Origin of the sequence: Micromonospora sp. NPDC048898, from assembly GCF_043198035.1 — a bacterium.
Taxonomy (GTDB): Bacteria; Actinomycetota; Actinomycetes; order Mycobacteriales; family Micromonosporaceae; genus Micromonospora.
Map to the genome: position 1 here is coordinate 1 of NZ_JBICUF010000029.1, position 40,453 is coordinate 40,453.

Sequence of the window (40,453 nt, forward strand, 5' to 3'; positions counted from 1 at the left end):
CCGCGGGTGGCGGGCGGCCGGGGGGGGGGCCGCCGCGGCCCCAAAAAACCCCCCCGGGGGGGGGGGGTTTGTTTTGGGGGGGGGGGGGGGGGGCCCCCCCCCCCCCCCCCCGCCAAGCCCCCCGCCGAAGGGCCATCCGCATGACCGTCTCCCCGCTGCGCCGGGTGCTCACCGTCCTCGCCGTCGTGGCCCTCACGGTTGGGGCCGCGCCGGCCGCGGCGGCGGCGGAGCCAGACCCGAAGGCCCTGACCTGGACGGTCCAACCGGCCACCCCGAGCGGCCCCGACCAACGCCGGTGGATCAACGCCAGCCTCGACCCGGGGGCGGTCGTGACCGAGCACCTGGCGGTCCGGAACTTCAGCCGTACCGCTGTCGCCTTCTCCCTGAAGGCCGCCGACGGATATCTCACCGACAAGGGCCGTTTCAACATGCTCTCGTCCGACCGCCCCTCGGTCGACGGCGGCACCTGGATCGACGTGCAGGAGAAGGTCACCGTCGGCGCGAACGAGACAAGGGTGGTGCCGTTCACGATCACGGTGCCCAGGAACGCCACGCCGGGGGACCACCCGGCCGGCATCGCCGCGACAGTCACCAGCACCGGTGGGACGGTCAACGTCGAGAGCCGCGTGGGTTTCCGGGTCATGGTCCGGGTCAACGGGTCCGCCCAGGCGACCCTGCCCGTTCAGGGCCTCACCGCGACGTACACGCCGTCGTGGAATCCCTTCGCCGGTGGCACGCTGCGGGTCCGCTACACCGTCGGGAACGCCGGCAACGTCTGGGTCGGCGGAACGAGCCGGGTGGTGGTGTCCGACCTCTTCGGACGGACCAGCCACGACGCAACAGACGCGGTCGAGGAGTTGCTCCCGGCCGGCAGCCGGCAGGTGCGGACCCGCGCCGACGGCGTCTGGGCGCTGGTGCGCCTTCGCACGACAGTCACCACGTCACCGGCCCTGCTCGGCGACGCCCAGGTCGGTGCCGATCTTCGGCCGGCCTCCGCCACCGTCACCACCTGGGTCGTGCCGTGGGCACAGCTCGCGCTGCTGGTTCTGCTCGGCGTACTCCTCGTCGGTCTGCGGGCGGTGGTCCGTCACCGCCGTCGTCGGCTGGCGCGGCTGCTCGCCCGTGCCCGCCAGGAGGGCCGCCAGGAGGGGCAGGAGTCGGTGCTGGTCGGAGGCGGGCCCTCCGGCGCTGAGCCCGACCCGGGCGACGCCCCCCGGTAGTCCGCCGCGCGCCGCACTCGCGTCGTCGGATCGTGGGCGGCCCGCGCGGGCCGGCGTGGCTGCAACAAACCTGCAAACGCTAACCCTTGCCTTCGGGGAAAACGCTTTCCTACCATTGCTGTACATCGATGTTCTTTTTGTGAGCCGGGCGATCACACATCGATCAACGCCACCTCGGGTGCACCGCTTGCGCGGCAGGTTCCCTGCGCTTTCCAGGGCGAGGCGAGATGCCGACAGACCTTCGGTGCTGTCGAGCGGTCGGCAGGGTCTCCACCGAACAAGCGGGCGGTCTGACGGGCCGCCACCCCGGCGGTGGACCTCTCGAATGTGAAGGTGAGGCGAGATGAAAAGACATGTCGCTCTGCGACTTCAGGCAGTGCTGGCCACGGCCGCCGTCGGGATCGCGGTCGCGGTGGCCCTGCCGACCCCGCAGGCGTCGGCGGCGGCCGGCAACGCCACCGGCTACGCCACCCAGAACGGCGGGACCACCGGCGGTGCGGGCGGGCAGACCGTACGCGCCACCACGGGCACCGCGATCCACGCGGCGCTCTGCGGTCGCCCCAGCAGCAGCACCCCGATCACCATCGAGGTCACCGGCACCATCAACCACGGCAACACCGCCAAGGTGTCGGGATCGAGCTGCAACACCACCGCCGGCGTGATCGAGCTCAAGCAGATCAGCAACGTCACCATCATCGGCGTCGGCAGTGGAGCGGTGTTCGACCAGCTCGGCATCCACATCCGCGACTCCAGCAACATCATCATCCAGAACGTGACGGTCCGGAACGTCAAGAAGTCCGGCTCGCCCATCTCCAACGGCGGGGACGCCATCGGCATGGAGAGCACGGTCCGCAACGTCTGGGTCGACCACGTCACGCTGGAGGCGTCGGGCGGGGAGTCGCAGGGGTACGACGGCCTCTTCGACATGAAGGACAACACGCAGTACGTCACGCTGTCCTACAGCATCCTGCGCAACTCCGGGCGCGGCGGCCTCGTCGGGTCCAGCGAGACGGACCTCTCGAACAGCTTCATCACCTACCACCACAACCTGTACGAGAACATCGACTCCCGGACGCCGCTGCTGCGCGGCGGCACGGCCCACATCTACAACAACCACTACGTGAGCCTGCGCGAGTCGGGCATCAACTCCCGGGCCGGTGCGAAGGCGAAGGTGGAGAACAACTACTTCCGGAACTCCAAGGACGTGCTGGGCACCTTCTACACCGACCAGCGCGGCTACTGGCAGGTGAGCGGCAACATCTTCGACAACGTCACCTGGTCCGGCGCCGGCAGCGACAACTACCCCGCCGGGCCCAACCCGACGTCCAACACCACTGTCACCATCCCGTACGCGTACAGCCTCGACGGGGCGAGCTGCGTGCCGGACGTCGTCCGGCAGACGGCGGGCCCCAACACGGGTCTGCGGGTGTCGAACGGCAGTTGCTCACCGCAGAGCCCGTCGCCGACCACACCGCCGCCGACGAGTGCCCCGCCGACCTCGACCCCGCCGCCGACCACCCCGCCTCCGGGCGGCGGGACCAACCTCAGCCTCGGTGCCGGTGCCGACGGGTCCAGCAAGGCCAGCGGGACCAGCTACGGCAACGTGCGCGACGGCGACCTCGGCACCTACTGGTCGCCGGCCGGAGCGACCGGCACCATCTCGATCAAGTGGGGCTCCCCGACCCGGGTGTCCCGAGTGGTCATCCGTGAACCGTCCGGGACCCAGGGCTCCATCGGGGCCTGGCAGCTCATCAACAACGACAACGGGGCCGTCCTGGCCTCCGGCAGCGGGGCGGGCTCCAGCAGTTTCTCCTCGACCTCGCTAAGCAAGATCAACTTCAGGATCAACAGCTCCGGCGGTACGCCGCGGGTCGGCGAGTTCGAGACGTACGCCAGCTAGCGTGCGGGGCGGGCGCGGCGGAACCCGTCGCTCCCGCCCGCGCACGAGCACCCGTCAGTCGAACACCTCGGCGGTTGCTCCGAGCTGATCGCCACCGACACCGTCACGGTGCACGTCTTCCCGGACGAGACGAGCGCCGCCGAGCGCCCGCGCTACGAAAAGGTGCTCAACGGCCTGCGCTGAGCACCGAGCCCGACATCGACGCGGCCGGGGGCATGTCGTTCTGCTGAGCGTGATGCCGGTGAGTCATCTTGATGACTCAGCGACATCAAGGTCTCCGCGGCATCGCCCGACAAGCATTGGCTGGCTGGCTGGCTGGCTGGCTGGCTGGCTGGGTGGGCCGGCCGGGCCGGGTGCGGCTGGCGGGCGTGGCCGGGCGAGAGCTCTGCTCGGTCTCCGGCGCGCACTCACCGCAGACTGCCCGCCCCCAGCGCCAGGCGGGCCAGGAGCGCGTCCAGGGGCAGGTCCGCCGCGCTGGGCAACACCAGGTCCGCGGCCGTGAAGCGGGCGTGGTCCGTGTGGCGGTTCGGCACGGCAACGCACCGGAGCCCAGCGGCCTGTGCCGCCGCCACCCCGTGCATGCCGGGCGCGGGCGTCAGCGCCGCATTCAGCTCTGCCCGGTACGCCATCCGCAGCGTGTGGCTGGACGTGCGGTCGTACGCCGGCCCGACCGCCGCTGCGAGCGCCACATACCGGGCGTCGTTCGCGTCGCCACCGTGGTCGGCGAAGAAGCCCGTCGGGCCGAGAGTCACCGCTGGTTGTCGATGAGAGCCAGGAGGGCGGCGTGCGTCCGCTCGTCGGCGGCGACGACAAGACCCTTCCCATCGGGGTGCACCGGCCCGCCGTCGATCCCGGTGACCACACAACCGGCCGCCTGCCCGAGGGCGATTCCGGCCGCGAAGTGGACGCTGTCGCACAGGTGCTCGCCATCGGTGACGTAGCCGGCGCGGCGACCGGCAGCCACCCAGGCCACGGCCAGCGTGGTGGAGACGACGCGTGGGCGGAACTGGTCGATGAACCCGTCGTCCGCGAGCATCCGGGCGGCCAGGAAGACATGTCGGTTGGGAAACGGCGGGTCGAGATTGACGTCGACAAGACGTGACTCGGCCGACGGGGTGAGCGGCTCGTCGACCCCGCCACGCCTGACGTACGCGGCGGTGCCGTCGGTCCAGAACACCTCGTCGGCGAACGGGTCCGCCGAGGCGGCCACGGAGACGCGTGCCCCTGCACGCAGGGCGACGTTGACCGAGGTCAGCATGGTCCGCACGGCGTAGTTCAGCGTTCCGCACAACGGGTCGACAAGCCACGTGCGCCCGTTCTCGCCGGTGCCGGTGCGACCGCTCTCCTCTGCCAGCACCGTGTCATCGGGGCGGGCGGCGCGCAGGACGTCGAGGATGGCCTTCTCGGCCTCGACGTCGGCGGTGGTGGCGAAGTCGTCAGCGGTCTTCAGGAAACGGGCCAGCGATGATCCGTACTGCGAGCGGACGACCGCGGCTCCGGCTTGCGCCGCCTCGACGGCCAGCGCGTGATCGGTGATTGGCATGTCCGACATGATGCCGCCCGCCCGTTGTCCGGGCGGGCGGCATCACCACCGCATCAGCAATCGCAGTCCGGTGGCACGATGTAGAAGAAGACATGTCCGGTGGTCGCCCGGTACGTGGCGGTGCCGGACCAGGAGAACTCGTACTGGAACTGCGGGTAGGTGCTGGCGTCCATGGTCGGCAGCGAGTCGCGGTAGGAGAAGTTGCCGTCGGCTGCGGTGGTCACGCCCGGGAGGGTGACCTCGGAGCCGTCCGGGCCGATCCGCCGCACGGTCAACTTCCACCGCCCGCCTATCGACTCGCCGTCGAGATCGGTGACCCTGCCCTCGATGACCGCCTGCTGCCCGTTGAGCAGCGTGCGGTCGGGCGAGGTGGCCTCGATGTAGGACGGCTGCTTCTGCACAGTGCCGGAGATGGTGCCGGTGGTCCTGCGGTGGGTGGCGTCGCCGTCCCAGGTCACGGTGTAGGCCACCGGCCCCGTCCTGCTCACGGTGTCGTCGAAACCGAAACCGCAGGAGGCGTCGGTGGTGACGTCCGGCAGTCGCGTCGCCGCGCCGCCGTTGACCCGCCGGCTCACGTGCACCACGGTCGGGCCCTGGCACGCGCCGACGTCGTAGGTCACGGCGCCGGTGACCCGGAACGGCACCCCGATGTACGCGGGCTCCGCCACCTGCCCCGCGAGGTGCGAGTCCGTGGACGACACCGTCACCTCGTGGCTGGCGGACGGCGACGCGTACACCGAGTCGCCGTGCCAGGTGACGGTGTAGACGTACCGGCCGCCCTGGCTGGGCGTGTCGAGAACGGTGAAGGCGCCGAGGCTGTCGGTGGTGACGTTCGACAGTTGTTCGATGGCACCGTCGAGGCGGTTGTTCCAGATCGTCCGGGTCACCGCCAGGGTCTGCGGTTGCGCGGGAGCCCTGCCGTCGAGGCCCAGGACGCCGGAGAGCGACAGTTGCCTGCCGTCCCTGCCGTTGCCCGGCCCGCCGAGGGTGAGCATCGCGGCGCGCCCGGCCACCGGAACCGTCGCCGAGGCCGTGCTGCCGTGGTAGTCACCTGTCGGACTCCAGTAGACGTCGTAGCGGAGGTGCCCGCTCAGCGGGGGGACGTCGGTGAGGGTGAAGTTGCCGTCGGCCGCCGTGGTGGCCGAGAGGGTGACCCAGGTGCCGTCCGGAACGGTGCGGGTGACCTGCAGCTCCTGCACCCCCGGGTCGGTGCCGTCGGCAAGGGTGAGCCGGCCGGTGATACGCAGCGGGTCGAGCGCGGTGCCGGAGTCGGGCGCGGTCAGGGCGATGGCCGACGTCGGAAGCGTCGCGTCGACCACGTGCCAGAGCCGGAACGCGCCTTCGCGCTCGATGACCGCGAAGACGTCCCTGCCGAGGACGGTCACGGTGCCGAGCACCATCTGACCGAACTCGGTGCTGGCCGTGTTGATCACCCTGCCGCTGGCGGTGTCGTGGACCATCAGCGCCGGGCCTTCGCCGACGTAGTGACCGACAGCGAGGTGTCGACCGTCCGGGCTGAACGCCACCGCCCTCGGATATCCTGAGGAGCCGCCGTAGCGGTGCACCTCGGCGAGGGTGGCGGTGTCGTACGCGAGAGCCTCGGACCTCCCGCCCCAGGCGGCGACCAGCACCGAGCCGTCCGGATTGAGCGCCAGGTCGCCGAGCACGGGCACCTCGATCGTGCCGCGCTCGGTGGCCTCCTGGCCGTCGACGGAGTAGACGTGGACCGTCGACGGATGCAGTTCGGTCTCGCCGAGGGCCAACACGCCACCGGCCACGGCCAGGGCCGGGGCACCGAATTTGTTGTCGGTGATGCTGACGACGGTGGGGGAGGCCGCGGCGAGGTCCAGCGTCAGTGCTCCGCCCGCCCCACTGCGCTCGCAGCCGTAGCCGACCCAGACCCGGCTGCCGGTGAGCGCGAGGTGCTGGGGGCAGGGCTGCCCGATGTCGATGCTGCGGACGACCTCCCCGGTGCTGGTGTCGATCTCCGCCACCGTACCGCCGTCGTACAGCGCCACGTAGAGGCGGTCTCCGCTGGGTGTGATCGCGAGGCCGCGCGCGCCGGCGAGCCCCCGCACCGTGTCGGTGATGGTGCCCGTCGAATCGGCGACGATCACCCGGTCCGTCGCGGAGACGAAGACCCGGCCGCCTGCGGCGGCGGTGTCGAAGACGGCGGTGACGTCCGGCAGGCGGGTCACGCTGTCCGCGGCGGCGGGGGGGGGGGGCGCCCCCCCCCCGGCGCGGGGGGGCCCCGCCCCCCCCCCCCCCGGGGGGCCCCCCCCGGGGGCCCCCGCGGGGGCGCCCCGCCCCCCCGGGGGGGCCCCGGGGCGGGCGGGGAGCCGAAGACCCGGCCGCCTGCGGCGGGGGTGGCGATGACGGCGGTGCCGGCCGGCGGGGGGGGCCCGGGGGCCGCGGGGGGGGGGGGGGCGCCCCCCCCCCCCGCGGCGAGGGCCGGCCCGGCCACGCCGACCGCGGCGGCGACGACCAGGGTCACCACGGCGGTCGCGCCGGCAACCCGGCGTGACAGTGCGGCGCGGGTGCCGACGAATGATGGTCTGTGAAGCATTGTTCTCCCCGTCTGGGGTGACGGGTCGTCACCCCGCACGGGATCATGGCCGGCCCTTCCGACGGGAATCCACCCGTCTCCGCCAGGCGACGGGGCATTTTCACATGTCGATAACTGCGACATCGTTCCGATGCCTCGCGGGACACCTCGCGGCAAGGGGGACGACGGTCAGGAGATCGCCGCCTGCACCAGCTCGACGACCTTCTTCTCCACCGCCGGGCTCCACTTCTGTAGGGCGTACGCCACCGGCCACAGGTCGCCGTCGTCGAGGTTGGCCGCGTCCTGGAAGCCCAGGGTCGAGTAGCGGTAGTTGAACTTGCCGGAGTCCTGGAAGAAGACCACGATCTTGCCGTCGGCGTTCGCGTAGGCGGGCATCCCGTACCACGTCCTGGGCGACAGGTCCGGGGCGGCGGCGGTGACCGTCACGTGCACGCGCTCGGCGAGCGCCCGGTCGTCCGGCTGCATCTGCGCGATCCGGTCCAGGATCGCCTGTAACCCGTCGGCCTTCTTGGCGCCCTTCTTGCCCTCGGCGCGCAGCTCGGCGGCGCGCTCCTTCATCGCGGCCCGCTCCTCGGGGCTGAAACCGTCGGACTCGGTCGTGGCGGTCTTCGCGGACACTCGTGGGCTCCCTCTCGTCGTCCAGTCTCGGCGTGCTGCCGGTGACCTGGGAAAAGGCTAGACCGGGTGACACCGGTCGGACTTCTCGATTCCTGACCGACCTGCCGCGTCCGCACCACACCAGCGCTGACCGCGGTCAGGCGGCGGCCACCTTCCGGTACGCCCACGGGGCGCGGTACCTGATCAGCGACGCCACGAGGATCAGGCTGAGCGCCGCCGCGCCGCCATCGGTCACCCAGGAGGGCAGAAGGCCCAGCGTGCCGAAGCGCTCCCGGGTCACCTCGAACACCTCCGGCGGGATGGCTACCACACCGGCCGCCTGGGTCACGTTGACCAGGAGGACGACCCAGAACAGCCATCCGCGCCCGCTACGGGCCAGCAGCCCGAGCGCGTTGCCGACGATGTAGGCACAACCCACCAGACGGAATCCGAGCAGGAAGGCCGGCGCGTCGGCCGCCGCCTGCTCGGCCGACGCGCCGGCCCTTCGCATCATCCCGACAATGGCGTGCTCGTCGATGATCACGAAGTTCTGGATGGTGGTGCCGACGACGAAGACGACCGAGCAGACGACGACAAGTGTCTGTAGCGGCACGGTGAAGCGGGTCGGGGCCCGGCGTGCGGTGTTGGCCATGGGCGTGACGCTAGGCCGGCGATGGTGCCGGGACATCCGTGCAGAACCCGGATCCGCTCCCGTAAGGGCGGCAGCCCGGCGACTACGACGCAGCCCGGGCGGCGGCGATGGTCCGTCCACGCTCGGACTCCGGGAAGCGGTCGAGCATGGCACGCACCTCGTCGGCGCTCACGTTGGCACCGAACAACTCGCTGCCGGGTTCGAGTCGGACGCCCTCGGCCAGGCGGCCGGCGACGACCGGATCGAAGCCCAGCGCGTCCACCAGAGTCGCGACCGTGGCGAGGTCCGTGGCGTCGTCGCCGGCGATCGCGATGGCCTTGCGGCCGGCCGATCCCGCCGGCCGTGCCTCGTCCTCGAGATCGTGGTAGCCCATGTGGTTGAATGCCTTGACGACCCGGGATCCGGGCAGGAACGCCTGGACGATCTCGCTCGACGAGGTACGCGGGTCGGTGAGGTCGTCGCGGATGCCGTCGATCTCCCACCAGTAGTTCATCGCGTCGACGACGAGCTTGCCGCGCAGCGCCTCGGCGGGAACGCTGCGGTACTTACCCAGCGGCAGGGCGAGGATCACGATGTCGGCGGCGGCCACCGCGTCGACCGACGTGGTGGCCGCCGCCCCCGGGGCGAGCACCTCGACGGTGAGGGCGATCTTCGCCGGGTCGCCGGAGCCGGCGACCAGCACCCGGTAGCCGGCGGCGACGGCGAGCCGGGCGAGCACCGTGCCCACCTTCCCGGCCCCGAGCACGCCAAGGGTCTGGGGCCGATCGTTGTCGAACATGTCGTCCTCTCGGTTCTGACGTGCTGATCAGGCCAGCAGTTCGCGGACCATGGGGATCACCCTGGAGCCGTACAGTTCCACGGCCCGCATCCGGGCACTCACCGGTTGCGCGCCGGCCGAGTAGATGAGGTCGAACCGGCCGACACCGAGGCTGCGGATCGCACGGGCCATCCGGCGGGCCACGGTCTCCGGCGAGCCGATGTAGAGCGAGCCGTTCTCCACCTCGGAGTCGAACTCCTGGCGGCGGATCGGTGGCCAGCCACGCAGCGCGCCGATCCGGTTGCGCATGACGCGGTAGTGCGGCCAGTACACCTCCTTCGCCTCCTCGTCGGTGTCGGCGATGAAGCCGGGCGAGTGCATCCCGACCGGGTGCGCTGTCGTACCGAGTTGGTCGGCGGCCCTGCGGTAGAGGTCGATGTAGGGCGCGAAGCGTTCGGGAGCACCGCCGATGATGGCGAGCATGAGTGGGAGCCCGTACTGGGCGGTGCGGACGACCGACTGTGGTGAGCCGCCCACGCCGACCCAGGTGTCCAGGTGACCCGACTCGGTCTTCGGGAACACGTCGGCGTTCTCCAGCGGGGCACGCAGGGTGCCACTCCAGGTGACCGGCTTCTCGTCGAGCAGCTTCACGAACAGCTCGATCTTCTCCTCGAACAGCGTGTCGTAGTCGCGCAGGTCGTAGCCGAAGAGGGGGAACGACTCGGTGAACGAGCCGCGACCGAGGATGACCTCGGCCCGGCCGTTCGACAACGCGTCCACCGTGGCGAAACGCTGGAACACCCGGACCGGGTCGTCCGAACTCAGCACGGTCACGCCGGAGGCCAGTCGGATCCGCGAGGTACGGGTGGCGATGCCCGCCAGCACCGTCTCCGGCGTCGACACCGAGTACTCCGGCCGGTGGTGCTCGCCCAGCGCGATGACGTCGACGCCGAGGTCGTCGGCGAGCACCGCCTCGTCGACGACCTGGCGGATCGCCGCGGCGTGGGAGACGAGCTTGCCGGCATCGTCCTCCGGTACGTCGCCGAACGTGTCGAGGCCGAACAAGAGATCAGACATGTGTGGGCTCCTTCGCCAGCAGCTCCCGGACCCGCGGCGCGACCGCACTGCCGAGCAGTTGGATCGTGCGCGCGCGTGCCTCGCGGGGCAGGTGCATGATGTCGTACTTCAGATCGAAGCGGCTCAGCCGCAGGTCGCGGGCGACCGTGGCGATCTTCTGCGCCACCGTCTCGGGCGATCCGACGAAGAGCGCGCCGTGGTCGATTTCGGCCTCGTAGCGTGCGCGGTCCGGTTTGTAGAAGCCACGTTCCGCGGCGAGCGCCGCCGCGACCGGCTGCCAGTACCGCCACCACGTCTCCACCGCCTCCTCGTCGGTGTCTGCGACAAGGCCGAGGGAGTGCTGCCCGATTGGCTGCGGGGTATGCCCGAACTGTTCGAGCGCTTTGGTGTACAGGTCGACGTGGCCGGCGAAGCGCTGGGGACGCCCACCGATGATCGCCATCATGAGCGGAAGTCCGTGCCGGGCGGCGCGGATCACCGAGTTCGGGCTGCCCCCGACGCCGATCCACGTCGGGATGCCGCCGGGCCGCATCCGTGGATGCAGGCGCTGCGCGGTCAGCGCGGTTCGTACCGTTCCGGACCAGGTGACCGATTCTTCGCGTTGCAACCGTAGGAAGAGGTCCAGCTTCTCCTCGAACAACCGCTCGTAGTCGGCCAGGTCGTAGCCGAACAGCGGAAACGACTCGGTCGCCGACGCGCGTCCGAGGACCAGCTGGGCGCGGCCGTTGGACACGGCGTCGAGGGTGGCGAACTCGTGGTAGAGGCGTACCGGATCGTTCGTGCTGAGCACCGTGACCGAGGTGCCGAGGCGAATCCGCTCGGTCGCCGTCGCGGCTGCCGCGAGCAACACGGGCGTGGCCGAGTCGTTGTGGCCCTCCCGGTAGTGCTCACCGAGGCTGAACACGTCGAGTCCGACCGACTCGGCGAGTCGTGCCTCCTCGACGAGGAGCCGTACGGTCTCGGCGTCGCTCAGGGCCCGGTCGCCGTCGGTGGCCACCTCCCCGAACGAGTTGAGCCCCAGCTCGAAACCTGCGGCTGTCATCGTGTCCTCCTCGGTGCTCCCCGTCGGCGATCCGCGGAAGCGGACCTACTGGTTGACGTGTCAATGATGCTAACTTGGCGATTGACACGTCAATTCCCGGGAGAGTGGCATGACGGAGACCACACCTGTCCGGCGGGGTGGGCGCCAGCTACCGACGGCGGAGGAACTGCGGATCTGGCGGGACTTCATCGAGACGACGGCGGCGCTGGGTTCTCGGCTGGAATCCCGTCTCCAGGGCGACTCCTCCCTGTCGACGGGGGACTACGCCGTCCTGCTCGCTCTCAGCGAGGCACCGGAGCAGGCGATGCGCTCGTCCGCACTCGCGTCGCACATCGGCTGGGAGCGCAGCCGCCTCTCCCACCATCTGGGGCGGATGGAGCGGCGCGGCCTCATTCGCCGCCAGGAGTGCGCGACAGTCCCCCGAGGGGCGGAGGTGCTGCTCACCACGGCCGGTGCGGAGGCGTTCGGCAAAGCCACATTTCCCCACCTGCGCGCCATTCGTGAGCTCTTCGTCGACGCCCTCACGCCGGACCAGATCGCCGCGGCGGGCGAGATCGCGGCGGCGCTCCGAGCGCGCCTCGACGCCCTACGCGAGGATTGACCACCCACGACAGTGCGGGGTGGCGTCGATCGCCGGGAGAGGAGTGCTCATGCTCAGGGGGCTGCTGATCAGTGAGAGTCTGCGAACCGGCGGAGAGCTGACCGTGCCGCTGGAGGTGGTGAAGATCTGGCGGGTCGACACCGCAAGCGCCACCGCCGCGCAGCCCTCCACCTGGACACTTGTCGAGTTCACCGCGTCGGACGCCGAGGTGGAGCGGCTCGCCACGGCGCTCTCCGACTGCCTGTCGCCGACGGGCGGCTGGTACGCCGACTTCCGAACCGACGCCGAGAAATTCGTGGTCTTTGCCGGCAGGGTGTTTCGGTACCCGCTGGGCGATCCCGCCGGGCAGGCCGAAGCCAAGGCGTACGGCAGGTCGGTCGGTGTGCCCGAACCCCAGCTCGACTGGGGAGACTGAGCCCGGCTGCCGCCGGTTCGGGCGGTCGTTGGCATGCCGTCGGGACGTCAGGCTTCGCTGGCACTGCCGGTGGTGGTCGCCTCTTCCGCTGACTCAACGAGCCGTGGCCAGCAGGAACGCCTGGTCGTCCCTCTCCGTGCCCCGAGCACGTCGCACCAGGCGGCACTCCTCCCGCAGGCCGGCGGCCTCGACCTCGGCGGCAACCCGATCCGGCGGGTAGCGGTGTCGCGCCAACCGGATGTCGTGGCCGAAGCGGCGACGGTAGGCCGCGGACAGGTCGCGTTCGCCGTCGCCGGCCTGGAATCCGACGAGCAGGTGGCCACCCGGGCGAAGCACCCGGGCCGCCTCCGCGAAGACGCGCGCCTGCCCGGCGGGAGGTGTGTGGATGGTGGAGTACCACAGCAGCACGCCGGCGAACCGGGCATCCGGGTAGGGCAGGGCGGTCAGTGAGCCCACGGTGAACATCAGGTCGCGGTGGTCACGCCGGGCGCGGGCGATCATGCCCGGCGACAGGTCGACGCCGTGCACCAGACACCCACGGTCGGTGAGGTACCTGCTCATCCGGCCCGGGCCGCACCCGGCGTCGAGGACTCGGGCGTCACCGCCGGACGTCACCGCCTCGGCGAACGCGTCGACCATGGCGAGGTCGAGTGGTGCCTCGGCACGGGTGTCCGGCAGGAGGGTGGCGTAGTCCTCGGCGACGGTGTCGTAGGCACGTCGTACGCCGCGCAGGTCGAGCGGATCGAAGGCCGCGGAAGTCACGGGCCGCATCATCGCACCGGGAAGCCACCACCCGGACTACCCCTGCCAGGCGTCGATGGTCCGGACACCCTCACGCAGGGCCCGGTCCACGACGGCGGGGTTGCCGCTGGTGCCCTCCCAACCCTGGTCGTCGAACACGGTCACCACGGTGTCGACGCGTGCCACCGCGATCTGACTGGTCGCCTCGCGGCCGGTGTGTTCGCCGTTCAGGCTCGTCTCGGGCCACGTGCGGGTCAGCAGCAGCGCCTCGTCGCCGACACCGGGCACGGCCTTGCTCTTGACGGTGGCCCGGTTTCCGAACTGCTGGTAGGTGGGGCATGCCTCCAGGGCGGTACGCAGTCGTGTCATGTACGCCGTGGCGCCGTCACCCTCGAAGGTGAAGATGGTCTGGTGGATCGTCCCCTGCGCCACGTCGGCGGCGGTGGCACCCGCCGACTGGTACATGACGGTCATCGCGGCGCTCGCCGTCACCTGCCGGCCTCCGGTGCCGAACTCGTTGGCACACAACTTCGGCAGGGCGTCCTCGACGGACAGCGTCCGACGCGGAGACTTCCGCAGTTCGGCGGGCAACTCGAAGAAGGCCGACGTCGGGATGGTGGTCGGGGCGCTCACGCTCGGCGACGCCTGGCCGGTCGGATCCAGTGCTGCCGACGCGGACGTCGGCGCCGCGGTGGACGGGGTCGCCCCGGGTTTGTCCCCGGTGCTGGTGCAGGCGGCGGCAACGGTGATGGTGCCCAGTAGCGGGATCAGTGCAAGCACGCGTCGCATACGGGCGGGCGATGGTGGTGTGTGTCGGCTCATGATCACCTTTCGTTGATGTGGGGGCAGTTCCCGATGGGGCACCGTCCCAAACGACGGTTCGCGGCCGTCGGACGCTCACCCGACCGGTGGTAATCGGGATGTCGACACATCCGCGGCCGGATAGGCTGCCCGCATGACCAGCGTGATCGCCAAGTGCACCGGAGCGTCCTCTGACGTCCAGGTCGGTGCGCGGCGACGCCGGCGATCCGTCGCCCGCCCGCGCTGACCTGTTCCCGCGACCGGCGGATCGAGCCGCCGGTCGTGCGCCTGTCGTCCTCGGTCCGCCCCGCATCTCCTGTCGTCAACGGCTCGCGTGACAGCGCGGGTCCGAGTGAGATCGGCGTACTCATGGATCTTGAAAGATTGTTGTCCGACCGGCTGGCACCGGCGTTCGCGGCGGTGGCCGGCGGCCCGGTCGACCCGCTCGTGCGGCGCTCGCCGCGAGCGGACTTCCAGTCCGACGCGGCGCTGGCGCTGGCCCGGCGGCTCGGCCGCCCGCCACGCGACATCGCCGCCGCGGTGCTGGAGCACGCGGTGCTCGACGACGTCTGCGTGTCGGCGGAGGTCTCCGGGCCGGGCTTCATCAACCTCACCATCGCCGACCCGGCACTTGCCGACCTGGTCGCCGGGCTGGCCGGCGACGCCCGGCTCGGCGTGCCGGCGACGGCGGCCCCGCAGACCGTGGTGGTCGACTACTCGGCGCCGAACGTGGCGAAGGAGATGCACGTCGGGCATCTGCGCTCCACGGTCATCGGGGACGCGGCGGTCCGGCTGCTGGACTGGCTGGGGCACCGGGTCGTGCGGGTCAACCACCTGGGTGACTGGGGGACACCGTTCGGCATGCTGATCGAGCACCTGGCCGACCTCGGCGAGGCCGGGGCGGCGCGCGAGTTGTCGATGGGTGACCTGGACGGCTTCTACCGGGCGGCGCGGGTGAAGTTCGACGCCGACGAGACGTTCCGGGAACGCTCGCGGCTGCGGGTGGTCGCGTTGCAGGGCGGTGACGAGCGGACGCTGCGGTGGTGGCGGCTGCTGGTGGGGCAGTCCGAGCGGTACTTCCTGACCGTCTACGACCTGCTCGACGTGACGTTGTCCGCGGACGACTTCCGGGGCGAGAGCGCCTACAACGATCTGCTCGCGGGGGTCGTCGACGACCTGGACCGGTTGGGCCTGCTGGTGCCCAGCGGTGGGGCCGACTGCGTCTTCCCGGCCGGGTTCAGCGGCCGGGACGGCGAGCCGGTGCCGCTCATCGTGCGCAAGAGCGACGGGGGATACGGCTATCCGGCCACCGACCTGGCCGCGTTGCGGCAGCGCGTCGGTGAGCTGGGCGCGACCCGGCTGCTGTACGTGGTCGGGCTGCCGCAGCGGCAGCACTTCGCGATGGTGTTCGCGGTTGCCCGGGCGGCCGGTTGGCTGTGCCCGCCGGCCCGGGCCGAACATCTGGGGTTCGGGTCGATCCTCGGCGCCGACGGGCGGATGCTGCGTAGCCGGGCCGGCGAGTCGGTGAAGCTGGTCGGGCTGCTGGAGGAGGCGGTCGCCCGCGCCACCGACCTGGCCCGCAGGAGAAACCCGGAACTGGACGCCGATGCCGCCGCCGAGATCGGTCGCGCGGTGGGGATCGGCGCGATCAAGTACGCCGACCTGGCCACCGACCGGACCAAGGACTATGTCCTGGACTGGGAGCGGATGCTCGCCCTGGACGGCAACACCGCGCCGTACCTGCAGTACGTGTACGCCCGGATCCGGTCGGTGTTCCGGCGCGCCGGAACACCCGCGCGGCCGGACGCGCCCATCGTGCTCACGTCTCCGGCGGAGCGGGCGCTCGCGGTCGAGCTGCTCGGCTTCGCCGCGGTGGTCGGCGAGGTGGAGCGCAGCCTCGAGTTCCATCACCTCGCCGGGTACCTGCATCGGCTCGCCACCGCGTTCAACGCGTTCTACGAGCGCTGCCCGGTGCTGCGGGCCCCCGACGAGCTGCGGGAGAGCCGGCTGCTGCTGGCCGAGCTGACGGCCCGGACGCTGCGGCAGGGGCTGCACCTGCTCGGCATCCGAACCCCTGCGCGGATGTGAGGGGTCAGCGGGTCCTCTTCGTCGCCCGCTTTCGGGGCGGCGTCAAGAGGTCGGCGATCTGGGCGATCGCGGCGGGCACCAACCGGTAGTAGGCCCACACCCCGCGCTTGTCGCGTTCGAGTAGCCCAGCCTCGGTGAGGATCCGCAGGTGATGACTCACCGTCGGCTGGGAGAGGTTGAGCGCCCCGGTGAGGTCACTGACGGACGCCTCACCTTCCGGCGCGGACTGGATCAGACTCAGCAGTCGCAGTCGGGCCGGATCGGCGAAGGCCTTCAGCACCCCCGCGAGCCGTTCGGCATCGGCCCGCTTGATTGGATCGCCGGTCAGCGGCGAGATCGCAGGCATGGCAGTTTTCGCAGTTCCCACGCCTGCCATAGTGACACCAACTCGATCGATAAGCAGGTAGAACCGGCATCAATACTCCGATGGCGTCCGTACGGCCGCACCGGGACGACCGAACGTGGACACGTAGCGGCCGTGTGGGGCTCCGCCGCGCCCCACACGGCCCTACGCCGACGGACACGCCGTCGAGTCCGCCGCGACCGGAGGTCAGCGGCGAGGTCGGGGTGTCAGGCGCGGCTGGACGTACGGCGGGCCAGCGAAGATCAGATCCGACTTCAACTCGTGGTACGCCCGCTTGGGCTGGTAGTTCTCGTCGTAGATCGTGGCCAGGCCCTCCGGCGGGTCGTCGAACCAGCCCGGCACCCAGGAGTGGTTGTCGCTGAAACCCCAGACCGTGTACGACAGGCAGCTGCGCACGGCGAGGCACGCCTTCATCAGCACGCTGAAGTTGGCGGCCGACGCCTGCAGACGGGGGTTGATCTCGTCGGCGTTGCCGGCCCGGACGGCCTCGGTCATCTGGCTGCGGACGTCGACCTCGGTGAACGCGGTCGCGACGCCGAGCCCGCTGAACTTCTTCAGCGCGGCGGTCACCTGGAGGGTGTCGAAGTTGCCGTACTGGGTGCCCAGGTGACCCTGGGCGCCGACGCCGTCGATCGGCACGCCCTGGGCGAGCAGGCCCCTGGTCATGTCGTAGACGAACTGGGTCTTGTCGTCCGCCGGGTTGCCGGAACCGAACGCCTCGATGTTGTAGTCGTTGTAGAACAGCAGGGCCCTGGGGTCGGCGGCCCGCGCCCAGCGGAACGCGTCGGCGATGTAGCCGGGCCCGAGGTTGTCGGCCCAGAAGCCCTTGTAGTGCAGGGTCGACGGGGTGTCCCAGGGGTCGCTGACCGCCTCGTTGACCACGTCCCACTGCCAGATCTTGCCCTTGTACCTGTTGACGACAGTGGTGATGTGCTTGCGCAGCAGCTCGCGCAGCTCCTGCTTGCTGATGGAGCCGTCGGCGACACCACTGGTCAGCCAGCCGGGCAGCTGGTTGTGCCAGACCAGCACGTGCCCGCGCACGCTCTGCCGGTTGCGCTTGGCGAAGTCGACGAGCTGGTCGGCCGCCGCCCAGTTGTAGGTGCCGCGGGTGGGCTCCAGGACCTCCCACTTCATCACGTTCTCGGCGGTGACCGAGGTGAACTCGGAGGAGGCCAGCGCGCGGTACTGCGGGTCGCCGGCGTCGTTGAGGGCATCCGTGTTGACCGCGGTGCCGACCTGGAGGCCGTGGCGCAGGCCGAGGGCACCGAGGCTCTGCGCGGTGGGGTCGTACGGCCGACTCGCGGTGGCCGGCACCGTGTTCAGCGCCGCGACGGTCGCGACGGCGACCACGCCGACGGTCGTCCACTGTCTCAGCTTCATGTGCCTTCCCTTCCAGACCTTCGATCGACAGTTGTCGATCAACAAGGTGCGGGTCCGGTGTTGGCGGATGGGGAGTGGGGTTCGCGATCGAGCGTCCCGGCTCGGTGCGGGGGTCAGTAGTTCCGGCCGGTGACCGGAAACCTGCTCGAAACGTTAAGGCCGTCGATGTCCGGGCGTCAACGCTGAAAACTTCCGGAAATTCGTCATATGACCTGCGGGGGCTGATCGGAGATGCCCGCGAAACTTCCGGAGACCGTCTAGCGGTGCCTGCCTGCCGACCAGGTGCCGACGATGAAGCGCCCGCCTCCGATACCGGGGGCGGGCGCTTCGTGCGTCTGGCGTCGCTTACGACCGCTCGGCGACCTGACCGACGAAGGCCCGCCAAGACTCCGGCGCGAAGACCAGCGCCGGCCCGGCCGGATCCTTCGAGTCCCGGACGCCGACGACGCCGGGAAGGTTGTCGGCGACCTCTACGCAGGCCCCTTGATTGCTGCCGCTGCGGGTGCTCTTGTGCCAGCGTGCGCCGGTTAGGTCCATGACTTTGCCACTTCCGTTATCAGCTCGGTGGACTGTTGCAGGGTCAGCGCCTCGGCGAGGATGGCTTCCCACTGCTCACGCAGGGCCGCTACCTCGGCAGTCCGCTCGACCACCTGACCCCGCAGCCGGTTGTCGAGGTAGCCCACGTCAACCAGATCCGGCAGGGTCGCGAGGACGAACGGCCCGTCGAGGCCAGCGTACGCGCCGACCCCGCGTGGAACGACATGGATTCTCACGCGCCGCCGGTCCTGGTTGAGCTGCGCCAGGTGGAACAGTTGCTCACGCATCACCGCCGCGCCGCCGACGGGACGCCGAAGAACGGCATCGTCCAGGACGGCGACGAGGTGCGGTGGGTCGTCACTGGTGAGGATCTGTTGCCGGGCAAGCCTTCCCGCTACCCGCGTCTCGACCTCCTCGGCGCTGATCCTGCCGTCGCTGGCGAACACGGCACGGGCGTACGCCTCGGTCTGCAAGAGACCCGGCACCCACGCGACCTCACACCATCGCAACGTGCGGGCCTGCTGCTCGAAGGTGATCCACTCACGCAGCCAGAGCGGCGCGGCGTCAAGGTCGGAGAGCCGATCGAGCAGCCGACCGAACAATCCTCCGGTCTTCAGCGCTCGATCGATGGCTATGGCGTAGTCGCCCGTCGGCGGCCGCGAACCTGTCTCAACGGCGCTGACGTGCGTACCTGAATAGCTGATGAGCCTGCCAAAGTCGTCCTGACTGAGCCCACGTGAGGCACGAGCGTGCCGTAGCTCGTCGAGCAGGATCTCGGCAGCCGTCATGCCCATGTCCCCAGCCCTTCCCCACCTCTAGCCCACGTGCCCCGCAGAAGAGTGGAACCAGGCGGCGCGGCCGGTCGGCACCCGAATCCGGCGGACGCGTTCGCACCGGGGCCGCCCCTGCGGGCGAGCGCTCATGCGGCGGCCCCTTCCCAACGGAAGCGCCGTTTGACCCCTGGCCGCCCGGACCGATGATCCCGCCCGCTGGCCTGCCGCCGCCGGCCGATCGCCGCGCCCGCCGCTGGACCTCTCGCGTCGCCCGCGCCCATATCCCGATGCGCCCCGCGTGGCTGTGCCGCAACTGCGCCGCGCCCTGGCCGTGCAACCCGGCGCAGCTACACCTCGCGACCGAGTTCTACGGCCACTCGATCGCCCTCTCGTTCTACCTGGCGGCGAACCTGCAAGACGCGATCGACGACCTGTACGCCCTCGGCGCACGTCCCGACGTACGAGCGCTGCACCGCCGCTTCCTCGGGTGGCTGTCGATCTCCCGCCGACCCCGCCGACCCCGCCGCGCCGAGGCGCCCTGACCGGTCAGCGCAGTCCGGCGAAGAGGTCGTCCTCGGGGAGCGGCGCGTCGGTGCGGTCCCGGACCCGGACGAAAGTCTCCACACCCATCAGCTCGGTGAACCGGTCCCGGCCCAGTTGCAGGAAGAAGATGTTCTCGGTCTGGCTGGCATGGGTGGCCAGGGCGTCGAACTTCTGCGCCCCGAAGGCGCTGGTGTCCACCCAGGTGCTGATCTCGTCGTCGGGCAGGCCGAGTTCCGGCGTCGGCTCCGCCTCCGGGTCCGGTGCGTCCCACTCGACGCCGAGTTCCCGCATGATCTGGCCGAACTGCTCGAACGCGGTACGCGGCACCGTGGTCCAGTACACCTTCGCCGGGGTGTCGGTCTGCTCGACGGCGGCCATGGTGATCCGGTGCGCCTGGATGTGGTCCGGGTGACCGTAGAAGCCGTTCTCGTCGTACGTGACGATCACGTCCGGCTGGTATTGCCTGATCAGCTCCGCGAGGCGGCCGGCCGCCTCCGCCACCGGCGTCGTCCAGAACGCGCCGGGCTGGTCGTTTGTCGCCCAGCCCATCATGCCGGAGTCGGCGTACCCCAGGGTCTCCAGGTGGCTGACCTTCAGCACGGCGCAGCTGGCCTCCAGCTCGGCCTGGCGCATGGCCACGACGGCGGCCGGGTCGTGCCCCGGGTCGCCCGGCTTGACCCCACCGGGGCCGTCACCGCACCGCCCGTCGGTGCAGGTCACCAGCACCGTCGTGATCCCCTCCGCGGCGTAGCGGGCAAGGACGCCACCGGTGCTCGTCGCCTCGTCGTCGGGGTGGGCGTGCACCGCCATCAGGGTCAGAGGTCGCTCAGCCATGCCATCACCCTACGGTCGGTTCCCCGCCCAGGGGCGCGGAGGGCGGCGTAGTCGCCGGAACCGGGCGCATCATAGCCAGCCCGGACCGGGTGCCGCCGATCATGTGTGAACCCTGCTCACCCGCGTGGCCTCGGCTCTACGGTGAGACGTGGCCAGCACAGCCGAGAGGTCGGAACGCGGGGAGAGGTGCGATGGCGGGGGCCGGCATGGGGACGTCGTTCGATGACGTGAGACAGGTCGACGCGGGGGTCCTGACCATCGGGTACGTCGACGCGGGGCCGCCCGACGGCCCGGCGGTGATCCTCCTGCACGGCTGGCCGTACGACATCCACAGCTTCGTCGACGTCGTGCCGCTGCTCACCGACGCGGGCTACCGGGTCGTCGTGCCGCACCTGCGGGGCTTCGGCACGACCCGGTTCCTCTCCGACGACACCATGCGCAACGGCGAACCGGCAGCCCTGGGGCTCGACCTCATCGCCCTCATGGACGCCCTGCAGATCGACACCGCGAAGCTGGCCGGGTTCGACTGGGGTGCGCGTACGGCCGACGTCGTGGCCGCGCTGTGGCCCGAGCGCTGCCGAGGGCTGGTCTCGGTGAGCGGCTACCTGATCGACGGCCAGGCATCGGGCAGGGTGCCATTGCCCCCGAAGGCGGAACTGGCCTGGTGGTACCAGTACTACTTCGCCACCGAGCGCGGCCGGGACGGGTACGACCGGAACCGACGGGACTTCGCCCGGCTGATCTGGCAGACCGCGTCCCCGAAGTGGTCGTTCGACGATGCCACCTTCGACCGCAGCGCGACAGCGTTCGACAATCCCGACCACGTGGACGTCGTGATCCACAACTACCGGTGGCGGCTGGCCCTCGCCCCCGGCGAGTCGCAGTACGACGAGGTGGAGAAACGGCTGGCCGCCAAACCGAAGATCACGGTGCCCAGCATCTCGATGGAGGGCGACGCCAACGGCGCGCCGCACCTGGAGCCCAGCGTCTACGGCAAGCAGTTCGCCGGGCCGTACGAACACCGGACCGTCGGCGGCGGAGTCGGGCACAACCTGCCGCAGGAGGCCCCCCGGGCGTTTGCGGACGCGGTGCTGGACGTCTGACCCCCCGTCGCTATCCCCGGCGGCCCGTCCGCTGGGGCTCCGGACGCTCCACCCGCACCGGGTCGCCGCGAACGAGGTCGTCGTGCACGCGCCACCGGGCGGTGGTGACGGCACGCCGGGCTGCCTCGTCGCCGTGCTCGATGCGCTGCCGCAGCAGGTGCAGGGCGATCCGGCGGTTGAGGCTGAACTGCCGTTCCTCGTCCACCACGACGACGATGCCCGAGGGGCGGTGCGTCGCCCGTACCGCCGTGCTGGCCTTGTTGCGGTGCTGACCACCCGGGCCGCCGGTCCGGCAGGCCACGATGTCGACGTCCGCCTCGGCGAACGTCGTCGGCGTGGCGTCGGGCTGCGGCGGCTGGGCGGTGACGTACCAGTTCTTGCGGCCCGTGCTCGCCCGGTAGGGGCTCGGGGCCTGCCAGCACAGCGTCCCGGTCCAGGAGGCCGCGAACGCGTCGGCGTCCGCGCCGGTGATCCGGATGAGCGCCGACCGGTAGGTGCCGGGCCGCTCACCGGGTGACACCCGAACCTGGTCGATGGTCAGACCTCGGCGGGTGCCGTCCCCGGTCAGGCGGTGCAGGAGCTGGGCCACTGCCCAGGCGCACTCGGCGGGGCCGCGACCGGCGGACAGCAGCAGGAGCACGCTCACGACCGCCCCCGCCCGCCGCGGTGGCCCCGCCGCTCGGCGCGGGCGGTGGACCCGAGATCTGGCGTCTTGTAGGTGACCAGGGGAGTCGTGCTGACCACCGGAGTGGCCAACCGGTGCTCGACCAGATCGGCGATCACCTGCTCGATGCGCTTGTACGCCGTGGGCGCCTCCTCGAAGAGCAGCTGCCGGTCGCCACACACCACAAGCGAACCCACCGGAGTACGGCGAAGCTCCTCGACTGTGTGCTTGGCCCGGCCCCGCCGCAGCGCGTCGGCGCGCGACATCTTGCGGCCGGCGCCGTGCGCCACCGAATGGTTGGCCTCCGGCCCGGCGTGGGCGGCCACCAGATAGGAAGCCGTCCCCCGGGTGCCGGCGACGAGGACGTCCCGTCCGTCGCCCGGCGCCGCGCCCTTGCGGTGCAGGTAGACCCCGTCGGAGAACTCGACCAGGTTGTGGCACTGGTCGACGATCGGTGCGGTGGGCTCCGCTCCCAACGCGTACGCGACCCGGGCCGCGAGCACCCGGCGGTTGAGCGAACCCCAGCGCACGGCCTCGTCGTGCATCGCCAGGTAGGCGGCGGGATCGGGAGCGGCACCGGCGCCGTGGGCCTCGGTGTGCGCCCGCAGGATCCGCTCGCCCAGACCGCGGGAGCCACTGTGGACGATCAGCACGAGATCGCCGGCGTCGAGCCCGAGACGACCCGCGTGGTGCGCGTCGAGGATGGTGTCGACCCGCGCCAGTTCGACGAAGTGGTTGCCACGGCCGACCGTCCCGAGGCCGTCCAGGTGACCGGCCGGGACGTCGTCGGGCACGTGAGCCCAGGCCGGGTCGTCGGCGTCCCGCTCCGGGTCCAACGCGTGGTCGAGGTCGGGGAAGCGGGAGGCGAGCCGCTCCGGCACGGCACGCTTGAGTTTGATGGGGAACACGGCGATGCCGCAGCCGATGTCGGAGCCCACCAGGAACGGGTACAGCACCGTCGAGGCCATGGCCGCGCCGATGGGCGCGCCCTTGCCGGGGTGCAGGTCCGGCATGGCCGCGACGTGGATCATGCCGTCGAGGGCGGCGACCTGCTGGCACTGCGCGAGCGCGGCGGACTCGATCCAGCTCGCGGGTGAGGCGAACACCGTGACGGTGGCCGGGGTGGACGGGGGCAGGGACTCCCCAGGGGAGTGGTGCTGGAGCAAGGAGGCTCATCTCTCACGCAGACGCGGGAACGGACGACGGCACGGCATCCCGGGAGGGGTCACCGGGGGCGGGTGCGTGGGGGTGGTTCCGTCAGTACGTCATGGACGCCACTCTCGTGCAGTCCGTCGCGTCCGACAAGTGATTTTCCGTCGCACCGGCGCTGCCGTGCGGGATCGCCGGGCCGGGCACTGACGGTAGCGCGACAGGTGTCGGATGACTGATCGCCCCTGGCCAGTCGCTCGTCCACTATCCGTTCATGCTGACTGGGCGTGACGGCCTGCTCGTGGAGGCCCGTGCCGCGCTGGTCCGGGCCGCCGGTGTGGTGCTTCTCGGCCCGGCCGGTGTGGGGCGCACCGCCCTCGCTCGGGCCGCCGTCGCCGACCTGCCGCCCCGACTGTTCCGCGAGGTCTGGATCACCGCGACCGCGGCGAGCAAGGAGGTGCCGTTCGGTGCGCTCGGTCAACTCCTCAGCGGCGGTCACCCGGCCCTGCACCCGGCCCTGGTGCACAACACAGTGCTGGCCGCCCTGCGTGAACGGTGCGGCTCCGGCCGTACCCCGGTGTTGGTCGTCGACGACGCCCACCTGCTCGACGGGCCGTCCGCCGGCGTGCTGCTCTCTCTGGTCCAGGCCCGTGCGGTCCGCGCGCTGGTCACCGTCCGGTCCGGGGTCCCGGCCCCGGACGCGGTGGTCGCGCTGTGGAAGGACGTCGGGCTGCCCCTGCTGATCGTGCCGGCCCTCGCCGAGGACGCGGTCGGCACCCTGGCCGAACAGCGTTTGTCCGGCCCCGTCAGCCGCTCCACCACCCAACTGCTCTGGCAGTGGACGGGCGGGCTGCCGCAACTGGCGACCGCGTTGATCGACCACGGGCGGGAGGTCGGTTCGCTGGTGCGCGACACCGACCAGTGGCGGTGGCGCGCCCCCCTCGCGGTGCCGGCACAGGTGGCCGACCTGCTCGACCGGGAGCTGGACCGCGTCGGCCGCCTCGGCGAGGACGCCCTGGCCGCGTTGGCCCTCGGTGGGCCCCTGCCGCTGTCCGTCGTGGAGGCGGCCGCGTCACCGGAGTTGATCGCCGATCTCGAACAGCTCGGCCTGGTCCGCAGCGAACAGAGCGACGACCAGATCCTGGTACGACTACGCCACCCGATGCTCGGTGCCGTGCTGCGCCGCCGGATGTCACCGGCCCGGCGTCGCCGGGTGTCCGCCGCTCTGCTGGCCAGCACGCCCCCGGGCACGACCCGGGGCGCATCCGCGATGGCCAGCGCGCTGTGGGCCGTGCACGCCGGTCAACCGGTCGGATCGGCCGAGCTGCTCAGATCGGCCAGCCTCTGCCTGTACGCGGATCCGACAGCCTCGGAACAGCTGGCCCGGCGGGCCCGGGAGCGCGGCGGCGGGGCACCGGCGGCGGTAGCGCTCGCCGCCGCCCTCGTCGAGCAGAGCCGCACCGCCGAGGCGTACGAGACGCTGGCCGCCGCACTCCGCGATGCCGAGGCCGCCGGTGACCGAGGGGCGCAGGTGACCGTCCGGGTGGCGTTGGCCAGGCACCGGGCGTGGGTGGGGCGGGAGCCTCGGCAGGCGTACGACGATCTGCTGCGGATCCGCGCGGACGCCGAGGCCGCCGGTGACGTGGCCGGTCGGGCGGAGGCGGCGGCGGTCGCCGTGGTGGTCCAACTCTTCAGCGGGCAGGCGGCGCGGGCGCTGCACGATGCCCGCGAGTTGCTGGGTGCGACACCTCCGCCGGCCGGGCAGTTGCGGGTCACGCTGGCGTCGGTGGCCGCGCTGGCCCTGACCGGGCGCACCGAGGAGGCGGCACGGGTGGGCCGTGCGGCGGTGCGCAGGTCCGGGTCGTCGGCACTGCCGTTCGCCCGTGGCATGGCCGCGGCGGCGCTGGCGTTCGCCGAGCTGTGGCGGGAGCCCGTCCCGACCGGGCCGGTCACGGACCCGGCGGCGGGACGGTGGCCGATGCCCGACGATCCGCTGGTCTCCGGGCTGTCCCACACCGCGTGGCCGATCTTCGACGGTTACGCCCAGCGGGTCAGCGGTGACCGGGCCGGCGCGATCAGCCGGCTCCGGGACGCCGTCGCGCAACAGGCCGACGGGGAGGGGCTGTTCCGGTCCGAGGCCACCGGTTGGCTCGCGATCACGCTGGCCGAGGACGGCCGCCCGGACGAGGCCGAGGCGGTGCTGCGGGAGCACCCCGTCGACGCGGTCGCGTTGGTGCCGGGTCTGCGGCCCTGGGCGACGGCCGCGGTGGCCGCCGCGGCGGGTCAGCGAACGCGGGCGGCCCGGTTGATGGACGAGGCGATCGCCGTCGCCCGGACGTCCGGGTGCTGGCTGGTGGAGTTGGGTTACCTCATCTACGCGGCACACCTCGACCCGGTCGCCGGGCCGACCAGGTACGCGGGCCGCATCGCCGAAGCGATCGGGCACGTGGACGCCGAACGCCTCGTCACCGCCGGTCGGGCGGTGATCGCGCTGGCCGGCCGGAACCCGACGGTGCTGCTCGAGCACGCCCACCGCCTGGTCGACGTCAACATGAGCGGTGAGGCGCTGAAACTCGTCGACGAGGTCGCCCGGCGTACCGGCACGCCCGACAGCGCCCGGCTCTTCGGCGACCTGCGCACCCGACTTCGGGCCGCGGCGCCCGGCGACCCGGCGGTGGCGGCGGGGCTGACCGCACGGGAGACGCAGATCGCCGGGTTCGCCGCCCGTGGCCTGTCCGACCGGGAGATCGCCGACCAGTTGGTGCTGTCGGTGCGGACGGTGCAGACACATCTGGGTCGGGCGTACCGCAAACTCGCGGTGACGTCCCGGCGTGAGCTGTCCGACGCGTTACGCCTGGTCGGCTGAGCCGGGGAACGGCCGTGGCGCGCGACGCACCACGGCCGTCACCGTCCGGGAACCGCTAGGTGTTCTTCGTGTAGCAGGTGACGTGCCCGTTGGAGTCCTCGTGACACTCCGCCCCCTTGGCGCCGAGAACGTTGATCGTGCCGACCAGGACGGTCACCCCGAAGGCGGTCAGGATCCCCATGCCCACCTTCTTGGCCAACTCCGCGAAGTTGGCCGTGACGTCCAACCGGAACGTGACAGGCGCGTACCGGATCTGGTCCCACAGCTCGGCGATCCGCGGATCGTGACCGGTGATGCTGAAGTCGTCGCTGCTGTGCTCGTCGGTCACCCGACCGCTCGCGACGGCCACGAAGACGTTCTTGTTCTGGTCCACCACGTTCGGCGCGGCGGCGAAACTCCAGCTGTGGCTGAGCAGCCCGTTCTCGTGCACGTGCCCCTGGAACCAGTAGTGGCCGTCGCTGGCCATCCGCAACCACGCGGTGCCCTTGACGCTGGACGGCAGCAGACTGCCGGAGAACGTGTTGCTCCACTCCTGCTCCAGCCGGTCCATGGTCGTCCGGGTCGACCCGCCCGGGTGACCGACCTGCGCCCCGACCTGCCGCAGGGTCAGCGGCGCCTGGATGTCGAGGTACCGGGTCGCGGCCGTGCGGACGCTGGTCATGGCGTCACTCCCTCGACTTCCACATGTGTATGGTGCCGTTCTCGTCCTTGTAGGTGTGGACCTTGCCGGGCTGACCGAAGAACGCGACCCACCCGGCGACCACCGCACCGACGATGACCAGCGGGATCCACTTCAGGATGTTGGTGATCAGCTGCCCGACGTTCATCGTCACGCTCAGCCGGAAGTTCACGCTGGCGTTGCTGAGCTGGTCCCAGTACTGCCCGATCCGCGGATCCTGGCCCAGCTCGGCGAAGTCGTCACTGCTGCTGTTGTCCGACACCGTGCCGCTGGCGGAGAAGACGAAGGCGTTGCCGTCGGCGTCCACGAAGGCCGGCGTGGCCACCAACGACCACCTGTGCGTGACCGCGCCGTTCTCGTGCACGTGGCCCTCGAACATGTAGTGGCCGTCGCTGAACAACCGCAGCCACGCGCTGCCCTTCACGCTGGAGGGCAGCAGGCTGCCGGAGAACCACTCGCTGGACGTCTGGTCCAGCTGCATCAGCAGCCGTCGGCTGGACCCGGTGGGGTGGCCGATCTCGCCGCCGACCTGCCGCATCGTCATCGGCGCCTGGAAGCTGAGATACTTCCCGGCCGCCTCACGCAGGCTGGTCATGACGTGGTCACCAGGATCGGCACCAACGCCCGACCGGTCGGCAGCGGACCCAGCGCCTTACCCAGGATCGCCCCGACCGCCTTGAGCGGGTCGGCCACCCGCATGGCGTGCCCGCGGGTGGGGGAGGTGGTCAGCAGGTCACCGGGACGCACCGGGCCGTGTGTCGCGTCGACCAGGCAGTACACCTTGCCGGCCAGGGCCAGCGGGCGACGCCTGTCGCTGTCCGGCTGCCGGTCCAGCACCATCGCCGGGGCGAAGCTGCCCGCTCCGGAGACCACGCCGGCCACCGCGCTGTCGTACGGCTTGTCGGCCAACTCCAGCGCACCGGTCTCGCCGATCACCAGCACCGCGCCGGGAATCGCCGCGGTCAGGTGGGTGTCGGCGACGTCGAACTCCTCGGCCAGGTCCGCGTTGCTGAGCGAGATGTCGCCGTGCACACCGTCGATGACCACGGTGTACGCCCGGGTGTCCGGGTTGGCGAAGGCCATCGAGCTCTGGTCGCCGTTGATCGCGACGGTGTACGTGCGGGTCTTGCTGTGGCAGAACTTGATGTGGTTGTTGGTGCCGTCCAGGTCGACCTGGTTCGCCGCGACGATCTTCGAGCTGACCGCGTTGGTCGCGGACATGTTGGTCGCGGTGACGCTGGGGCTGTTCACGTTGTTGGCCGCCCACAGGTCACCGGTGGTGCCGTTGAGCAGCAGCTTGTACTGCCGGGTGTCCGGGTGCGCGAACGACATCGAACTCTTCTCACCGTCGATCCCGACGGTGTACGTGCGGGTCTTGCTGTGGCAGAACTTGACGTGGTTGTTCGGCCCGTCCAGGTCGACCTGGTTCGCGCTGAGGCTGCGGCTGTTGACGTTGTTGGCCGCCCACAGGTTGCCGTTCTGCCCGTCCAGGATCGTGGTGTAGGCGCGCTTGTCGTTCGCCAGGCTGATGGTGCTGGTGCCGCCGTTCATCCCGATCGTGTACGCGCGGGTCGTGAAGTTGGTGAGCACCAGGGCGTTGTCGGCGCCGTCGAGCACGACGGCCCGCGCGGCCACGGTGTCGGCGGTGATGGTGGTCGGCGGCGACGGGGTCGGCGTCGCCGGTGCCGCCTGGGCGTCACCCTTGACGACCGGAGCGGCCGTGGCGGGCGGCCCGTCGGCGCGCTGCGCCTGCTCGGTCTGCCGGGCCTGCTCGGGTGCGCGGACCGGCGGCGGCGCCGGTGCGGCGGTGTCCGCCCTGGCGCGCGCGTCGTCCGGGGTGGTCCGCTGCGGCGGTGTGCTCGGTGGGGTGGTGGGCCGGGCGATCGCCTCGGCGCTGTCCGGGTTGCTGGCCTTCGCGGCCTCGTTGTTTGCCATACGTCCATTGCACCGGCCAGCAGGCCGCCAATCGTCGGTAGTCACTACGCAGGTTGGTCCACCCGACTACGTAGCGCCGACGGCGTACGCTGCCGCGATGACCGCACCGCGTCGCATCCTGATCTACGGGGTGCACGGCGCGGGCAAGTCCACTCTCGCCGCACGCCTGGCCGAGCGACTCCGGTTGCCCTGGTATCCGGTGGACGACCTGCTGTGGCTGCCGGGGTGGGTCGAGGTGCCGGTCGCCCAGCAGCGCGGCCGGATCGAGGAACTCTGCCGCCGGGACACCTGGATCCTCGACGGCGCGTACCACGGCTGGCGGGACGTCCCGCTGGCGCGCGCCGACCTGGTGGTGGCCCTGGACTACCCGCGGTGGTGCTCGTTCGGGCGGTTGCTGCGTCGTACCCTGCGCCGCCTGGGCTCGGGCGAGGTGATCTGCAACGGAAACCGCGAATCAGTGGGCAGTGTGCTGTCCGGTGACTCGATCCTGGTGTGGCACGTCACCGCGTTCGGGCGGGAACGGCGGCGGATGCGGGCCTGGCAGGCCGACCCGGCCGGGCCGCCCGTACTGCTGTTCACGAGCCCGACCGCCCTGGACGACTGGGTGGCGGGCCTGCCAACCACTGACCCACGGGTGCCACCTGCGGCAGGCGAATGGCGGTGCTGAAGCGCGGGCCGCCGCACCGGACATCGCCTGGCATACTCGCCGCACCGGGCACCCGAAGGGACTGCGCATGAAGTCTGCCGAAGCACCCGTACGCGACTCGATCACCGCCTTCCTGCACGCCTACGCGCGGGCCGTCGAAGCCGGCGACAACGCCAGGATCGCCGCGAGTTACGCCGCGACCTACATCGAGGGTGACCCGAGTACGGCGACCGCCGTCACCAACGACGCGGCATACCGAGCCGCTCTCGACGAGCGGCACGCCGCGATGACCGAGCAGTTCGGCCTGCGCCGCGCCCAGGTGACGGTCCTGGACGTGCTCGACCTCGCACCGGGGTACGTCCTCGTCCCCACCCGGTGGACGTTGGACTTCGCACCGCCCGGCGGCGAGGCCGGCAGCGCACGGTTCGCGCAGACATATGTCGTGCGGCTGGGGGACGACCGGCCGCAGATCCTGCTCTACCTCTCGCACGAACGAGAGGACGACGCCCTACGGGAGCTGGGTCTGACCGACTGACCCCGCCCCTGCGCCACCCGTCGGCCCGTCCCCGGCAGGGGGATGGGCCGACGGTGTCCAGGCAGGCCCGTGTGGAGGGGGCCCGGCCGGTAGGTCACCGGCCGGGCCACCGATCAGGACTCCTGGGTACGACGTCGGGCCAGGAGGAACGCGAACGCGCCCAGCACGACCAGCGCACTCCCGATGCCCGTCAGGGCCGGGACTGTTCCACCGCCGGTGACCGGCAGGATGGGACCCCCGCCGTCAGGGCCACCGCGTGCGCCAGGCGCTCCGGGGCTACCGGGTGCGCCTTGCGGTCCGGCTTCGCCCTGTGCGCCGGGTGCTCCCTGCGGTCCGGGTGCGCCTTGCGGTCCGGGTGCTCCAGGGCTACCGGGTGCTCCAGGACTGCCGGGCGCGCCAGGCGCTCCGGGTGCGCCGGGGCTACCGGGTGCTCCAGGACTGCCAGGTGCGCCGGGCGCTCCGGGTGCGCCGGGGCTGCCGGGTGCGCCGGGCGCTCCGGGTGCTCCGGGTGCTCCGGGGCTGCCGGGTGCGCCGGGGCTACCGGGCGGACCGGACGGGCCGGGTGGCCCGGTGGGGCCGGGTGGCCCGGTGGGGCCGGCGCACAGCGGTGCCGTGATGACGTTGGTGTCGAGAGTGACGGCGGCGGTACGTGCCAGCGCGCGGCCCTGGAGGGTCGCGCCGGTGGCCATCGTGATCGCCGCCTGGGCCATGATGGTGCCCACGAAGGTGGTTCCCGTGCCGATCGTCGCCGAGCTGCCGATCTTCCAGAAGACGTTGCAGGCCGAGGCGCCGTTGATCAGAACGACGCTGCTGTTCGACGCCGTCGTCAGCGAGGAGTCGATCTGGAAGATGAACACGGCCGCCGGGTCGCCCTGGCCGTTCAGCGTCAACGGCCCGGTGAGTTGCGCGGCCCCGATCCGGTAGACGCCCGCGTTGAGCGTGTTGCCACCGAGTTCCGCGGGGAGGTTGGTGAACGGTGTCCGGCCGGCGGCGTCGTTGAAGGCGATGGTCAGGTCGTTCTGCGCCTGGAGAGCGACCGCGTCGCCGAGGTGGATCTCACCGCCGATGGTTGCCGTTTCGAAGCCCGCCGCGGTGTTTCCGGGGAATCGTCCGAGGCTCTGCCCCAGGAAGCTCGCGCCGGTGTTTGTCGGCTCGGCCCCGGCGAGGACGGAGAAGTTTCCCGCTGTGCCCAGGTTTACCGGTGCGTCGGCGGCACTGGCCGGCGTCGAGCCGAGCAGCAGGAAGCTGGCCGCGACGGCGGCGGCCGCGGATGCCGCGAGCGCCGCCAGGAGCCCTCGGCGAAGACGATGGTGATGGGGCTTTGCTGTCACAGAACACCCTCCGTGGGTTCTTACTTCGCAGGAGGGCTCGGTAAAGCCAAGACCTGCGTCAGACGGCCTGGATGGCACTGACAAAGTGCGGTGACCACCACATCACGTCCGAGCCGCCGATACCCACAAAACGACACAATAGGTGCATAACACGTCTAATACGTATTCACCTTCACATTGCTCTGAACCGCACGAATGATCGACTGACCACCCTCGCTCAGAGCTGGGCTGCCGCCGCGGGCCTGATCGCCCGGCCGTGCACGCAGGGCGCGGACGGGCTGTTGCTGGAGGCCGGGAATCGGAATCGGCGCAGCTCCTCGATCACGAACCCTGCGGCGCTGATGGCGGCGACGGTGTCGCGGTTGGTGTGGCAGCCGCCGAACAGCTTCGGCCACAGTGTCGCGTCGAGCAGTCGCTGGGCGCGGTGCAGACCGCTGTGCTCCTCGGCGGCAACGTGCTCGAAGAAGCGCAACTGGCCGCCGGGACGCAGCACCCGGCTGACCTCCGCGAGCGCGCTCTCCTGGTCCGCCACGGTGCACAACACCAACGCGACGACCGCCGCGTCGAACTCGCCGTCACCTGCGGGCAGCGCCTCCGCCAGACCGTCGACGACCGTGACCGGCACCGGCGCGCTCGGTGCCGCCCGCTCGGCGGCGGCGCGCAGACGACGTTCTGGCTCGACCGCGACGACCTCGGTCACCCCGGACGGATAGTGGGCGAACATCCTGCCGTTGCCCGCACCGATCTCGATCACCCGGCCGGAGAGGTCGGCGACCAGGTCCCGTCGGAACTCCGCCGTGCCGGCCCGGTCCATGGCGACGCTGAGCCGTTCGTACACCCGGGCGAACACCGGGTGGGACACCACGGCCATGTCGACCTCCAGAAAATGGGGATCCTCGTTGACCTGTTCTCGAGCGATTGTGCTGCATCGGCGCACGGTTTCCGTCTTACTGGTGTGGCAGCGACTCATCCCACGCAGACAGGACGTGGTTCGACCATGAAGATCGTCGTCATCGGTGGCAGTGGCCTCATCGGCTCCAAGCTCGTGGACAATCTCGGTGCCCGGGGGCACGAAGCGGTGCCCGCCTCTCCGAAGACCGGCGTCAACACACTGACCGGCGACGGGGTCGCCGAGGCGATCGCCGGTGCGGACGTCGTCGTCGACGTGTCGAACTCGCCGTCGTTCGAGGACACCGCCGTGCTGGAGTTCTTCGAGACGTCCACCCGGACGCTTCTCGCCGCCGCGTCGGACGCCGGGGTGGGCCACTACGCGGCGCTCTCGATCGTCGGTTGCGACCGGATCCCGGACAGCGGCTACATGCGGGCGAAGGTCGCCCAGGAGAAGCTCATCGTCGCGGCCGGCATCCCGTACTCCGTGGTGCACGCCACGCAGTTCTTCGAGTTCGTCCAGGGGATCATCGACGCCGCCACGGACGGCGACACCGTGCACCTCGCGCCGGTGCTCATCCAGCCGATGGCGGCGGACGACGTCGCGGCCGAGGTCGCCGACGTCGTGGTCGGTGCGCCCACCAACGCGGTGGTCGAGATCGCTGGCCCGGAGCAGTTCCGCCTCGACGAACTGGGCCGCACCATCCTCGCCTCCCAGCAGGATCCCCGATCGGTGGTGGCCGACCCGGGCGCCCGGTACTTCGGCGCCACGCTTGGCGAACGCTCGCTCGTCCCGGCCGACGGCGCTCGTCTCGCCGCCACGCGTCTCGACGACTGGCGTACGCGGGCGGCCCGCGCCACGTGACCGACCCGGCTACCCGGGTGCCACGGGTGGTTTCGTCCACCCACCGAGGCGCTGCACCAACTCCCGTACCGCCTCGGTGAACGCCTCGTCCGCCTCGTCCGGCCAGTGGCCGTGGATGGGTGGGGGGACGCTGTCGCTGGCCGGCGTCACCACGTCGCGGGGATCGCGTTGTCGGCGATCCACGGCGTCTGCCGGGTCGCTGTCCGTGGCCGCCTGGGGTGACCGGTGGGCGGAGAAGACCCAGCCGCCGATGGGGTCGGTGTCCCGCCACAGGTTCACCCAGCGCCAACCGACCCGGCGGCCGATGTCGTGCAGCGCCGCATCGTCGACGTAGGCGGGAAAGAGTCGCGCGTAGAGGCGACGCAGCGGCGACCCGTGGGTGAGCAGGGCGACCCGGCAGCCGACCTCCGGCGGCAACTGGAGCACCGTCGCGGCGAGCAGGACCGAGCCGTGGCTGTGCCCGGTGAGCAGCACCGGGTGGCCGCTCTCGACGAGGTACGTGACACGGCGGGTCAGCTCCGGTACGGCCCGTTCGGCGTAGCAGGGCGGCGCGAAGGGGTGGGCGGCTCGGGGCCAGAAGGTACCGAGGTCCCAGAGAACGCCGACGTGCCGCCGGAACGGGATGGTTCGGTAGGCGAAGACGCTGCCGATGATCAGGCCGATGATGATCGCGGCGATCAGCCAACTGCCGAACGCGATGCTGAAGGTGACCGCCTCCGCCGGCAACCCGATGCTTCGCTCGACGAGGTCGCTCGGGAACTCTCCCAGCAGGCCGATGGTGGTGTTGGCCGTGGCGAGCCCGGCGAGACAGCCGAAGAGCACCGCCAACGACACCAGTTTCTCGGTGAACCGGGCCCGAGCTATCGCGTCTTGGACCTGCCGGAGTCGGGGTCTGACCTGGGCCGGCGGGTTCGGGTAGTCGTGCGCGACGATCGCCTCGGCGGCGCGCCTCCGGCGACGGCGGGAGATCGCGACGACCAGACCGGCGACGACCAGCGTGATCAGCACCGCCCGCAGGAAGCCGAAGATCACCCACGTGTACGCGCGGGGCGGGCCGGCGGCGATGCCCGCGGCGGTCGGCACGTCGCGGTCGAGGAAATCCGCCGCCCGGTAGACCAACCCCGCGGAGTACGCCACCGCCACGCTGATCCCGGCCGCCGCGATCGCGAGCGCGCCCAGCCCGAACAGCGGCCTGGCCCCTCGCCGCCGGTTCCGGGGCCGCAGCAGCACCACGCCCAGGGCGGCCAGCAGGGTCGTCTGCGCGACGAACAGCCCGGCCAGGATCGTGTCGTAGCCGGGCAGCCCGTGGCGTTCGTCCCATGGTCGCGGGCTGGCCAGCACGTAGGCCAGCACGAGGACGGTCAGGACGATGGCGGTGGTCCGCAGCGCGTTGGTGATGCCGTCGAGCCGCCGATCGGTGGCGGCCCGGTCGATCAGCGGGGGAGTGCACAGCGATCCCACGCAGGCGGCCAGGACCACCGCGGTGGCCACCGTCAGGGCGATGCCGGCGGCGGTGGCACCGGCGGCGACTCGGGCCAGGAGCAGGGTGAGGTCCAGCGTCGCGAAGGCGGCGGCGACGTGGATCGAGCGCAGTCGACCGACCAGCGGCTCGGCGTCCCACTGACCGACCTCGCCGAGCCGATGCCCGGAGACCTGCTCGGGCGCGCGGAACGCCTCGAACGGCCGCCCCGGGCGGTTGCTGATCCGCCAGATCAGGCCGATCGCGGTGGCCGGGACCAGCGCGAGGACCGTCAGTCGGAGCCCGACCGGCCGCCCGCCCAACCAGGACAGCCAGCTGCGCCCGGCGAGGCAGTTCGACGAGTTCAGACACTTCCAGCCGACGAGGTCCAGGGCGACGCCGGCGATGGCGAGCACGTAGAGCGCGGTGAGCGTGAGCGCCAGCAGCCGGCACAGCGACCTGACCATCGCCTCGGAACCGGCGTTCGCGGGACGCATCCAGATCGTCACGTTGACGAGCATGAACGGCAGGAGGAAGACCAGCCCCAGGGCGCGGGCCACGGTCCCGGCGGGCAGGTCACCCCAGCGGTACGCCTCCAGCGTCACCCCGTGGGCGCCGGCGCTGTCCGAACACCGGGGGCGCGGCCGGTAGAAGCCTCCGCTGCGGTCGCCCGCCACCTGCGCGGTCTGCCGCAGGCCCAGTACCTCCTCGGCGTTCGCGCCGGAGACTCCGTGCACCCGCAGCTCCACGACGTCGCCGGAGGTGTCCGGCCCGCTCAACCGCGCTGATCCATCTGACGTTCCCCCCGCGGCGTCTCGGCAGCCCCATGACACGATCCACCCGAGGCCAGCCCCACCGGCACGGTGGCCGGGGACGCCACCCGGACGGCGGCAGAGCGCGGTCTACCCGAAGCGGACGGCCTCAATCGCGACAGGCCCGGCGTACGCCGGAACGATCGTCGCGGTCCGACGGCGACGCGTCCGGCGTACCTCGGAATGATCGTCGCGGTGGCGTGGCCCCACACTCGTCGCGGTCGTCGCGGTCGTCGCGGTCGTCGCGGTGGTCGCGGTCGTCGCGGTCGTCGTCTGGTCGTCGCGGTGGTCGCGGTGGCGCGGCCCAGCTCGGCGCGGTCGCCGTCGGGTCGCCGCGCACGTGCGGGGGATTGATCGGGCCCTGACGGGGTAGGTGCCGCCATGGTCGCTGCCGGTCGGCACGGAGCGGACCGGCGCGCTTCGCTCGTGGTACGGCTGCGGGACCGCACGACGGCCACGCTGCGCGAGCGGTTCCGTCGGGTGCGGGCGATCGGCGGGCTCGCGGTGCAGGCCGGTCTGGCCGCGGCGCTGGCGTGGTTCGTGGCGCACGAGCTGTTGCACGTGGCGCAGCCGGTCTTCGCGCCGATCTCCGCGGTCTCGACTCTCGCCGCGTCCGTCGGCCATCGGCTCCGCCGAACCGTCGAGCTGATCATCGGTGTCACCGTCGGCGTGCTGATCGGCGATCTGCTGCTCCTGGTGATCGGCACCGGGTGGTGGCAACTGGCCCTGATCGTCGTGCTCGCCATCGTCGTCGCGTTGTTCCTCGCGGGCAGTGCGGCGGTGGTGATCCAGGCCGGGGCGACGGCGGTGCTCATCGCCACGCTCAGTCCGTCCGTCCGTGACCTGGAGATCCCTCGGTTCGTGGACGCGCTGATCGGGGGAGGGCTGGCGCTGCTGGTCACCGCTGTGCTGCTGCCGCTGAACCCGCTGCGGGTGCTCAACCGGGCGGCCCGGCCGGTGTTGGATCTCCTCGTGGCCCAACTCGGCGCGACGGCCGACGCGCTGGCCGCGCGTGACGCCGGTCGTGCCCGTGCCGCCCGCAGCGCGCTGCGGCAGAACAAGGGCCAGTTGCAGGCGTTCGTCGAGGCGACCCAGGGTGCCCGGGAGGCCAGCACCCTGTCGCCGGTGCACTGGCGTGAGCGGCACGGGCCGGTGGGCCGGTACGCGCGGGCGGCAGAGCCGATCGACCGGGCGATGCGCAACAGCGGAACCCTCATCCGGCGATCGGTGACGCTGATCGAGGACGGCGAACCGGTCCCGGAAGCGCTGCCGGAGGCGGTGGCCGATCTCGCCGACGCGGTCCGGTTGCTCAAGCGGCAGTTCGCCGCCGGTGCCGAGCCGGACCGCGCGCGCGAGCAGGCGCTGCGGGCGGTTCGGACGGCCGGTCGTGCCTACCGGGAGGGGGTCGGCTTCTCCGGTGCGGTGGTGGTGGCGCAGGTCCGGACGACCGTCAGCGACCTCTTGGTGGCCAGCGGGTTGACCCAGGGGGAGGCGAATCACCTGGTCCGAGGCGCTTTCGGCGGCCTGGAAGCTGCCGCGTCCGGCGGCGGGACCGACCGATTGGCATCGTCCTGAGCCATGGCTGTTGCACTCTGAGCCAAAATGGTGCCATGATGGTGCCATGGAGCTGAGGTCATACGTTGAGAACCTGCGAGACGAGTTCGCCGTGGCGGCGGAGGGCGTCGACCCCGAGGCCCGGGTGCTGGCCGAACGGCTCTTCGCCCAGCTGGAGGCGGCGACCCGGCTCACGTTGCTCGAAGCACTCTCCGACGCCGCCGACGAGATCACCCGTGACCTCGCCCCCGGTTCGGTGCACGTCCGGCTGCGGGGGCGCGAGCCCGACTTCGTGGTGACACCGGCCAGCCCGCCGGTCGACGAGGTGGGTGCGCCCAGCGGCCCACCGACGCTGTCCGCGCCGGCACCCGCGCCCGACGGCGAGGACGGCGGCACCTCACGGATCAACCTTCGGCTCCCCGACCACCTCAAGGCCAGCGTCGAGGAGGCCGCCGGGCGCGCCGGGCTCTCGGTCAACGCCTGGCTGGTGCGCGCTGTCGCCGCTGCCGTCGGCGCCGGTGACACGGAACGTCGTCCACCCCGCCGGGCGGAGCCGCGCTCCGGCCAGCACGTCACCGGCTGGGCCCGCTAACACTCCGTACCCCCTCTTTTCTCGCGCCGCTGACCAGCGGCGACATTCGCCGACCACCTTCCGGGAGACCACCATGCCTGTTTTCGATACGCCAGAGCCCATCGCCGTCCAGATCGAGCTGCCCGTCGGGGATGTCTGGATCAGCGCGACCGACCGCACCGACACGGTGGTGACGGTGCGGCCCCGCGACCCGTCGAGCAAGGCCGACGTGAGCACCGCCGAGCAGACCACCGTCGAGTACGCCGCGGGACAACTGCTGATCAGGGTGTCGAAGAGTTGGCGTCGCTACGGCTTCGGCCCCGGGCCGTCGGTCGACCTCCTGATCGAGCTGCCGGTCGGGTCGCGAGTGCACGCGCAGTCGTCCTGGGCGGCGTTCCGCTGCGAGGGTCGGCTCGGTGCGTGTCACATCAAGACCGGAAGTGGGATCCGGCTCGACGAGACCGGGCCGCTGGACATCGACAGCAGTCACGGCGAGGTCGCGGTGGAGCGGGTCGCGGGCTCGGCCCGGGTGAAGGTCTCGTCCGGCAAGGTGCGCATCGGCGCGGTCGACGGCCCCGCCGAGATCAAGAATTCCTCCGGTGACTGCTGGATCGGCCGCAGCGGCGGCGACGTCCGGGTCAACACCGCGTACGGCGACATCACCGTCGACGCGCCGATGGCCTCGGTGGCGGCACGCACGGCCTACGGCAACGTCCGGCTGGGTGAGGTCGTCCGGGGGGCGGTCGAGCTGAACACGTCGTACGGGGCCATCGAGGTCGGCGTCCGTCGCGGGACCGCGGCCTGGCTCGACGTCAGTTCCAGGCACGGCCGCGTACACAACGCCCTGGAGACGACCGACGGCCCGGCGCAGACCGACGAGACGGTCGAGGTCCGGGCGCACACCGCCTACGGCGACATCATGATCCGCCGTGCCTGATTCCCCCACCACGACCAGAGAAGAGGAGACCATGACCAGCTCCACGAAGCCCGCGATCGTCGCCACCGACCTGCGCAAGTCCTACGGCGACAAGGTCGTCCTGGACGGCATCGACCTCATGATCACCGAGGGAACGATCTTCGCGCTGCTCGGCCCCAACGGTGCCGGCAAGACCACCACCGTGCAGATCCTCTCCACCCTGATCAACGCCGACGGCGGCAACGCCCGGGTCTTCGGCCACGACCTGACCCGCGAGCCCGACGCGGTACGCGAACTGATCGGCGTCACCGGCCAGTTCTCCGCCGTCGACAACCTGCTCACCGGCCGGGAGAACCTCAACCTGATGGCCGACCTGTGTCACCTGGACCGGGACGCCGGTCGGCGACGGATCGCCGACCTGCTCGACCAGTTCGACCTGACCGAGGCGGCGGGCAAACCGGTGTCGACGTACTCGGGCGGGATGCGGCGGCGACTCGACCTCGCGATGACCCTGGTCGGCGCGCCCCGCGTGATCTTCCTCGACGAGCCGACCACCGGCCTCGACCCGCGCAGCCGCCGGGCCATGTGGCACATCATCCGCGCTCTCGTCGCCGAGGGCGTCACCATCCTGCTCACCACCCAGTACCTGGAGGAGGCCGACCAGCTCGCCGACCGCGTCGCGTTCCTCGACCACGGCCGGCTGATCGCCGAGGGCACCCCGCGCGAACTCAAGCGGCTCATCCCGGGCGGCCACGTGGTGCTGCAGTTCGCCGACCAGGACGGGCTCGACTCGGCGGCCCGGACGTTCGCGGCCGGGACCCGCGACGACGCGGCGCTCACCCTCCAGGTGCCGAGCGACGGCGGAGTCGGCTCGCTGCGCTCGCTGCTCGACCAGCTCGACGAGGCCTCGATCAGCGTGGCCGGGCTCTCCGTGCACACCCCCGATCTCGACGACGTCTTCCTCACCCTCACCGGCCAGCCCGACTCCCGTGCCGGCCGACCCGACCAGGAAAGGGCCACCGCGCGATGAGCACCGTCTCCCTCGCCGTCCGCGACTCGAGCACCATGCTGCGGCGCAACCTCCTGCACATGCGGCGGTACCCGTCGATGACGTTCCTGCTCATCGGCATCCCGATCATCATCCTGCTGCTCTTCGTCTACGTCTTCGGTGGCACGCTCGGTGCCGGCCTCGGTCCGTCCGGCGACCGTGCCCAGTACGCCAACTACGTCACCCCCGGGATCCTGCTCATCACGGTGGTCAGCGCGGCACAGGGCACCGCCATCTCGGTCGCGATGGACATGACCGAGGGCATCATCGCCCGGTTCCGGACGATGGCGATCTTCCGCCCGTCGGTGCTCACCGGCCACGTGCTGGGCAGCCTGGTCCAGACCCTGCTCAGCCTCGCGGCCGTCACCGTCGTCGCGCTGCTGGTCGGGTTCCGGCCGACGGCCAACCCGGTCGAGTGGCTCGCCGCGATCGGCGTCCTCGCCATGATCACTTTTGCGCTCACCTGGCTGTCCGTCGCCCTCGGCCTGGTCAGCGACAGTGTCGAGACGGCCAGCAACCTGCCCATGCCGCTGATCCTCCTGCCGTTCCTCGGCAGCGGGTTCGTCCCCACCGACTCCATGCCGACGCCGGTGCGGTGGTTCGCCGACTACCAGCCCTTCACGCCCGTCATGGAGACCCTCCGCGGCCTGCTGCTCGGCACCGGGATCGGCGCCAACGGAGTCATCGCGGTCGTCTGGTGCGTCGTCATCAGCGTGCTCAGCTTCTTCTGGGCCAAGGCCCTGTACAACCGCAGTCGGGCCACCTGATCCCGACACCCGCCCGACGTCCCGCCATCGCGACGGACAGCCGGGGGGGGGGGGGGGGGGGGGGGGGGGGGGGGGGGGGGCGGGGCGCGGCGGGGGGGGGGGGGGGGGGGGGGGGGGGGGGGGGGGGGGGGGGCGGGGGGGGGGGGGGGGGGCGGGGCCCGGCGGCCCCCCCCCGCCCGCCCCCCCCCCGGCCCCCGCCCGCCGCCCCCCCGCCGGCCCCGGGGGGGGGCCGCT

Annotated in this window: 39 protein-coding genes; 16 read left to right on the forward strand and 23 right to left on the reverse strand. The window is 71.5% G+C overall.

Going from position 1 to position 40,453, the window contains the following annotated elements; translation table 11 throughout:
• Nucleotides 1–140 precede the first annotated feature (140 nt).
• The gene (locus ACGFIQ_RS35170; protein ID WP_393250486.1) at nucleotides 141–1,220 is read left to right on the forward strand and encodes a hypothetical protein; all 1,080 of its coding nucleotides are present in this window, start codon (nucleotides 141–143) and stop codon (nucleotides 1,218–1,220) included.
• A 343-nt stretch (nucleotides 1,221–1,563) separates the two neighbouring features.
• Nucleotides 1,564–3,120, forward strand: coding sequence for a polysaccharide lyase family 1 protein (locus tag ACGFIQ_RS35175; protein WP_393250488.1), 1,557 nt, complete (start codon nucleotides 1,564–1,566; stop codon nucleotides 3,118–3,120).
• Nucleotides 3,121–3,527: 407 nt separating this feature from the next.
• Here ACGFIQ_RS35175 and ACGFIQ_RS35180 read toward each other — a convergent pair whose 3' ends face one another.
• The 8 genes from ACGFIQ_RS35180 to ACGFIQ_RS35215 form a co-directional block, all read right to left on the reverse strand.
• On the reverse strand, nucleotides 3,528–3,872 hold the full coding sequence (locus ACGFIQ_RS35180; RefSeq protein ID WP_393250490.1) for a hypothetical protein: 345 nt from the start codon (nucleotides 3,870–3,872) through the stop codon (nucleotides 3,528–3,530).
• Complete coding sequence (locus ACGFIQ_RS35185; protein ID WP_393250492.1) at nucleotides 3,869–4,663, reverse strand: inositol monophosphatase family protein; 795 nt, start codon at nucleotides 4,661–4,663, stop codon at nucleotides 3,869–3,871. The genes ACGFIQ_RS35180 and ACGFIQ_RS35185 overlap by 4 nt, the downstream gene beginning before the upstream one ends.
• 53 nt (nucleotides 4,664–4,716) lie before the next feature.
• Nucleotides 4,717–6,861: a hypothetical protein gene (locus ACGFIQ_RS35190; protein ID WP_393250494.1), complete on the reverse strand. Its 2,145-nt coding sequence runs from the start codon at nucleotides 6,859–6,861 to the stop codon at nucleotides 4,717–4,719.
• Between the two features lie 536 nt (nucleotides 6,862–7,397).
• Nucleotides 7,398–7,847 (reverse strand): iron chaperone, encoded by a 450-nt coding sequence (locus ACGFIQ_RS35195; protein ID WP_393250496.1) that lies wholly within the window; start codon nucleotides 7,845–7,847, stop codon nucleotides 7,398–7,400.
• 136 nt (nucleotides 7,848–7,983) lie between these two features.
• Entirely contained in the window at nucleotides 7,984–8,478 is a 495-nt protein-coding gene (locus ACGFIQ_RS35200) for a hypothetical protein (RefSeq protein ID WP_393250498.1), read from the reverse strand.
• A gap of 82 nt (nucleotides 8,479–8,560) precedes the next feature.
• Nucleotides 8,561–9,256 carry an NADPH-dependent F420 reductase gene (locus ACGFIQ_RS35205; protein WP_393250500.1) on the reverse strand — a complete coding sequence of 232 codons (696 nt, stop codon included), beginning with the start codon at nucleotides 9,254–9,256 and terminating at the stop codon, nucleotides 8,561–8,563.
• A gap of 27 nt (nucleotides 9,257–9,283) precedes the next feature.
• Nucleotides 9,284–10,312 carry an LLM class flavin-dependent oxidoreductase gene (locus tag ACGFIQ_RS35210; protein ID WP_393250502.1) on the reverse strand — a complete coding sequence of 343 codons (1,029 nt, stop codon included), beginning with the start codon at nucleotides 10,310–10,312 and terminating at the stop codon, nucleotides 9,284–9,286.
• Nucleotides 10,305–11,354, reverse strand: coding sequence for an LLM class flavin-dependent oxidoreductase (locus ACGFIQ_RS35215; protein ID WP_393250504.1), 1,050 nt, complete (start codon nucleotides 11,352–11,354; stop codon nucleotides 10,305–10,307). The genes ACGFIQ_RS35210 and ACGFIQ_RS35215 overlap by 8 nt, the downstream gene beginning before the upstream one ends.
• Nucleotides 11,355–11,463: 109 nt before the next feature.
• Here ACGFIQ_RS35215 and ACGFIQ_RS35220 point away from each other — a divergent pair, with 109 nt between their 5' ends.
• Both ACGFIQ_RS35220 and ACGFIQ_RS35225 read left to right on the forward strand, forming a co-directional pair.
• Nucleotides 11,464–11,955, forward strand: a complete 492-nt coding sequence (locus tag ACGFIQ_RS35220; protein WP_393250506.1) for a MarR family winged helix-turn-helix transcriptional regulator — start codon at nucleotides 11,464–11,466, stop codon at nucleotides 11,953–11,955.
• 49 nt (nucleotides 11,956–12,004) lie between these two features.
• Complete coding sequence (locus ACGFIQ_RS35225; protein ID WP_393250508.1) at nucleotides 12,005–12,370, forward strand: hypothetical protein; 366 nt, start codon at nucleotides 12,005–12,007, stop codon at nucleotides 12,368–12,370.
• Nucleotides 12,371–12,463: 93 nt separating this feature from the next.
• Here ACGFIQ_RS35225 and ACGFIQ_RS35230 read toward each other — a convergent pair whose 3' ends face one another.
• Nucleotides 12,464–13,141 (reverse strand): class I SAM-dependent DNA methyltransferase, encoded by a 678-nt coding sequence (locus tag ACGFIQ_RS35230; protein ID WP_393250510.1) that lies wholly within the window; start codon nucleotides 13,139–13,141, stop codon nucleotides 12,464–12,466.
• Between the two features lie 27 nt (nucleotides 13,142–13,168).
• Entirely contained in the window at nucleotides 13,169–13,900 is a 732-nt protein-coding gene (locus ACGFIQ_RS35235) for a hypothetical protein (RefSeq protein ID WP_393250512.1), read from the reverse strand.
• Nucleotides 13,901–14,281: 381 nt separating this feature from the next.
• On the opposite strand from ACGFIQ_RS35235, the gene argS reads away from it, so the two are divergent.
• On the forward strand, nucleotides 14,282–16,000 hold the full coding sequence (argS, locus tag ACGFIQ_RS35240) for an arginine--tRNA ligase (protein WP_393250514.1): 1,719 nt from the start codon (nucleotides 14,282–14,284) through the stop codon (nucleotides 15,998–16,000).
• A gap of 4 nt (nucleotides 16,001–16,004) precedes the next feature.
• On the opposite strand, the gene ACGFIQ_RS35245 is transcribed toward argS, so the two are convergent.
• The 4 genes from ACGFIQ_RS35245 to ACGFIQ_RS35260 all read right to left on the reverse strand — a co-directional run bounded on the left by ACGFIQ_RS35245 (nucleotide 16,005) and on the right by ACGFIQ_RS35260 (nucleotide 19,075).
• Entirely contained in the window at nucleotides 16,005–16,346 is a 342-nt protein-coding gene (locus ACGFIQ_RS35245) for a metalloregulator ArsR/SmtB family transcription factor (protein WP_357553948.1), read from the reverse strand.
• Between the two features lie 204 nt (nucleotides 16,347–16,550).
• On the reverse strand, nucleotides 16,551–17,744 hold the full coding sequence (locus ACGFIQ_RS35250; RefSeq protein WP_393250516.1) for an endo-1,4-beta-xylanase: 1,194 nt from the start codon (nucleotides 17,742–17,744) through the stop codon (nucleotides 16,551–16,553).
• Between the two features lie 345 nt (nucleotides 17,745–18,089).
• The gene (locus ACGFIQ_RS35255; RefSeq protein ID WP_393250518.1) at nucleotides 18,090–18,281 is read right to left on the reverse strand and encodes a DUF397 domain-containing protein; all 192 of its coding nucleotides are present in this window, start codon (nucleotides 18,279–18,281) and stop codon (nucleotides 18,090–18,092) included.
• Complete coding sequence (locus tag ACGFIQ_RS35260; protein WP_393250520.1) at nucleotides 18,272–19,075, reverse strand: helix-turn-helix transcriptional regulator; 804 nt, start codon at nucleotides 19,073–19,075, stop codon at nucleotides 18,272–18,274. The genes ACGFIQ_RS35255 and ACGFIQ_RS35260 overlap by 10 nt, the downstream gene beginning before the upstream one ends.
• A gap of 266 nt (nucleotides 19,076–19,341) precedes the next feature.
• On the opposite strand from ACGFIQ_RS35260, the gene ACGFIQ_RS35265 reads away from it, so the two are divergent.
• Entirely contained in the window at nucleotides 19,342–19,596 is a 255-nt protein-coding gene (locus ACGFIQ_RS35265; protein ID WP_393250522.1) for a hypothetical protein, read from the forward strand.
• Nucleotides 19,597–19,600: 4 nt separating this feature from the next.
• On the opposite strand, the gene ACGFIQ_RS35270 is transcribed toward ACGFIQ_RS35265, so the two are convergent.
• Nucleotides 19,601–20,431, reverse strand: coding sequence for a PIG-L family deacetylase (locus ACGFIQ_RS35270; RefSeq protein WP_393250524.1), 831 nt, complete (start codon nucleotides 20,429–20,431; stop codon nucleotides 19,601–19,603).
• A gap of 227 nt (nucleotides 20,432–20,658) precedes the next feature.
• On the opposite strand from ACGFIQ_RS35270, the gene ACGFIQ_RS35275 reads away from it, so the two are divergent.
• On the forward strand, nucleotides 20,659–21,534 hold the full coding sequence (locus ACGFIQ_RS35275; protein WP_393250526.1) for an alpha/beta fold hydrolase: 876 nt from the start codon (nucleotides 20,659–20,661) through the stop codon (nucleotides 21,532–21,534).
• A gap of 10 nt (nucleotides 21,535–21,544) precedes the next feature.
• Here ACGFIQ_RS35275 and prfH read toward each other — a convergent pair whose 3' ends face one another.
• Together prfH and ACGFIQ_RS35285 are read right to left on the reverse strand one after the other, a co-directional pair.
• Complete coding sequence (gene prfH, locus ACGFIQ_RS35280) at nucleotides 21,545–22,180, reverse strand: peptide chain release factor H (RefSeq protein ID WP_393250528.1); 636 nt, start codon at nucleotides 22,178–22,180, stop codon at nucleotides 21,545–21,547.
• Nucleotides 22,177–23,364 (reverse strand): RNA ligase RtcB family protein, encoded by a 1,188-nt coding sequence (locus ACGFIQ_RS35285; RefSeq protein WP_393250530.1) that lies wholly within the window; start codon nucleotides 23,362–23,364, stop codon nucleotides 22,177–22,179. The genes prfH and ACGFIQ_RS35285 overlap by 4 nt, the downstream gene beginning before the upstream one ends.
• A 257-nt stretch (nucleotides 23,365–23,621) precedes the next feature.
• Between ACGFIQ_RS35285 and ACGFIQ_RS35290 the strand changes: the two genes are divergently transcribed.
• The gene (locus ACGFIQ_RS35290; RefSeq protein ID WP_393250532.1) at nucleotides 23,622–26,213 is read left to right on the forward strand and encodes a LuxR C-terminal-related transcriptional regulator; all 2,592 of its coding nucleotides are present in this window, start codon (nucleotides 23,622–23,624) and stop codon (nucleotides 26,211–26,213) included.
• Nucleotides 26,214–26,268: 55 nt separating this feature from the next.
• Here the strand turns inward: ACGFIQ_RS35290 and ACGFIQ_RS35295 are convergent, their stop codons facing one another.
• The 3 genes from ACGFIQ_RS35295 to ACGFIQ_RS35305 are packed head-to-tail and all read right to left on the reverse strand — an operon-like array spanning nucleotide 26,269 to nucleotide 28,827.
• Entirely contained in the window at nucleotides 26,269–26,874 is a 606-nt protein-coding gene (locus tag ACGFIQ_RS35295) for a hypothetical protein (protein WP_393250534.1), read from the reverse strand.
• 4 nt (nucleotides 26,875–26,878) lie between these two features.
• Nucleotides 26,879–27,487, reverse strand: a complete 609-nt coding sequence (locus ACGFIQ_RS35300) for a hypothetical protein (RefSeq protein ID WP_393250536.1) — start codon at nucleotides 27,485–27,487, stop codon at nucleotides 26,879–26,881.
• Nucleotides 27,484–28,827, reverse strand: a complete 1,344-nt coding sequence (locus ACGFIQ_RS35305) for a hypothetical protein (RefSeq protein ID WP_393250538.1) — start codon at nucleotides 28,825–28,827, stop codon at nucleotides 27,484–27,486. The genes ACGFIQ_RS35300 and ACGFIQ_RS35305 overlap by 4 nt, the downstream gene beginning before the upstream one ends.
• 97 nt (nucleotides 28,828–28,924) lie before the next feature.
• Here ACGFIQ_RS35305 and ACGFIQ_RS35310 point away from each other — a divergent pair, with 97 nt between their 5' ends.
• Nucleotides 28,925–29,494 (forward strand): adenylate kinase, encoded by a 570-nt coding sequence (locus tag ACGFIQ_RS35310; RefSeq protein WP_393250540.1) that lies wholly within the window; start codon nucleotides 28,925–28,927, stop codon nucleotides 29,492–29,494.
• A gap of 67 nt (nucleotides 29,495–29,561) precedes the next feature.
• On the forward strand, nucleotides 29,562–30,008 hold the full coding sequence (locus tag ACGFIQ_RS35315) for a hypothetical protein (RefSeq protein WP_393250542.1): 447 nt from the start codon (nucleotides 29,562–29,564) through the stop codon (nucleotides 30,006–30,008).
• Between the two features lie 113 nt (nucleotides 30,009–30,121).
• On the opposite strand, the gene ACGFIQ_RS35320 is transcribed toward ACGFIQ_RS35315, so the two are convergent.
• Nucleotides 30,122–31,339 (reverse strand): ice-binding family protein, encoded by a 1,218-nt coding sequence (locus ACGFIQ_RS35320; RefSeq protein WP_393250544.1) that lies wholly within the window; start codon nucleotides 31,337–31,339, stop codon nucleotides 30,122–30,124.
• A gap of 217 nt (nucleotides 31,340–31,556) precedes the next feature.
• Nucleotides 31,557–32,210 (reverse strand): class I SAM-dependent methyltransferase, encoded by a 654-nt coding sequence (locus ACGFIQ_RS35325; protein ID WP_393250546.1) that lies wholly within the window; start codon nucleotides 32,208–32,210, stop codon nucleotides 31,557–31,559.
• 126 nt (nucleotides 32,211–32,336) lie between these two features.
• Between ACGFIQ_RS35325 and ACGFIQ_RS35330 the strand changes: the two genes are divergently transcribed.
• Nucleotides 32,337–33,092, forward strand: a complete 756-nt coding sequence (locus tag ACGFIQ_RS35330; RefSeq protein WP_393250548.1) for an SDR family oxidoreductase — start codon at nucleotides 32,337–32,339, stop codon at nucleotides 33,090–33,092.
• Between the two features lie 9 nt (nucleotides 33,093–33,101).
• Here ACGFIQ_RS35330 and ACGFIQ_RS35335 read toward each other — a convergent pair whose 3' ends face one another.
• A complete protein-coding gene (locus ACGFIQ_RS35335; protein WP_393250549.1) occupies nucleotides 33,102–35,330 on the reverse strand; it encodes a hypothetical protein in 2,229 nt (742 codons plus the stop codon).
• Nucleotides 35,331–35,744: 414 nt separating this feature from the next.
• Between ACGFIQ_RS35335 and ACGFIQ_RS35340 the strand changes: the two genes are divergently transcribed.
• The 5 genes from ACGFIQ_RS35340 to ACGFIQ_RS35360 all read left to right on the forward strand — a co-directional run bounded on the left by ACGFIQ_RS35340 (nucleotide 35,745) and on the right by ACGFIQ_RS35360 (nucleotide 40,219).
• Nucleotides 35,745–36,938: an FUSC family protein gene (locus ACGFIQ_RS35340; RefSeq protein WP_393250550.1), complete on the forward strand. Its 1,194-nt coding sequence runs from the start codon at nucleotides 35,745–35,747 to the stop codon at nucleotides 36,936–36,938.
• Between the two features lie 46 nt (nucleotides 36,939–36,984).
• The gene (locus tag ACGFIQ_RS35345) at nucleotides 36,985–37,509 is read left to right on the forward strand and encodes a hypothetical protein (RefSeq protein ID WP_393250551.1); all 525 of its coding nucleotides are present in this window, start codon (nucleotides 36,985–36,987) and stop codon (nucleotides 37,507–37,509) included.
• 73 nt (nucleotides 37,510–37,582) lie between these two features.
• The gene (locus tag ACGFIQ_RS35350; protein WP_393250552.1) at nucleotides 37,583–38,425 is read left to right on the forward strand and encodes a DUF4097 domain-containing protein; all 843 of its coding nucleotides are present in this window, start codon (nucleotides 37,583–37,585) and stop codon (nucleotides 38,423–38,425) included.
• Between the two features lie 31 nt (nucleotides 38,426–38,456).
• Entirely contained in the window at nucleotides 38,457–39,434 is a 978-nt protein-coding gene (locus ACGFIQ_RS35355; RefSeq protein WP_393250554.1) for an ATP-binding cassette domain-containing protein, read from the forward strand.
• On the forward strand, nucleotides 39,431–40,219 hold the full coding sequence (locus ACGFIQ_RS35360) for an ABC transporter permease (RefSeq protein ID WP_393250556.1): 789 nt from the start codon (nucleotides 39,431–39,433) through the stop codon (nucleotides 40,217–40,219). Before ACGFIQ_RS35355 ends, ACGFIQ_RS35360 begins: the two co-directional genes overlap by 4 nt.
• Nucleotides 40,220–40,453: the final 234 nt, after the last annotated feature.

Coding starts and splice junctions, on each gene's coding strand:
- ACGFIQ_RS35170 (WP_393250486.1), top strand. CDS start 141: ATGACCGTCTCCCCGCTGCGCCGGGTGCTCACCGTCCTCGCCGTCGTG.
- ACGFIQ_RS35175 (WP_393250488.1), top strand. CDS start 1,564: ATGAAAAGACATGTCGCTCTGCGACTTCAGGCAGTGCTGGCCACGGCC.
- ACGFIQ_RS35185 (WP_393250492.1), bottom strand. CDS start 4,663: ATGCCAATCACCGATCACGCGCTGGCCGTCGAGGCGGCGCAAGCCGGA.
- ACGFIQ_RS35200 (WP_393250498.1), bottom strand. CDS start 8,478: ATGGCCAACACCGCACGCCGGGCCCCGACCCGCTTCACCGTGCCGCTA.
- ACGFIQ_RS35205 (WP_393250500.1), bottom strand. CDS start 9,256: ATGTTCGACAACGATCGGCCCCAGACCCTTGGCGTGCTCGGGGCCGGG.
- ACGFIQ_RS35210 (WP_393250502.1), bottom strand. CDS start 10,312: ATGTCTGATCTCTTGTTCGGCCTCGACACGTTCGGCGACGTACCGGAG.
- ACGFIQ_RS35215 (WP_393250504.1), bottom strand. CDS start 11,354: ATGACAGCCGCAGGTTTCGAGCTGGGGCTCAACTCGTTCGGGGAGGTG.
- ACGFIQ_RS35220 (WP_393250506.1), top strand. CDS start 11,464: ATGACGGAGACCACACCTGTCCGGCGGGGTGGGCGCCAGCTACCGACG.
- ACGFIQ_RS35225 (WP_393250508.1), top strand. CDS start 12,005: ATGCTCAGGGGGCTGCTGATCAGTGAGAGTCTGCGAACCGGCGGAGAG.
- ACGFIQ_RS35230 (WP_393250510.1), bottom strand. CDS start 13,141: ATGCGGCCCGTGACTTCCGCGGCCTTCGATCCGCTCGACCTGCGCGGC.
- ACGFIQ_RS35235 (WP_393250512.1), bottom strand. CDS start 13,900: ATGCGACGCGTGCTTGCACTGATCCCGCTACTGGGCACCATCACCGTT.
- argS (WP_393250514.1), top strand. CDS start 14,282: ATGGATCTTGAAAGATTGTTGTCCGACCGGCTGGCACCGGCGTTCGCG.
- ACGFIQ_RS35245 (WP_357553948.1), bottom strand. CDS start 16,346: ATGCCTGCGATCTCGCCGCTGACCGGCGATCCAATCAAGCGGGCCGAT.
- ACGFIQ_RS35250 (WP_393250516.1), bottom strand. CDS start 17,744: ATGAAGCTGAGACAGTGGACGACCGTCGGCGTGGTCGCCGTCGCGACC.
- ACGFIQ_RS35255 (WP_393250518.1), bottom strand. CDS start 18,281: ATGGACCTAACCGGCGCACGCTGGCACAAGAGCACCCGCAGCGGCAGC.
- ACGFIQ_RS35260 (WP_393250520.1), bottom strand. CDS start 19,075: ATGGGCATGACGGCTGCCGAGATCCTGCTCGACGAGCTACGGCACGCT.
- ACGFIQ_RS35265 (WP_393250522.1), top strand. CDS start 19,342: ATGCGCCCCGCGTGGCTGTGCCGCAACTGCGCCGCGCCCTGGCCGTGC.
- ACGFIQ_RS35270 (WP_393250524.1), bottom strand. CDS start 20,431: ATGGCTGAGCGACCTCTGACCCTGATGGCGGTGCACGCCCACCCCGAC.
- ACGFIQ_RS35290 (WP_393250532.1), top strand. CDS start 23,622: ATGCTGACTGGGCGTGACGGCCTGCTCGTGGAGGCCCGTGCCGCGCTG.
- ACGFIQ_RS35295 (WP_393250534.1), bottom strand. CDS start 26,874: ATGACCAGCGTCCGCACGGCCGCGACCCGGTACCTCGACATCCAGGCG.
- ACGFIQ_RS35300 (WP_393250536.1), bottom strand. CDS start 27,487: ATGACCAGCCTGCGTGAGGCGGCCGGGAAGTATCTCAGCTTCCAGGCG.
- ACGFIQ_RS35305 (WP_393250538.1), bottom strand. CDS start 28,827: ATGGCAAACAACGAGGCCGCGAAGGCCAGCAACCCGGACAGCGCCGAG.
- ACGFIQ_RS35310 (WP_393250540.1), top strand. CDS start 28,925: ATGACCGCACCGCGTCGCATCCTGATCTACGGGGTGCACGGCGCGGGC.
- ACGFIQ_RS35315 (WP_393250542.1), top strand. CDS start 29,562: ATGAAGTCTGCCGAAGCACCCGTACGCGACTCGATCACCGCCTTCCTG.
- ACGFIQ_RS35325 (WP_393250546.1), bottom strand. CDS start 32,210: ATGGCCGTGGTGTCCCACCCGGTGTTCGCCCGGGTGTACGAACGGCTC.
- ACGFIQ_RS35330 (WP_393250548.1), top strand. CDS start 32,337: ATGAAGATCGTCGTCATCGGTGGCAGTGGCCTCATCGGCTCCAAGCTC.
- ACGFIQ_RS35340 (WP_393250550.1), top strand. CDS start 35,745: ATGGTCGCTGCCGGTCGGCACGGAGCGGACCGGCGCGCTTCGCTCGTG.
- ACGFIQ_RS35345 (WP_393250551.1), top strand. CDS start 36,985: ATGGAGCTGAGGTCATACGTTGAGAACCTGCGAGACGAGTTCGCCGTG.
- ACGFIQ_RS35350 (WP_393250552.1), top strand. CDS start 37,583: ATGCCTGTTTTCGATACGCCAGAGCCCATCGCCGTCCAGATCGAGCTG.
- ACGFIQ_RS35355 (WP_393250554.1), top strand. CDS start 38,457: ATGACCAGCTCCACGAAGCCCGCGATCGTCGCCACCGACCTGCGCAAG.
- ACGFIQ_RS35360 (WP_393250556.1), top strand. CDS start 39,431: ATGAGCACCGTCTCCCTCGCCGTCCGCGACTCGAGCACCATGCTGCGG.